At 46.0% G+C, this 43,405-nt stretch carries 35 protein-coding genes; 28 read left to right on the forward strand and 7 right to left on the reverse strand.

Annotated elements, in window-relative coordinates:
* Positions 1 to 115 precede the first annotated feature (115 nt).
* The 3 genes from pfkA to AB4517_RS13985 form a co-directional block, all read right to left on the reverse strand.
* Positions 116 to 1,078 (reverse strand): 6-phosphofructokinase, encoded by a 963-nt coding sequence (gene pfkA / locus AB4517_RS13975; RefSeq protein ID WP_017061160.1) that lies wholly within the window; start codon positions 1,076 to 1,078, stop codon positions 116 to 118.
* Between the two features lie 317 nt (positions 1,079 to 1,395).
* Positions 1,396 to 2,304: a CDF family cation-efflux transporter FieF gene (gene fieF, locus AB4517_RS13980; RefSeq protein WP_050649603.1), complete on the reverse strand. Its 909-nt coding sequence runs from the start codon at positions 2,302 to 2,304 to the stop codon at positions 1,396 to 1,398.
* A 164-nt stretch (positions 2,305 to 2,468) separates the two neighbouring features.
* Positions 2,469 to 2,978, reverse strand: a complete 510-nt coding sequence (locus AB4517_RS13985; RefSeq protein WP_050632403.1) for a CpxP family protein — start codon at positions 2,976 to 2,978, stop codon at positions 2,469 to 2,471.
* 180 nt (positions 2,979 to 3,158) lie between these two features.
* Between AB4517_RS13985 and AB4517_RS13990 the strand changes: the two genes are divergently transcribed.
* The 4 genes from AB4517_RS13990 to trmL all read left to right on the forward strand — a co-directional run bounded on the left by AB4517_RS13990 (position 3,159) and on the right by trmL (position 6,484).
* Entirely contained in the window at positions 3,159 to 3,848 is a 690-nt protein-coding gene (locus tag AB4517_RS13990) for a response regulator (RefSeq protein WP_017061163.1), read from the forward strand.
* Entirely contained in the window at positions 3,848 to 5,227 is a 1,380-nt protein-coding gene (cpxA, locus tag AB4517_RS13995; protein WP_372148501.1) for an envelope stress sensor histidine kinase CpxA, read from the forward strand. Before AB4517_RS13990 ends, cpxA begins: the two co-directional genes overlap by 1 nt.
* Before the next feature lie 76 nt (positions 5,228 to 5,303).
* On the forward strand, positions 5,304 to 5,921 hold the full coding sequence (locus tag AB4517_RS14000; RefSeq protein ID WP_372107234.1) for a superoxide dismutase: 618 nt from the start codon (positions 5,304 to 5,306) through the stop codon (positions 5,919 to 5,921).
* Between the two features lie 83 nt (positions 5,922 to 6,004).
* Positions 6,005 to 6,484 carry a tRNA (uridine(34)/cytosine(34)/5-carboxymethylaminomethyluridine(34)-2'-O)-methyltransferase TrmL gene (gene trmL, locus AB4517_RS14005; protein WP_009844716.1) on the forward strand — a complete coding sequence of 160 codons (480 nt, stop codon included), beginning with the start codon at positions 6,005 to 6,007 and terminating at the stop codon, positions 6,482 to 6,484.
* 182 nt (positions 6,485 to 6,666) lie between these two features.
* Here trmL and AB4517_RS14010 read toward each other — a convergent pair whose 3' ends face one another.
* Positions 6,667 to 7,191, reverse strand: a complete 525-nt coding sequence (locus tag AB4517_RS14010) for an FxsA family protein (RefSeq protein ID WP_012604974.1) — start codon at positions 7,189 to 7,191, stop codon at positions 6,667 to 6,669.
* A 284-nt stretch (positions 7,192 to 7,475) separates the two neighbouring features.
* Here AB4517_RS14010 and aspA point away from each other — a divergent pair, with 284 nt between their 5' ends.
* The 11 genes from aspA to AB4517_RS14065 all read left to right on the forward strand — a co-directional run bounded on the left by aspA (position 7,476) and on the right by AB4517_RS14065 (position 22,123).
* Positions 7,476 to 8,927 (forward strand): aspartate ammonia-lyase, encoded by a 1,452-nt coding sequence (gene aspA / locus AB4517_RS14015; protein WP_017063668.1) that lies wholly within the window; start codon positions 7,476 to 7,478, stop codon positions 8,925 to 8,927.
* 180 nt (positions 8,928 to 9,107) lie between these two features.
* Positions 9,108 to 10,415, forward strand: coding sequence for an anaerobic C4-dicarboxylate transporter (locus AB4517_RS14020; protein WP_372148502.1), 1,308 nt, complete (start codon positions 9,108 to 9,110; stop codon positions 10,413 to 10,415).
* A gap of 510 nt (positions 10,416 to 10,925) precedes the next feature.
* The gene (locus AB4517_RS14025; protein ID WP_017068849.1) at positions 10,926 to 12,374 is read left to right on the forward strand and encodes a YfcC family protein; all 1,449 of its coding nucleotides are present in this window, start codon (positions 10,926 to 10,928) and stop codon (positions 12,372 to 12,374) included.
* Positions 12,375 to 13,179: 805 nt separating this feature from the next.
* A complete protein-coding gene (gene arcA / locus AB4517_RS14030; protein ID WP_372148503.1) occupies positions 13,180 to 14,403 on the forward strand; it encodes an arginine deiminase in 1,224 nt (407 codons plus the stop codon).
* Between the two features lie 73 nt (positions 14,404 to 14,476).
* Positions 14,477 to 15,388: a carbamate kinase gene (gene arcC, locus AB4517_RS14035; protein ID WP_086715850.1), complete on the forward strand. Its 912-nt coding sequence runs from the start codon at positions 14,477 to 14,479 to the stop codon at positions 15,386 to 15,388.
* A gap of 141 nt (positions 15,389 to 15,529) precedes the next feature.
* Entirely contained in the window at positions 15,530 to 16,540 is a 1,011-nt protein-coding gene (locus AB4517_RS14040) for an ornithine carbamoyltransferase (protein ID WP_372148504.1), read from the forward strand.
* A gap of 493 nt (positions 16,541 to 17,033) precedes the next feature.
* Positions 17,034 to 17,963 (forward strand): aspartate carbamoyltransferase, encoded by a 930-nt coding sequence (pyrB, locus tag AB4517_RS14045; RefSeq protein WP_004729720.1) that lies wholly within the window; start codon positions 17,034 to 17,036, stop codon positions 17,961 to 17,963.
* Positions 17,964 to 17,978: 15 nt separating this feature from the next.
* Positions 17,979 to 18,443 carry an aspartate carbamoyltransferase regulatory subunit gene (pyrI, locus tag AB4517_RS14050; protein ID WP_017091570.1) on the forward strand — a complete coding sequence of 155 codons (465 nt, stop codon included), beginning with the start codon at positions 17,979 to 17,981 and terminating at the stop codon, positions 18,441 to 18,443.
* A gap of 326 nt (positions 18,444 to 18,769) precedes the next feature.
* The gene (locus tag AB4517_RS14055; RefSeq protein ID WP_017063664.1) at positions 18,770 to 19,258 is read left to right on the forward strand and encodes an arginine repressor; all 489 of its coding nucleotides are present in this window, start codon (positions 18,770 to 18,772) and stop codon (positions 19,256 to 19,258) included.
* A 175-nt stretch (positions 19,259 to 19,433) separates the two neighbouring features.
* Positions 19,434 to 21,281: a protein-disulfide reductase DsbD gene (locus AB4517_RS14060; RefSeq protein WP_372148505.1), complete on the forward strand. Its 1,848-nt coding sequence runs from the start codon at positions 19,434 to 19,436 to the stop codon at positions 21,279 to 21,281.
* A 212-nt stretch (positions 21,282 to 21,493) separates the two neighbouring features.
* Complete coding sequence (locus tag AB4517_RS14065) at positions 21,494 to 22,123, forward strand: response regulator transcription factor (protein ID WP_017062717.1); 630 nt, start codon at positions 21,494 to 21,496, stop codon at positions 22,121 to 22,123.
* On the opposite strand, the gene AB4517_RS14070 is transcribed toward AB4517_RS14065, so the two are convergent.
* The gene (locus AB4517_RS14070; RefSeq protein WP_017066561.1) at positions 22,120 to 23,871 is read right to left on the reverse strand and encodes a potassium/proton antiporter; all 1,752 of its coding nucleotides are present in this window, start codon (positions 23,869 to 23,871) and stop codon (positions 22,120 to 22,122) included. The two genes, AB4517_RS14065 and AB4517_RS14070, sit on opposite strands and share 4 nt — an antisense overlap.
* 448 nt (positions 23,872 to 24,319) lie before the next feature.
* Between AB4517_RS14070 and AB4517_RS14075 the strand changes: the two genes are divergently transcribed.
* The 4 genes from AB4517_RS14075 (at position 24,320) to AB4517_RS14090 (ending at position 28,285) form a co-directional block, all read left to right on the forward strand.
* Complete coding sequence (locus AB4517_RS14075; protein WP_010435433.1) at positions 24,320 to 24,586, forward strand: DUF4212 domain-containing protein; 267 nt, start codon at positions 24,320 to 24,322, stop codon at positions 24,584 to 24,586.
* Between the two features lie 10 nt (positions 24,587 to 24,596).
* Positions 24,597 to 26,300: a sodium:solute symporter family protein gene (locus tag AB4517_RS14080; protein WP_017062715.1), complete on the forward strand. Its 1,704-nt coding sequence runs from the start codon at positions 24,597 to 24,599 to the stop codon at positions 26,298 to 26,300.
* A 200-nt stretch (positions 26,301 to 26,500) separates the two neighbouring features.
* On the forward strand, positions 26,501 to 26,887 hold the full coding sequence (locus AB4517_RS14085; protein WP_017062714.1) for a hypothetical protein: 387 nt from the start codon (positions 26,501 to 26,503) through the stop codon (positions 26,885 to 26,887).
* Positions 26,888 to 26,899: 12 nt separating this feature from the next.
* Positions 26,900 to 28,285 (forward strand): lyase family protein, encoded by a 1,386-nt coding sequence (locus tag AB4517_RS14090; protein WP_017063661.1) that lies wholly within the window; start codon positions 26,900 to 26,902, stop codon positions 28,283 to 28,285.
* A gap of 117 nt (positions 28,286 to 28,402) precedes the next feature.
* Here AB4517_RS14090 and AB4517_RS14095 read toward each other — a convergent pair whose 3' ends face one another.
* Both AB4517_RS14095 and AB4517_RS14100 read right to left on the reverse strand, forming a co-directional pair.
* Positions 28,403 to 31,834 carry a PAS domain-containing hybrid sensor histidine kinase/response regulator gene (locus AB4517_RS14095; protein ID WP_136974344.1) on the reverse strand — a complete coding sequence of 1,144 codons (3,432 nt, stop codon included), beginning with the start codon at positions 31,832 to 31,834 and terminating at the stop codon, positions 28,403 to 28,405.
* 118 nt (positions 31,835 to 31,952) lie between these two features.
* Positions 31,953 to 33,149 (reverse strand): 3-phenylpropionate MFS transporter, encoded by a 1,197-nt coding sequence (locus AB4517_RS14100; RefSeq protein WP_017062710.1) that lies wholly within the window; start codon positions 33,147 to 33,149, stop codon positions 31,953 to 31,955.
* Positions 33,150 to 33,381: 232 nt separating this feature from the next.
* Here AB4517_RS14100 and AB4517_RS14105 point away from each other — a divergent pair, with 232 nt between their 5' ends.
* The 9 genes from AB4517_RS14105 (at position 33,382) to fis (ending at position 43,170) form a co-directional block, all read left to right on the forward strand.
* Positions 33,382 to 35,214, forward strand: a complete 1,833-nt coding sequence (locus tag AB4517_RS14105; protein WP_017062709.1) for a DUF294 nucleotidyltransferase-like domain-containing protein — start codon at positions 33,382 to 33,384, stop codon at positions 35,212 to 35,214.
* A 10-nt stretch (positions 35,215 to 35,224) separates the two neighbouring features.
* Complete coding sequence (locus AB4517_RS14110) at positions 35,225 to 35,857, forward strand: 3'-5' exonuclease (RefSeq protein WP_017062708.1); 633 nt, start codon at positions 35,225 to 35,227, stop codon at positions 35,855 to 35,857.
* 218 nt (positions 35,858 to 36,075) lie between these two features.
* Positions 36,076 to 38,025, forward strand: a complete 1,950-nt coding sequence (gene acs, locus AB4517_RS14115) for an acetate--CoA ligase (protein ID WP_009844693.1) — start codon at positions 36,076 to 36,078, stop codon at positions 38,023 to 38,025.
* Between the two features lie 322 nt (positions 38,026 to 38,347).
* Entirely contained in the window at positions 38,348 to 38,797 is a 450-nt protein-coding gene (aroQ, locus tag AB4517_RS14120) for a type II 3-dehydroquinate dehydratase (RefSeq protein ID WP_010435475.1), read from the forward strand.
* Positions 38,798 to 38,871: 74 nt separating this feature from the next.
* On the forward strand, positions 38,872 to 39,324 hold the full coding sequence (gene accB, locus AB4517_RS14125; protein ID WP_017062707.1) for an acetyl-CoA carboxylase biotin carboxyl carrier protein: 453 nt from the start codon (positions 38,872 to 38,874) through the stop codon (positions 39,322 to 39,324).
* A 15-nt stretch (positions 39,325 to 39,339) separates the two neighbouring features.
* A complete protein-coding gene (gene accC / locus AB4517_RS14130) occupies positions 39,340 to 40,683 on the forward strand; it encodes an acetyl-CoA carboxylase biotin carboxylase subunit (protein WP_017062706.1) in 1,344 nt (447 codons plus the stop codon).
* Between the two features lie 170 nt (positions 40,684 to 40,853).
* Positions 40,854 to 41,741, forward strand: a complete 888-nt coding sequence (gene prmA / locus AB4517_RS14135; RefSeq protein ID WP_017055901.1) for a 50S ribosomal protein L11 methyltransferase — start codon at positions 40,854 to 40,856, stop codon at positions 41,739 to 41,741.
* Positions 41,742 to 41,881: 140 nt separating this feature from the next.
* Entirely contained in the window at positions 41,882 to 42,850 is a 969-nt protein-coding gene (dusB, locus tag AB4517_RS14140; protein WP_032546269.1) for a tRNA dihydrouridine synthase DusB, read from the forward strand.
* 23 nt (positions 42,851 to 42,873) lie between these two features.
* Entirely contained in the window at positions 42,874 to 43,170 is a 297-nt protein-coding gene (fis, locus tag AB4517_RS14145) for a DNA-binding transcriptional regulator Fis (protein ID WP_004729744.1), read from the forward strand.
* Positions 43,171 to 43,405: the final 235 nt, after the last annotated feature.

Consider the following 43,405-nt stretch of genomic DNA (forward strand, 5'->3'; position numbering starts at 1 on the left):
ATCCGCGATGAACCTTTTTTATTACCTGTCGTTTCTGAAACCCAAACGGCAGGCACAAAAAAACCGCTGAATAATCAGCGGTTTTTAAATTCTTTAAGAGAACGCTAAGCGTGGCTTAGAACAACTCTTCTGCAACGCGGAACAGCTCAGAACGGTCTGGGTTCTGCATGTTCTCGATACAGTCGATGATGTCGTGGTGAACAAGTTCTTCTTTCTCGATACCAACACAACGACCACCGTGACCTTCTTGAAGAAGGTGAACAGCGTAGTTACCCATGCGAGAAGCAAGTACACGGTCAAAAGCAGTAGGACGACCACCGCGTTGGATGTGACCAAGAACCGTTGCACGAGTTTCACGACCAGTTGAAGATTCGATCTCTTTAGCCAGTTCGTTAGCATCCATCATTAGCTCAGTTAGAGCGATGATTGCGTGCTTCTTACCTTTCGCAATACCATCTTGGATGTTGCTGATAAGCTGTTCTTTATCTAGGCCAGTCTCTGGAGTAATGATGTACTCACAACCACCCGCGATTGCTGACATAAGCGTAAGGTCACCACAGTGACGGCCCATGATTTCAACAATAGAAATACGTTGGTGAGAAGAAGACGTGTCACGTAGACGGTCAATTGAATCAATAACAGTGTTAAGCGCTGTTAGGTAACCGATTGTGTAGTCAGTACCCGCGATATCGTTATCGATTGTGCCAGGAAGACCAATACATGGGTAACCCATTTCAGTCAGCTTCTTAGCACCCATGTAAGAACCGTCACCACCGATAACAACAAGTGCTTCGATACCGTGCTTCTTAAGGTTCTCAATGCCTTTCTCACGAACAGCAACGTCTTTAAATTCAGGGAAACGTGCAGAACCTAAGAAAGTACCACCACGGTTGATCACGTCAGATACGCTTGAACGGTCAAGCTTTTCGATACGGTCTTCAACAAGGCCTTGGTAGCCATCGTAAATACCGTAAACTTCAATGCCAACTGATAACGCAGTACGAACAACGCCGCGAACTGCTGCGTTCATACCTGGAGCGTCACCACCACTGGTCAAAACACCGATCTTCTTAATCATGCTCACCCTCGATTTTTGGGAATCTATTATTCAATTCTTGTTCTTGCTGATTGTATATCAACAAGATTTTAAATCTATATTTGTGCGTTATGTTACATTTCCTCAACAGGAATAGCACTCAAATCGCGTAAAATTATGTAACATTTCTACTTCTGTAAGAGTATTACAGTTTTACTCAATAACTTTGTTGATTCACATCAGAATCAACATTAATTGTTACTAAGGTGGTTTTTGAATCACCTAACAGTTAATAATTTTTACTCACTTTAGTTCAAAAGCCACTCACTTACCATTTGCCCGCTGATTTTTAGCACGCATTACCACGAGTGGAATTTCTGCTGCTTCTCTGGTCCAAATACGACCGAATACGGGTCTTGGTGAATTAATACATCAGCATCAGGGAACACGGAGATAAGCTTAGCCTCTACTTCGTCAGAAATGCGATGCGCTTCAATAAGTGGGATATTATCTTCCAATTCTAGATGCAGTTGGATGAAGCGTATTGGCCCCGAGCGACGCGTTCGTAATTGATGCACACCCAACACGCCTTCCACGCTCAATGATGTCTCTTTAATCTGTTTCAGCTCATCATCTGGCAGCTTATGATCAAGCAGAGACTGAACCGCTTCCATCGCCATTTGATAAGCGCTGTACAGAATGTAGATACCGATACCGACCGCGAATACTGAGTCCGCCTGACCAATCCCAAACCAGCTCAATGCCAGTGCCAGCATAATCGCGGCGTTCATATAAAGGTCTGATTGATAGTGCAATGAATCGGCTGCAATAGCTTGGCTACCCGTTTTGTTGACCACATGTTTTTGGAAGCGAACCAGACCAAAGGTCATCACTATCGCGAACAGGCTGACGTAGATACCAATTTCTGGAGAGTTCAGTTCATGAGGTCGGAAGAAGCGCTCAATACCATTGAGAATAAGGAAACATGCAGAGCCTGAAATAAACATTGCCTGCGCTAATGCAGCGAGAGATTCAGCCTTACCATGACCAAAGGTGTGCTCTTTGTCGGCAGGCTGCAGAGAGTAACGAACCACGATAAGGTTAACGACAGAGGCCGCGATATCCAGCATTGAATCCACGACGGAAGCCAACAGACTCACAGAACCTGTCACCCACCACGCTGCGACTTTCACTATCAATAAAATAGTGGCGATGGTGGTGGCTGCCCAAGCGGCGAGCGTAACTAAACGTGCGTATTCTTGTTTCATAACTTGGCTATAAAGTGACTGATAGCACAAAGTATAACCTGCAAACCACCAATTGAATATGACAGCCATGATGTAAAACATTCATTTTTAAGGATCAAAAAAAGCGACACTCGGCCGCTTCTTTCTAAACACTTTCATTCAACGCTGATTTCTCAAGCAATGAATTACTTGTCTTTGTTCATGCGTTTTTCCATTTTGTCAGCACACTTAGTCATGCGCTCTTGTTGGATTTCTTTCAGTTGAGTCTTTTGCTCAGCCGTTAGTACGCTCATCATTTGGTGTTGCTTCTTAAGCATTGCTACGCGACGCTCAGTTTGCTTCTCAACCATTTGGCTTGCTAGGTCGTTTGCTGCTGCTTCGTCAAAGTTGTCAGCCAGTACCAATGCTTGAACTTTTTCTTGGTGCGCTTTCATTTTCGCCATTTTATCGGCTTTATTGCCAGCGTGTTTTTCTTTCATCTCAGCGCGGTTCGCTTCGCGCATCTCTTTCAATTCTGTTTTTTGTGCATCAGTCAGGTCTAGTTGACGCATCACTTTCTTATCGAAGCCACCACATTTACCGTGCATGCCTTTGTGGTCGCCTTTATCGCCGCCGCCATATGCGAACGCGCTTGCTGTACCTAACATTAGTGGAAGTGCCGCAGCTGCTAGTACAAGTTTCTTAGTCATTTTCATAATTGTTGCCTCAATTCGGTATAATAAGTCATGTGTTGCGTCTGTTTCTCAGCGCTTAGATATAGATTAGTCTTTCCCTCGTAAAGTGACGTTTAGAAAGCGTAAAGAATCGTAAAGAGTGAAAGTTGACGAATAATTAGCAGTATTATTAACCTGTAAATAACCAATTAAGGCTTCCCAATGGCGAACATTCTTCTTATTGATGACGACACCGAGTTAACCAGCTTACTCAAAGACATTCTGAGCTTTGAGGGCTTCACTGTTTCCGAAGCCAATGATGGCTATGCAGGGCTGGAAGCTATCAATGATGAGATTGACCTGATTCTTTTGGATGTGATGATGCCGCGTCTTAATGGCATGGAAACACTAAAGAAACTGAGAGAAAATTGGGAAACACCAGTGCTGATGCTGACCGCAAAAGGCGAAGAGATCGACCGTGTGATTGGTCTTGAACTTGGCGCGGATGATTACCTGCCTAAACCTTTCAGTGACCGAGAGTTGTTAGCGCGTATTCGAGCTATCTTGCGTCGTACTCAAACCAACACCGCACCTAAGGCGGCCAGTGATAGAGTTCAATATCAAGACATCGAAGTCTTCCCTGGCAAACAAGAAGCCTACTGCAATGGGGAGCTCATCGACCTCACCACAACCGAGTTCGCCCTACTGAGTCACCTTATCCAAAACCCAGGGCAAGTGATCACCAAAGAAGCATTGAGCCTAGATGTATTAGGTAAAAGGCTCGCAGCGTTTGACCGCGCGATAGACATGCACATCTCTAATCTACGTAAGAAGATTCCTGAGCGCACTGACGGTAAATCACGCATCAAAACCTTACGAGGCCGTGGCTACTTATTGGTAGAGGAAGATTAATGCGTATACCTAAAATCACCAGCTTATATGGACGTATCTTTGCTATCTTTTGGTTCACCATGTTACTGGTGCTTTTGTCGGTGCTGTCACTTCCCCATTTAGACCCTCGAGTCGCGCGCGATGTGCCTGCAGATCAACTCGATAAACTCGAGCGTATCGCTAAAATCACAGAGAAACGCTACGCCAAAGAACCAAATCTGGGCAAGATTGTCTTCCAACTTGAGGCACCACGCAGCCGCAAGGATTCTCGCGCTCGCATCTATCTGACCGATCTTGAGGGCGCAGTCCTTACCTCGAAAAGGCATTCAGACTACAAACTTAAAGCGATTCGCAACTTTGTTACCTCGATAGATAACCCTGAAGTGCCGAAACAAAAACTCTACGGACACTACATGGTGGCAGGTCCAGTACCCATCAAACTCGCGGGTGAAGAGTTGTTGATGTACGCCGGAATAAAGTGGACTCAACCACCTCCGTTCTTGTTACGCCTGTTTGATAGACCTCTGCAGTTACTGCTTGCGGTTATGCTGGCGAGTACCCCGCTATTGCTTTGGCTAGCTTGGGCACTGAGTCAACCCGCTCGCAGGCTAGAACGCGCGGCACAACGCGTGGCGAAAGGTCAATTCGAGGTCGATCCAACACTCGAAAAAGGTACTTCAGAGTTCAGACAAGCAGGTGAGAGCTTTAACCAGATGGTCGAAGCGGTGAACCAGATGATCTCAGGGCAGCAGCGCCTACTCTCTGATATTTCACACGAACTACGCTCCCCACTGACTCGCCTGCGCATGGCCAATGCACTGGCGATTCGTAAACAAGGCGAGAGCCAAGAGTTAGAACGCATTGATACCGAAGCACAGCGTCTGGAACAGATGATCAGTGAGCTGCTGACGCTATCTCGTATGCAGGTCGACAGCCATATTACTCGTGAGGTTCAGCCTATCTCGAGCCTATGGGAAGAGATCTTAAAAGACGCAGAGTTTGAAGCCGAACAGATGGGCAAACAACTGACGTTTTCAGAGATCCCAGAGCGTTCTATTTCGGGTAATCCTAAGCTGCTGATGAGTGCCTTAGACAATATTACGCGCAATGCTATCTACTACGGCAAAGACCAAGTGGATGTGCAATTCCATGTTGTCCAAGATCAGCTGACGATTTGCGTCAATGACAACGGTGATGGTGTACCGGAGGATGAACTGGATTCTATCTTCAGACCTTTTTACCGTGTCTCAACAGCGCGTGACAGAAACTCTGGCGGCACAGGGCTTGGATTAACCATTACTGAAAGTGCGATTCGCCAACACAGCGGAACCATCACGGCGACCCGCAGCCAGCTCGGTGGATTACAACTCGAAATCACCCTGCCTATCTTACCGGTGTAATACCCCCACAAAGATCGCAGTTGATAATGATTATCATTACTATTATGGTAAATCCTCTAATTAAGGAGGATTTACCATGTCGCACACTTTCCCTGCTTTACCCTACGCTTACGATGCCCTAGAGCCTTACATTGACGCTAAGACAATGGAAGTGCATTACAGCAAGCACCATAGAACCTACTACGATAAGTTTGTTGCGGCGGTGTCTGGCAGCGAGCTAGAACAGCAATCTCTGACCGAGATCTTTGCCAACATATCTCAGCACAGCCCGGCTGTTCGTAACAATGGCGGTGGCTACTACAATCACATCTTGTACTGGAACTGCATGTCGCGAGACGGCGGTGGTGAACCTACGGGCGAGCTTGGTGAGGCTATCAAGAGTACCTTCGGAGATTTCGAGACATTCCAAGATCAGTTCGCCCAAGCGGCGATCAATACCTTTGGCTCCGGCTTTGCTTGGCTAGTGGTAGAGCAAGGGCAACTGAAGATCATCTCAACCTCGAACCAAGATAATCCGTGGATGGATACCGTGGCGAGTGATGGCGAACCGATTCTCGCGCTCGATGTTTGGGAACACGCCTACTACATCAGCTACCAAAACCGTCGTCCTGATTACATCAATGCATGGTGGAATGTGGTGAATTGGAATGCCGTATCTGAAAACTACGCGCAAGCACTAACGAACCAAGCGTAAGCGAATGGTGACGGTGGCGAACTGTACTCACTCAGCTTGCCACCGTATACTCGGGCTATCTTTGATTACTCTTGTGAACCAACATGTTTGATATCGCTCTATACGAACCAGAAATTGCACCCAATACGGGTAACATCATCCGCCTATGTGCTAACTGCGGCGCAAATCTGCACCTGATTGAACCGCTTGGCTTTGATTTTGAAGAGAAGAAGGTTCGTCGTGCTGGCTTGGATTACCACGACCTTGCGCGAGTTAAGCGTCACAAGAACCTAGAAGCTTTCCTTGAGTATCTAGAGAATGAACGTGAGGGTGATTTCCGCATCTTTGCTTGCACCACAAAAACGACAGGCCACCACGTTGATGCGAAATTCCAACAAGGCGATGTGCTGATGTTTGGCCCTGAGACTCGCGGCCTGCCTGCTGAGTTCATTGAAAGCATGCCAATGGAACAACGCATTCGTATTCCAATGATGCCAGACGCGCGCAGCCTGAACCTGTCTAACGCAGTGGCAATCATTGCTTTTGAAGCATGGCGACAAATGGGTTTTGAAGGCGCGGTATAACCGAACACTCAAGCTTATCTTTTATCTGTTATCTGTTATCTGTTATCTGTTATCGATAGTAAACAGTAAGTAACAGCTAGCGACAGACAATAAAAAAGGCTCTTACCATTATCACTTTCTTGCGAAGGATAAAGGTAAGAGCCTTTTCTGTTTTCCCTCTATATAAAGAGAGAAAAAATTAATTAGTTTAAGCGGTTACGATCGTTGTCGTCGTCTTTCTTCTCAAACTCACCTTCAAAGGTGTTGCCGTCTTTTGATTGGTCAGATGGATCGCGATTGAATGGGTCTTGTCCAAATGGGCTCTGGCCAAAACCAGCTTGTCCACCGGCATGGAAACCACCAGACATGTTGGTCACCACCATTTTTTCCATCATTTTCTTGGCAATCATCGCTCTTGGTGCTGGCAATAATACCAACATACCGAGTGCGTCCGTCATAAAACCCGGAGTCAGCAGCAATACACCGGCAACTGCAAGCATCACGCCTTCAAGAATCTGTTGTGCTGGCATTTCGCCTTGTTGCAAACGACCTTGCACAGACATAAGTGTCTGAATGCCTTGGCTACGAACCAGCGATGCACCCACAAATGCAGTGATCAAAACCAACGCAATAGTTGGCCACAATCCTAAGAAGCCACCAACTTGAATAAATAGCCCAATCTCAATGATGGGTACGAAGATAAATAGTAATAATAAGATAGGAAACACACGCCCTCCTTTGTTACTTGCAGTTTACGCTGAAAGCCCTAACAATCTCAAATTTATCCTGTAAATAAGCGTGTTTATTGACCAAGAATAACTTTGCAAAATATTGACGAAACAAAACCGAAAAAGGTGATCCACTTAATATTTTTATGCGCTAAGTACAGTATCATGTGCCACATAAGTCAGGACGGATTTATCAGCCCAATATTCTAGCGAACGGAGTATTTGCACACAGAATAGGCTAATAACTAACTATATAATCAGAATAATTCTCTAAGGATCCTGTTATGGCTACTCAATCAGAAGCTCAAGTTGAAGCTCCTCAAGCTACTCGTCTCGAAGAAGATCTATTAGGTCAACGTCATGTTCCGGCTGATGCTTACTACGGCATCCACACTCTACGCGCAGTTGAAAACTTCAACATCTCAAATGTAACGATCTCAGATGTACCTGAATTCGTTCGCGGTATGGTGATGACTAAGAAAGCAGCGGCTTTAGCAAACAAAGAGTTAGGTGTAATTCCAAGCGAAGTGGCTAAATACATCATCCAAGCTTGTGACCTAATTCTAGACACGGGTAAGTGCATGGATCAGTTCCCATCGGACGTTTTCCAAGGTGGTGCTGGTACTTCTGTAAACATGAACGCAAACGAAGTTGTTGCGAACGTGGCTCTTGAACTTATGGGCAAAGAAAAAGGCCAATACGAGTTCATCAACCCGAACGACCATGTAAACCGCAGCCAATCTACAAACTGTGCTTACCCAACTGGCTTCCGTATCTCTGTTTACAACAGCGTTCGTAAACTGATTGATGCGATCGAATACCTAAAAGGTGCATTCGAGCTTAAGAGCCAAGAATTCAACACGATTTTGAAGATGGGTCGTACTCAGCTTCAAGACGCAGTTCCAATGACGGTTGGCCAAGAGTTCCACGCTTGGGCTGTAACCATCAATGAAGAAATCAAAAACCTAGAATACACTTCAAAACTACTGCTTGAAGTAAACCTAGGCGCAACGGCTATCGGTACAGGTCTGAACGCAGCACCGGGTTACCAAGGCCTAGCAGTGAAACACCTAGCAGAAGTAACAGGCCTAGAGTGTGTAGCGGCTGAAGATTTAATCGAAGCAACGTCTGACTGTGGCGCATACGTAATGACGCACGGCGCACTTAAGCGTCTAGCTGTTAAGCTATCTAAGATCTGTAACGACTTGCGTCTACTTTCTTCAGGTCCACGTACTGGTTTGAACGAGCTAAACCTACCTGAACTGCAAGCAGGTTCTTCAATCATGCCTGCTAAAGTAAACCCAGTTGTACCTGAAGTAGTAAACCAAGTTTGCTTCAAAGTTCTAGGTAACGACAACACGGTTTCTTTCGCTGCGGAAGGTGGTCAACTTCAACTGAACGTAATGGAACCTGTTATTGCACAAAGCATGTTTGAGTCTCTAGACATTCTGACAAACGCTTGTGTGAACCTGCGCGACAAGTGTGTAGACGGCATTACGGTAAACAAAGAAGTATGTGAAGCGCACGTATTTAACTCTATCGGTATCGTCACTTACCTAAACCCATACATTGGCCACCACGAAGGTGACATTGTTGGTAAGATCTGTGCAGAAACAGGTAAGAGTGTTCGTGATGTAGTTCTAGAACGCGGTTTATTAACCGAAGAAGAACTTGATGACATTTTCTCTGTTGAAAATTTGATGCATCCTCAGTATAAAGCGAAGCGCTACGAATAAAGTTAGCGAGAAAGGGTTCCAAACGGAGCCCTTTTTTAGGCTCCAATACGGTTAACCATGATTATTTTGTGGATTTCCGTTGGTTGCGCTTTTGCCAAATTGAATCTAAACCATAGAACTATTATGTGAACATTCCAGCGGCGAATGTTCAAATAATAAAATCTAAATGAGGTGTTACTTATGATTGCAGTAGAACTGTTTGTCGTCCTGCTCTTTATCTTTTTGGGGGCCAGAATTGGCGGTATCGGTATTGGTTTTGCCGGTGGTGCTGGTGTTATTGCCCTTTCACTTATTCTTGGCGTTCCAACAAGCCAATCTTTCATCCCGATCGACGTAATCTTGATCATCATGTCAGTTATCACCGCAATTGCTGCAATGCAAGTTGCTGGCGGTATGGACTGGTTGGTACAAATTGCCGAAAACTTTTTGCGTAAACACCCTGAACGCATCACCTTTTACGCGCCGATTGTGACCTTTGTAATGACATTAATGGCGGGTACTGGTCACACAGCATTCTCTACGCTTCCTGTTATTGCAGAAGTAGCGAAAGGCCAAGGTGTTCGTCCTTCTCGTCCACTGTCTATCGCAGTTGTCGCTTCTCAAATTGCTATCACAGCTTCGCCAATCTCGGCTGCAGTTGTGGCTTTCGCAGCAATGTTGGCACCATTTGGTGTTGATTACCTAACGCTATTGATGGTTTGTATCCCAACAACCTTCATCGCTTGTATGGTTGGTGCGGTTGTTGCTAACTACATGGGTAGCGAATTGAAAGACGATCCTGTTTATCAAGAACGTCTAGAGAAAGGTCTAATCAAGCTAGCAACAGAAGAGAAACGCGAAATTCTACCTACAGCGAAGAAAGCAACGTACATCTTCCTAGCTGCAATTGGTTTCGTGGTTTGTTACGCAGCGGCAATCTCTAGCTCTGTTGGCCTAATTGAAAACCCGGCGCTAGGTCGTAACGAAGCGATCATGTCTGTAATGCTGGCAGCAGCAGCGGCTATCGTGATGTTCACTAAGATTGATGCAGCGAAGATTTCTTCAGCACCAACGTTCCGTTCTGGTATGACGGCATGTGTATGTGTACTTGGTGTGGCTTGGTTAGGTTCAACGTTTGTAAACGCACACGTTGCTGAAATCAAAGACGCAGCAGGCGCTCTACTGGCTGACTACCCATGGATGCTGGCTCTTGTTCTGTTCTTCGCTTCTATGCTGCTTTACTCTCAAGGCGCAACAACAGTTGCACTGATGCCTGCAGCACTAGCGATTGGCGTAGCACCACTAACAGCCGTTGCTTCTTTTGCTGCGGTAAGTGCGCTGTTCGTACTTCCAACTTACCCTACGCTACTAGCAGCGGTTGAGATGGATGACACAGGCTCAACGCGTATCGGTAACTACGTATTCAACCACCCATTCTTCATTCCAGGTGTGGTAACAATCAGTACTGCGGTAGCACTCGGCTTCGCATTCGGCGGTCTGTTTATCTAACATTCGCTGGTGATTGAACATTTAAAAGGAAGCTTCGGCTTCCTTTTTTGTTTTCTGCTCAATGTGTTATTTGATACGCATCAAATAACCATTATAAACTTTAAAAACCGCCTAAAAATAAAGTTTGAATAAAATTCCAAGATTATTCTGCCTAATCATAAACAACACCTACCAAATCAATCTCCTTCCACTTCCAGTTAATCCACAACGAATATTAATCCAAGCTAACTAACCAAAAAACCTTGACGATTTTCTGCCATTTTTTAGCCCTTTTATTAGCCATTATTTTTGTGAACAGCACCAAACTTAAATACCGGAGTAAGGAATAAAATAACCGCAGCTAAATTAAATCTAACTTCATTTGGATTAGTAAATATAAAAACAACCTTAATTTAAAGTCAGCAACTTTATATCGTTGAGTGCTTTATAAGTGTCCGTGTATTTACAATCTATAAATCATTAGTCGCTAATTCACATCACTTCTATTTAAGATGATGTAAGGAGATAGCCATGACAACTCAAACGATACCAAGCGAGAAAAAAAAGGGCGGCTTCTTTGCCAACTTTAAATTCCCTTCTGCCTACACCATTCTATTTATTCTGATTGCGTTCGTCGCACTGCTTACCTGGATTGTTCCAGCAGGCCAATACGACCGTGCAATGAATGAAGAGCTAGGCCGAGAAGTACCCGTAACCGGAACCTATCAAGCGGTAGAAGGTAACCCTCAAGGCGTGATTGATGTACTGCTCGCGCCTATTGACGGCTTCTATGACCACAATAGCTATGAAGCGGCGGCTATCGACGTTTCGCTGTTCATCTTAATCATTGGTGGCTTCTTAGGGCTAGTAACCAAAACGGGTGCCATTGATGCCGGTATCGAGCGCGTCACCGCCCGCTTAGAAGGGCGAGAAGAGTTGATGATACCAATACTGATGGCGCTATTTGCCGCAGGTGGTACCGTCTACGGCATGGCGGAAGAATCACTGCCCTTCTATACATTGCTAGTGCCGGTAATGATGGCAGCTCGCTTTGACCCTCTTGTTGCCGCTGCGACCGTACTGCTTGGTGCAGGTATTGGGGTGCTGGGTTCAACGATTAACCCATTCGCAACCGTGATCGCTGCCAACGCCTCTGGTATTCCATTTACAGACGGTATCGTGTTGCGCATTGCGATGTTGATTATTGGTTGGGGTATTTGTGTTGTCTACGTAATGCGTTACGCAAGAATGGTTCAAGCCGATCCAACAACATCAATTGTCTACGACAAATACGAAGAGAACAAAGCGCACTTCTTAGGTAATGCGAGCGGCGAAAAACTTGAATTCACCGCGACTCGCAAACTGATTCTGACCATTTTTGGTGGCTCGTTCGCTGTAATGATTTATGGTGTATCCGTTGCTGGATGGTGGATGGCTGAGATCTCAGCGATGTTCTTAGCAGCAACCATCATCGTTGGTATTGTGGCTCGCATGAGCGAAGAAGAGTTTACCACCAGCTTCATTGATGGTGCCCGCGACCTACTTGGCGTTGCGCTCATCATAGGTATTGCACGTGGTATCGTAGTGGTGATGGACCGCGGTATGATCACCGATACCATTCTCTTCTCAGCAGAACAGATGGTAACGGGGCTTTCTTCGGTTATCTTCATTAACGTGATGTTCTTCTTAGAGATTCTACTGTCGTTCTTAGTGCCATCGACCTCTGGCTTAGCGGTACTGACCATGCCAATCATGGCACCACTGGCCGACTTTGCTGGCGTAGGTCGTGACTTGGTTATCACTGCGTACCAATCTGCATCTGGCTTGGTGAACCTAATCACCCCAACCTCCGCGGTGGTGATGGGTGGTTTGGCGATTGCTCGTGTCCCTTACGTGCGCTGGGTTAAATGGGTGATGCCACTAGTCGGTATATTGATGGTGTTCTGCATTGTTGTACTGAGTATTGGTGCGCTGATCTAACTAACAGCACTTCACTCCTTTCTCATCCAAAGCCGCTTCTCACAGCGGCTTTTTTATTGTTCCCTCTCAATGTAACCCTCTGCCACTGAAACAGCTCCTCAAAGCCATACACGCGATATTCAAGGTTCTTCTGTTCGTAGCCAAGCTCAACCAAACTCAAAGCACTCGCAATAGAAGAATCAATCCTACTTTTAAACATCTAATTTTCTTGATGAAATAACACTCTATTTTCAACCATGATGTTTAAACAAATAGTTAGTCACTTATTAGCGTTAATTATATTTAAAGTAATTAATAGCCTAATAAACAGACGAGGATTAATGCCCTTCTCTATCAAAAAACACACTTAAACAGCCGATTTTAAAATGTGATCGCAACAGCTTTATTCGCATTTACTTTGTTAATAAACAATTAATTCCACATCCAAAATTAAATATCTAAATAAAAACACTGCATACTTCCAAGCTAAGTACACTCTTATCAATAAAACTATTCTGCATATAATCCCTCGTAAATTAGATTCTAGTAAGTTTCGTCAAAAAAGCGTGCATAAAGTTCCCTAACTGCTAACTATTTAGAATGTATTATTCATAACTGAAAGTGCATAAAGTTTGTTAAAACCCTTAATTTTAAAGGGCTGCGGGATAAAAAACGATTTGTGATAGATCTCTAAGAATACCTGACTAGCAGGCGTAATATTAATTCCAGACAAGAGATATGAATAAATAATTCATTCTTCTCAACTGAAAATAAATAATTACTCTTAGCGATAAAAGTAATTCAAATATATAAGAGAGAGACGATCATGAGTAAGTTCTATGTAGGTTCTGAAATAGGTCAATTACGCCGCGTTCTAGTTCACCGTCCAAGACGCGCACTGACTCACCTAACACCCTCTAACTGTCACGATTTACTATTTGATGACGTACTGGCTGTTGAACGTGCTGGTAAAGAGCATGACGCATTTACTCAAACGCTGCGTGATCAAGGTGTTGAAGTTCTTCTTCTTACTGACCTACTAGCAGACACGCTAGCAGTGCCAGAAGCGAAAGATTGGCTTTTGAATCATCAAGTTTCTGATTACCGCTTAGGCAAAACTTTTGCTAACGATGTGCGCTGCTACTTGCGCGACTTACCAAACCTAGAACTAGCAAAAATCCTAACGGGTGGTCTGTCTTACGCTGAGATGCCAATGAAATCATCTTCAATGATGCAAGGCATGCACGCACCAACCGACTTCATTATCGAGCCGCTACCAAACCACCTATTTACTCGTGACACATCTTGCTGGGTATACGGTGGCGTATCCATCAACCCGATGGCGAAACCTGCTCGTCAACGTGAAACCAACCACGTTCGCGCTATTTACCGCTGGCACCCAACATTTGCTGGCCAAGACTTCATTAAGTACTTCGGCGATGAAGAAAACATCAGCTACGACAACTCAACCATTGAAGGCGGTGACGTTCTTGTAATCGGTCGCGGCACGGTTCTTATCGGTATGTCTGAGCGTACAACAGCACAAGGTGTTGAGCACTTAGCATCTAGCCTATTCAAACACGGTCAAGCGAAACAAGTTATCGCAATGCAGCTACCAAAACACCGCTCTTGCATGCACTTAGACACCGTTATGACGCACATGAACGAAGATACGTTCTCTGTTTACCCGGAAGTGGTGAGTAAAGACGTACAGTGCTGGAACCTAACTGGTGATGAGTCTGGCGCAGTGAAAGTGAAAGAAGAAGGCTACTTCGTAACAACTATCGAAAAAGCACTTGGCGTAGACAAGCTAAACCTAATCACGACCGGTGGTGACAACTTCCATGCAGAACGTGAACAGTGGAACGATGCAAACAACGTTCTAACGGTTAAACCTGGCGTTGTGATTGGCTACGAAGGCAACACCTACACCAATGAAAAATACGATAAAGCAGGCATCAGAGTTCTTCCTATCCCTGGAGATGAACTTGGCCGCGGTCGCGGTGGCGCACGCTGCATGAGCTGCCCAATTCAGCGTGATGGTATCTAATCACTAAGACGAAAACGGCCAAGTTGAATGATCTTAAATAATCTCAGCTTGGCCAAAATGAGAGAACACAATTATGACTAAGCAAACTGTTGTTGTTGCACTCGGCGGTAATGCCCTACTTCGTCGCGGTGAGCCGTTAGAAGCCGATGTTCAACGCCGTAATATTGAAACAGCGGTTAAAACCATCTCTGAAATCGCGAAAGTGTACAACGTGGTTCTAGTACATGGTAATGGCCCACAAGTTGGTTTACTGGCTCTGCAAGGTTTGGAATACAAAAAAGTAAACCCGTATCCGCTAGATGTATTGGGCAGTGAGACTCAAGGCATGATCGGCTACATGCTGATGCAAGAGTTCAAGAACTATCTACCTAACCGCAACATCTCGTGCATGTTGACGCAAATGACCGTTGATCCAAACGATCCTGCATTCGCCGATCCAACGAAGCCGATTGGCCCGATCTACGAAGAAGCGGAAGCGCGTGAATTGGCGGAGAAATTCCACTGGATCGTCAAACCAGACGGCCAACACTTCCGTCGCGTTGTGCCAAGCCCACGCCCTACTGGCATTGTTGAGCACGAAGCGATCACCCAACTTATCGATGCAGGCCACCTAGTGATTTGTACTGGCGGCGGTGGCATCCCAGTGAAAAAAGAGAACGGCAAATTAGTGGGTGTTGAAGCGGTTATCGACAAAGACATGTCAGCGGCTTTCTTAGCGAAACAACTGGATGCGGATGCACTGCTTATTTTGACCGACGCGGACGCTGTTTACCTTGATTGGGGCAAACCGACTCAACACGCACTGCGCAGCACCACACCAAGTGAACTGGCGAAATTCGAATTTGATGCAGGCTCTATGGGACCAAAAATTGAAGCATCGTGCGAATTCATTCAGCAAGGCGGCAAAGTCGTCGGTATTGGTGCACTCGAAGATGGTTTGCAAATTCTGCAAGGCCAAGCGGGTACCAACATCACCAAAGATTAACCCACTCGCGAGCTTTTCAAACCTTGCGAGAAAACTGAATCACCGTTTGAACTGAAATTAATACACAAAAATTGAATCGCGCTTTCTTGAATTTTCTTTCCCTGTAACAGGAAAGCGCCTAAATCTAAGAAGGAATACATCATGGCTTTTAACCTACGCAATCGTAACTTCCTAAAACTACTAGATTTCACTCCACGCGAAATTCAACACTTGTTAGATCTTTCAATGGAGCTTAAAAAAGCGAAGTACAACGGTTACGAACAGCCAAAACTAACTGGCAAAAACATCGCACTTATCTTTGAGAAAACCTCAACTCGTACTCGCTGTGCATTCGAAGTAGCAGCATTCGACCAAGGTGCTCGCGTCTCTTACTTAGGCCCATCTGGTTCTCAAATTGGCCACAAAGAATCAATGAAAGATACCGCTCGCGTTCTTGGCCGTATGTACGATGGCATTGAATACCGCGGCTTCGGTCAAGAAATCGTTGAAGAGCTCGGCGCTTACGCTGGAGTTCCAGTATGGAATGGTCTGACTGACGAATTCCACCCTACACAAATTCTTGCTGACTTCCTAACCATGACGGAATACGGCCGTGGTAAACAACTGCATGAAATCAGCTTTGCTTACCTAGGTGATGCTCGCAACAACATGGGTAACTCTCTAATGGTTGGCGCTGCGAAAATGGGTATGGACATTCGCCTTGTTGCTCCAAAACAATTCTGGCCACAAGAAGAGCTACTGGCTCAATGTCGTGAAATCGCAGAACACACTGGCGGCAAAATCACGCTAACAGAAGATGTTCAAGAAGGCGTGCAAGGGTGTGACTTCCTATACACCGACGTTTGGGTATCAATGGGCGAAGCAAAAGAGGCATGGGCTGAGCGTATCAACCTAATGATGCCTTACCAAGTGAACATGGAAATGATCAAAGCAACAGGCAACCCACATGTGAAATTCATGCACTGTCTGCCAGCTTTCCATGGCGAAGATACCACGGTAGGCAAACAACTTGCGGCTGAATATCCACAGCTAAAAGACGGTGTGGAAGTGACTGATGAGGTAGTTGAGTCTGAATACTCTATCGTGTTCGATGAAGCTGAAAACCGCATGCACACCATCAAAGCAGTAATGGTTGCAACACTAGGCAGTTAATTACCTAAACAGCTAAGAATCGAAACAACTAAGAAGTTAAGCACTCACTTGTTCGCGAGACATTGACAAGTTAAGTGTAATGACAGGGAAATGCGGGCGGCGAACTTGGGATTTAGCCCTTGGATAAAGCCCGCATTTTTTTTCATTCGTTTGAAAAGATTATTGCCGAAAAAAGTCGAAGTTCTTCAGCCCCAACAAAGGCTTAAAAAGAAGTGAAAATGCAGGCCAATTTCGCATAAAAATCCATTAAATGAATACTTTACAGAAAGTATTGCATGGCCTTTTTATCTGAGTATAATCCTCCGCAATTTGTCTAAAGAGAGCAAAAAATGAACCGCAATTCTGTCGCACATAATTGTCAAACTGCACGCCAAAGAGTGGCGGTGGTGTCATTTTTATTTTGCTCTATTGATCGTTTCGAAGCCTCCTATTTTTAGGGGGCTTTTTTTTTGTCCGCAATTTGACTGTATGCATAGAAAAAGGAAGACCCGTTATGGCGCATTCGTTATTTAACAAGCACATCATCTCCATTCCAGAGCTCTCTCGTGATGAACTGGAGCTTATCGTCGATACTGCTGCAAGACTCAAAGCAGAACCAAATCCAGAGCTGCTGAAAAATAAGGTGGTGGCGAGCTGTTTCTTTGAGCCGTCAACTCGAACTCGCCTTTCATTTGAAACCGCAGTTCAACGCCTAGGTGGCACGGTCATCGGTTTTGATAATGGCGGTAACACATCGCTGGCGAAAAAAGGCGAAACACTTGCCGATTCGGTGCAGGTGATCTCTTCTTACGTTGACGCCTTTGTGATGCGCCACCCACAAGAAGGCGCAGCACGTTTAGCCTCTGAGTTCTCTAACGGTGTGCCAATTGTGAATGGTGGCGACGGTGCCAATCAGCACCCAACGCAAACCTTGTTGGATCTGTTCTCGATTTACGAAACGCAAGGCACGCTCGATAACCTCAATGTGGCTTTCGTCGGCGACCTAAAATATGGCCGTACTGTGCACTCACTGACCCAAGCGCTATCAAAATTCAATAACGTACGTTTCTTCTTTATCGCGCCAGAAGTGTTAGCCATGCCGGATTACATTTGTGAAGAACTGGAAGAGATGGGCATCCAATACAGCACCCACAGCAGCATTGAAGAAGTGGTACCTGAGCTTGATGTTCTATACATGACTCGCGTACAGAAAGAGCGCTTTGATGCGTCAGAATACGCGCACATGAAATCGGCTTACATTCTAACGGCCGATACCCTGAAAGATGCACGCCAAAACATGAAGGTGCTTCACCCACTACCACGTGTCGACGAGATCACAACCGACGTAGATAAAACGCCACACGCTTACTACTTCGAGCAAGCTGAAAACGGTGTGTATGCTCGCGAAGCCCTATTAGCCCTAGTTCTAAACGACACTTTATAAGCAGGAGAAACAGTCATGGTTAAACAAACTCAGCTACAAGTAGAAGCCATTCGTAACGGCAGCGTCATTGACCACATCCCTGCTCACCTTGGAATCAAAATCCTCAAGTTGTTTAAATTGCACAAGACCGAGCAGCGCATCACCATGGGATTAAATCTGCCATCATCAGCGCTTGGTCACAAAGATCTGATCAAGATTGAGAACATCTTTCTGACTAAGGAACAAGCCAACCAATTGGCCCTGTACGCCCCGCAAGCGACAGTGAATCAAATTGAAGAGTACAAAGTGGTCAACAAGCTAACACTTGTGCTGCCAGAACAAATCAACAGTGTGTTCGCTTGCCCAAATAGCAACTGTATTTCGCACGGTGAACCTGTCGAAAGTAGCTTTAAAGTGCAGCTAAAACACGAAAACGTACAGCTAAAATGTCACTACTGTGAAAAAGTATTCTCTCGCGAGATCATGAGTGAAATTCGCTAACCCTTAGCGCCATTATCACGGTCTCCAAAGCACCCTAATACCGATGGATATTTATGCCAAACTTGGAATAAATATCCACTTAACAAAGAATAAAACTCCAAAATAAAAGCAATCAACTAGAATTTTATTTGGTGACCCCCTTCAAAAAGATAACTATTCTTTAGTGGTAGACTCAATGGATAGACGATCATACATCACGCATACCTTCCCTCTCTATTTCGGGATTCATCGGTAAGCCCTATTTAACAATCGTACTCTACGGCTTTGGGAGTACGCTCGGCGCTACGGACAAGCGATAACCACATATTGACCTTAAGGAGTTGTTCATGAACCCAATCACTGAGCACGGTTGCTTGTATTCAGCTGAAGATAAAACACTGACTGCAGCGTGCAAACGCTTACTACAACAACAAAGCTTCTCGACCCAAAATCAACTGCGAGAGAAACTTGTCGATATTGGCTATACAGGTATCAGCCAATCGACCGTCTCTCGTATTTTGTCACAGCTTGGTGTTGTCAAAATTCAGAATGCTTGCGGTAAAAAGGTTTACTGCATCACGGTTGAAAGTGCACCGGTTCGTGTCGATGCATCCATCTCATCGCAAATCGAATTCATCACTCATAACCAAGCGATGGTCATCGTAAAAACTCATCCAGGTTGTGCTCAATTAGTCGCAAGATTAGTCGATATCGACCCACATACTGAGATTATCGGCACCGTTGGCGGTAATGATACCGTGCTTATTATTCCAAAAGATACGATGAATATTGATGCTTGCGAACAAGTAGTAAAAGCACGCTTGGGTGTAGCTTAAATGTCTCTTTTACAAAGGCAAGTCACTCAAGTTGAATTGCAGCTCCCCACTCGATTACCCAATAAAATCGCTATCCCGCCTTAGGGGATATTTGTTTGCCGATGAAACTAATAGCAAACTATTACGGTCTGATTGAGTTAAGATACCTTCAACTCCATTTTGATGACTAAATAGTATGCGACGACTTGCCACATTACTTTTTGTTTGTGTTTCCCTATTCACCCAGCCTGCGTGGGCGCTATTTGGGAACGACAACGCCGAGCCAAGCTTCGGAGGCAATAACAATGGTTTTGTCCCTGTAGACCAAGCTTTCCCTTTCAATTACTACCAGCAAGACGACAAAGTCCTTCTCGACTGGCAAGTAAAAGAGGGCTACTACCTCTATCAACATAGCCTCTCGTTCACCGGGCAAAATCTCGCTATCGGTAATGTTGAATTAGAAGATGGTAAGCCGCACCAAGATGAATTCTTCGGTGAGGTGAGCATTTATACTCAGCCGTTATTCGTGCAAGTTCCTCTGCAGAGTTACCAAGATGGCTCACAGCTGATCGTTAAGTATCAAGGCTGTGCGGACGCAGGGTTCTGCTACCCACCAGAGACTCGTATCATCGACATTGAACCTTTCACAGCAACAGGTTCTGCTAATTCGCAAGGTAGTGACTCACAAGCTTCATCTTCTGCTGGCAACGAAACCGATGTTTCTACGCAACCAACATCTCCGAAAGCAGACGTTGTAAGTAACACGACTCAACAGCCAAATGCCCCTGTTTCAAAAGAAACAGGCTTAGCCGATAAGCTCGGTGACAGTTGGTGGACCCCTCTATTATTCTTAGCACTCGGTGTTGGTTTAGCCTTTACGCCGTGTGTGCTGCCTATGTATCCGATTCTAACGGGTATCGTTTTAGGTGGTGGCAAACTCAGCCAAGGTCGCGCGCTGATGCTGTCCTTTATTTACGTGCAAGGCATGGCGTTAACCTACACCTTATTAGGTTTAGTGGTTGCTTCAGCAGGCATGCAGTTCCAAGCCGCTATGCAGCACCCTTACGTGCTGATCGCGCTGAGTGTTCTGTTCGTGGCGTTGGCAATGTCGATGTTTGGCGTTTATAACCTGCAACTGCCAAGCAGCATTCAAACTTGGCTCAACAATCAAAGCAATAAGCAGCAAGGTGGCAATACCTTGGGCGTATTCGCAATGGGCGCTATCTCTGGCTTGGTGTGTTCACCTTGTACCACGGCGCCATTGTCAGGCGCACTGCTGTATGTGGCTCAGAGTGGTGACCTATTTACCGGTGCAATTGCTCTGTACGCGTTGGCTATGGGTATGGGTATCCCACTGATTTTAGTGGCAGTGTTTGGTAATAAGCTATTGCCTAAAGCGGGCAGCTGGATGAACAAGGTGAAGATCGTATTCGGCTTTATCTTGCTTGCCGCGCCTATCTTCCTGCTAGAGCGCATCATTCCTGAATTGTGGGCAACCGTGCTTTGGTCTGGCCTTGGCTTCATCGCCTTTGGTTGGCTTTACCACAGTAAGAATGCACTGCCATTTGGTGGCTGGAAGCAAAGCGCTGTGGGCATCATTGCGATGCTTGGCCTGTTCGCATCAGCTCAACCTGCGCTCAATTACTGGTTTGCAGAAAAGAGCGTGACGGTAGAACAACACATCCAATTTGCACGCATCAACACGGTTGAAGAACTAGAAATCCAGCTCATCGAAGCGAAGAAACTCGGTAAGCCTGTGATGCTCGACTTCTACGCCGATTGGTGTGTGGCATGTAAAGAATTCGAGAAGTACACCTTCCATCAAGCTGATGTGGAAAACAAGCTTTCTGACTTCGTACTGCTACAAGCCGATGTAACGAGAAACATGCCTCAAGACATTGAACTGCTTAAACAATTACAGGTACTTGGCTTACCTACGATTGAGTTCTGGGATGGTGAGGGTAACCATGTTCCAAATGCTCGTGTAACCGGTTTTATGCCTGCCGATGTATTCTTAAAACACATGCAAAACCACCAGCTATAACGGCAATATTCACTAAAATATAAGCCGAATCGAAAGCCGCACCGCCCCTCCGTAACGAGATGGCAGTGCGGCTTTTTTGCTATTCAGAGTAACGCTTTCTTATTCCGGGGATAAAAGTCGATATGGTTCAGACTTTTAATGCATAGATATTGTCCACATACTCAATCAGGATGATAATAAATATTAACTAAATTGTTAAAAGTATGAACGTCATGGACTCGACCTATACCATCATCATTGCTGATGACCACCCTCTCTTTCGCAACGCCCTGTTTCAGTCAGTTCATATGGCGATCAGTGGTGCGAACCTGCTTGAGGCCGATTCTCTCGATGCCTTACTGACTCTGCTAAAGAAAGAAGGCGAGCCGGATCTATTACTGCTCGATCTGAAAATGCCGGGCGCCAATGGCATGTCAGGCTTAATTCAACTGCGCGCTGAATACCCAGATCTACCGATTGTGGTGGTTTCTGCCAGTGAAGATGCCAGCGTGGTCACTCAGGTGAAGAGCCACGGTGCGTTTGGCTTTATTCCTAAGTCGAGTGATATGCGTGAGTTGGTGAGTGCACTGAATCAAGTGCTGAATGGCGACCCGTTCTTCCCTGAAGGGCTTATCACCAATAATGCAGCGTGTAGCGACCTTGCAGAAAAGATTTCCACACTGACGCCTCAGCAATACAAGGTATTAGGGATGCTTTCTGACGGCTTGCTTAACAAGCAAATCGCGTATGAATTGAATGTTTCGGAAGCGACCATCAAAGCACATATGACGGCCATCTTCCGTAAACTGGATGTGAAAAATCGTACTCAAGCGGTTATCTTGCTACAAGAAGTCCACAATTAAGCTTCACTGATATCCTCTTCTAAAGTCGTCTTAGGTAAACATAAACCCAACCTGACGACTTTATGATCATCTATCTCTGCAACCACCCAAGTGATGTCATGCCACTCAAAGCTATCACCCAATACAGAGTGTGCGCCAAGCTCTTGAGCAACCAATTGTTTTAGCGTCATTTCTCGCTCTTCTTCCGAGCCAAGTTCAATACCATAACAATCACTCACTGCCGCAACTGATAGCTCAACATCCAAGAAGAAGTCACCAAAGAATCGTGCCGCCTCTTCTGCTAGAGGCGCCTCACTAAACAACGAACTTAAGCTGTCCAAATCTTTGTCTTGACCAAGCACACATAAGATATCGTTCGCCTCTAACACGGTGCTGCCTGATGGGTGAAGCAAGGCATCCTTTCTAAACAGTGCAGTAATTCGCGTTCCTTCCGGCATAGACAAACGCTTTAGTGGTTCGCCCACACACCACTTCTCTTCTTTCAGCTTGTAGACAAACATCTCCCACTCACTAGCAGGGTAAATTTCAATGCCAGTACGAGAAATCGGTGTCGGCGTTGGAGGTAGCGTCACTTGAGCCAATCTCGCGACTTTCATCAAGCTGCCGCCTTGAACAATCAGCGACACCATAACCACGAAGAACGCGATGTTGAAGTAAAGCTGAGCATTAGGCAGGCCAGCCATCATCGGGAACACCGCCAGAATGATCGGTACCGCGCCGCGTAGACCGACCCAAGAAACAAACCAACGTTCCTTGGTGGTAAAGCTTCTGAACGGCAGCAAACCCAACCAAACCGACAGCGGACGAGCAAACAAAATCATACCGAAGGCCAGTGCCAGCGCAGGCAGAGCAATGTCCATCAACGTTGATGGCGTCACCAATAAACCCAATACCAAGAACATCACGATCTGGCTTAGCCACGTCATGCCATCAAGAACATTAAGAATCGAGTGTCGCGAGCGCGTCGGACGATTACCAATGAACAAGCCCACTAGGTAAATCGATAAGATGCCGCTGCCGCCAAGCATGTTAGAGAACGCAAACAGAGCCACGCCCCCACTGAGTACCAGAATGGAATAAAGGCCATCAGCCAATTGTACTCGATTGATTAAGCTCCATAGAACCCAGCCGCCGCCAATACCAACAAGAGTACCGATACCAAACTGCATCGCAAAACTTTGCAGTAGGAAGTTCATTCCCATCTCAGCGTCAGGGTTACCTAACAGCGCAATTAAGGTCACCGTCAGGAAGACCGCCATTGGGTCGTTAGTGCCCGATTCGATCTCTAGGGTTGAGCCAACACGCTCATTGAGACTCTGTCCTTTCAGCAAAGAGAATACCGCTGCCGCATCGGTTGAACCAACAATCGCCCCGACCAAGATGCCCTGCATTAATGACAAGTCAAACAGCCAAGCCGCCATTAATCCGGTTAAGGTTGCTGTACATGCGACACCTATCGTCGCCAGCGAGAGCGAAGGCCAGAAAGCGACCTTGAAGCTCGCCACCTTGGTTCGCATACCGCCATCCAACAGAATCACGGCAAGCGCAAGGTTACTCACCAAGTAGGTCAGTGAGTAATCATCGAAATGAATATTACCGGGTCCATCTTCACCCGCTAACATACCAACGAACAAAAAGATCAAAAGAATAGGAACGCCCAATCGAGAGGACACTTGTGAGAAAAGCACGCTGATGGCGATGAGTACGGCACCAGTCAAGAATAAGTGGTTAATGGTTATTGCGTCCAATTCGTTCCCCCAAAGAATAAAATCCGAGCTTTAAGCCTGTTGATCTTTTGCCACTAGCTTGTTGATCTTCTGCCGTTTAGCAAGGCACGGTCGGTGAAAGTGCCGTTGTTACTATAACAAACTTATGTTTCGCTTCGTGTCATAAGCAGGGCTAAATACCGTTTCTCGGTCATTTAGTTGTTAAATTTTATGACTCGCAGTCTAATTCATCCCTTTTTGTTAGACCTTTGGCTAATTTAACAACATTTTAACATCACATTTTTCTATGATTATGTCTCCTAGCTCCCATATTTCAGTACATTAGCGCTAATACCATCCCGACTAAAGTTGCACAGATCCCTTGACTTATCCTTGCTACATTCTAAATCGTAACATTACGTTAACACGCTATTTTACAAAACGGTTTCACAAAAACAGTTTCTACGAAAACGGAATAAAGGAGAAGGCAATGGCGTTCGAATCTACGGAACATGCTCAAGCCTATTGGAAGGAAAACTTGGGAATTATGGGAACACTGCTCGCGGTCTGGTTTGCGGTGTCTTACGGCGCTGGCATCTTATTTGTGGATGCCCTCAATACCGTTCAGTTTGGCGGGTTCAAGCTAGGATTTTGGTTCGCTCAGCAAGGTTCGATATACACCTTCGTGGCGCTGATATTTATTTACGTTGTCCGCATGAATGCGCTCGACAAAAAATACAACGTACAGGAAGACTAGAGGCTAGAACATGGATATTCAAACTTGGACGTTTATTCTCGTCGGTATTACTTTCGCGGTATATATCGGCATCGCAATCTGGGCTCGTGCAGGGTCTACTAGTGAGTTCTACGTTGCTGGCGGTGGTGTACACCCAGTAGCAAACGGCATGGCGACCGCCGCTGACTGGATGTCGGCAGCATCATTCATCTCAATGGCAGGTATCATCTCATTCGTTGGTTACGACGGTGCGGTTTACCTAATGGGTTGGACAGGTGGTTATGTACTACTTGCGCTATGTTTAGCACCTTACCTACGTAAGTTCGGTCAGTTTACGGTTCCTGATTTCATCGGTGAGCGTTACTACTCGAAAACGGCACGTATGGTAGCGGTATTCTGTGCAATCTTCGTATCGTTTACGTACGTTGCAGGCCAGATGCGTGGTGTGGGCGTTGTATTCTCTCGTTTCCTAGAAGTTGATATTAACCTAGGCATCATCATTGGTATGGGTATTGTGTTCTTCTACGCAGTACTAGGTGGCATGAAAGGCATCACTTATACGCAGGTAGCTCAATTCTGTGTCCTCATTTTCGCCTTCCTTGTTCCAGCAATCTTTACCTCAATCATGATGACAGGTAACCCACTTCCACAAGTTGGTATGGGCTCTACGCTATCAGGCACAGATGTTTACCTTCTTGATAAACTGGATGGACTGACCGAAGAACTCGGATTTACCGCCTATACCGAAGGTAACAAGAGCATGGTAGATGTATTCTTCATCTGTGCGGCTCTAATGGTCGGTACTGCGGGTCTTCCACACGTAATCATTCGTTTCTTCACGGTACCAAAAGTACGTGATGCTCGTATCTCAGCGGGTTGGGCACTACTGTTCATCTCATTGCTATACACAACAGCACCAGGCGTTGCAGCATTCGCTCGTGTAAACATGATCGAAACAATCAACGGCCCTGACATGCAAGGTGTCGCTGCAGCGGACGCACCAAGCTGGTACAAAAACTGGGAAAGCACTGGCCTAGTAGGTTGGGAAGATAAGAACGGCGATGGCAAAATGTTCTACTCGGGCGATGAGCGCAACGAGATGAAGATTAACCGTGACATCATCGTACTGGCTTCTCCAGAGCTAGCGAAACTACCAAACTGGGTTGTAGCACTGCTTGCAGCCGGTGGCCTAGCAGCCGCACTATCAACAGCCGCGGGTCTACTATTGGTCATCTCAACGTCGATTTCACATGACTTGTTGAAGAAAGGCTTCAGACCAAACATGACCGACAAGCAGGAGCTGTTAGCCGCTCGTCTGGCAGCCATGGTCGCGATTGTCGGTGCCGGTTACTTAGGTATTAACCCACCAGGCTTTGTAGCACAGGTAGTAGCGTTTGCCTTCGGCTTAGCCGCAGCATCCTTCTTCCCAGCGATTATCCTAGGTATCTTCTACAAGAAGATGAACAAGGAAGGCGCAATTGCAGGTATGTTGTCAGGTATTGCCTTCACAGCAAGCTACATCATCTACTTCAAGTTCATTAACCCAGCAGCAAGCACACCTGAAAACTGGTGGTTTGGTATCAGCCCAGAAGGCATCGGTACGCTAGGTATGTGTCTAAACTTCGTAGTATCGATTGCTGTAAACAAAGTAACTGCTGAAGTACCACAAGATGTACAAGATATGGTTGAGAACATCCGTTACCCGAAAGGTGCAGGTGAAGCTCACGACCACTAAGCACGACCACTAAACAAAGATGTTTAGCAAAAAATGAATCAGTACTTACATTGTAGGGATTAGGTACTGACTCCAGAAAGCCGATACTTCGTGTATCGGCTTTTTCTTTTTCTGCTCACTTTATAAAAAGATAAACAAAGGGTTGTTTTTAAAACTTTACTTGATAATAATTATCATTAACATCCAATAAAGAGATGCAGATGATGATGAAAGAGCAGCAGGTTCTCTATTCGAGATTTTACAAAGCACAGGATCGCTTTGCTTCATTAGAACAAGTTCAAGGCCATGAGCCGTTTGTAATTCGAGAGTATATCGAGTGTGCACTGACGCTTTCGGCTTACTATGAAAAGCATGCCGCTCAAGAAAACATCTTGTTGTGCGAGCTGTATCTACGCCAAGTTTTCTTTCATTTGATTGAAGCGATTGAGTCTCCTCAGCGCAGTTTCGCCTTTCGTCATATCTGCCTAGACTCTATTCACTCACCACTATTTTATTTGAAGCGCCACTACTGCCAGCAACCTCAAGGCCAAGCGCGTTTTTTGAATCTCAGCCAAACACTACAACAAGTCCAAGCCCCACTTGGCTAACAAGGATAGAACATGACCCTACAATTTCGGATTGAAAAAGACAGCATGGGCGAAGTGAAAGTCCCTGCCGATGCGCTATACCAAGCACAAACTCAGCGTGCAGCGGATAACTTCGCGTTTAGCTCTCACAAGATGCCGACCAGTTTTATTCAAGCACTGGCGTTAATTAAACAGGCAGCGGCAGATACCAATGCTCAGTTAGGTCTACTGGAAGGTGATATTGCCAACGCGATAGCCGAAGCCAGCCAAGAGATCATTGAGGGTAAACACCTCGATCAATTCCCTATCGATGTCTACCAAACCGGTTCAGGTACCAGTTCCAACATGAATGCCAATGAAGTGATTGCTACGCTTGCCTCAAGAAGCTTGCAAGGCGACGTGAACCCCAATGATCACGTCAACATGGGCCAAAGCAGTAACGATGTGGTGCCAACCGCAATTCAAGTGAGCGTTGCTTTGATGGCTGAAAATAAGCTATTACCTGCATTAACTCACCTTTCTGAAGCACTCACTATCAAGCAACAGGAACTTGCAGAGGTCGTGAAGACCGGCCGCACTCATCTAATGGATGCGATGCCAATGACCTTTGCTCAAGAGCTAGGTGGTTGGAAATTTCAGATAGAACACGCTAAGCAAGCAATAGAGAACACCCTGCCCGCTATCAAGGCTTTAGCACAAGGTGGTACTGCGGTTGGAACAGGGATCAATGCTGACCCACGCTTTGCCGATAAGTTTGCGAGTAACCTGTCTCAATCGACAAAGATCAGTTTTAGCTCGAGTGAAAACTTCTTTTTTAACCTCAGCAGTCAAGACGCGATCGTTGCGCTGTCAGGTCAGCTCAAAACGGCAGCAGTTGCGATCATGAAGATCTCAAACGATCTTCGCTGGATGAACTCTGGGCCGTTGGCTGGCTTAGGGGAAATTGAATTACAGGCTCTACAACCAGGCTCATCGATCATGCCTGGCAAGGTAAATCCTGTGATTCCAGAAGCTGCAGCTATGGCGGCGGCGCAAGTCATTGGCAACGACACCACCATTACCGTAGCCGGACAATCAGGTAACTTCCAACTTAATGTGATGCTGCCAGTGATTGCTCATAACGTGTTGGAAAGTATTGAGTTATTGGCAAACAGCTCAGTCGCTTTAGCGGACAAAGCCATCGCGACCTTCACGGTACGCCAAGACAATCTCGATTTGGCACTGTCAAAGAACCCAATCCTAGTGACCGCACTTAACCCTGTGATTGGCTACTTGAAGGCGGCTGATATTGCCAAGAAAGCTTACAAAGAAGGCTTACCAATTCTGGATGTCGCAGAAAGAGAAACCGATCTTAGCCGAGAAGAGCTCAGTAAACTGCTTGATCCAACCACACTGACACAAGGTGGCATTGCTGGTTAGTTATTGAATTAACAAGCGAATCGGCGTTCGCAAAAAAAACAGAGACAAAAAAGGCCTCATCTGAGGCCTTTTCACTATCCGCTCACGAACGTACTAATCCGAGCCTGTTAACCCAAACTAGCTCACTCGATTCAAGACCGCTCTTAACTTAAGTGGCTTCACTGGCTTGGCAATAAAGCGAAAGCTGTTGGCCTTTATCGCTGCCAACATGTCATCGGTTCTATCGGCACTAATGATGACCCCTTCAAAAGAGTCTCCGAGGCGCAAGCGACACTGCTGCAGGACTTCGAGACCCGTTCTGCCATTATCTAAACGGTAATCAGAGAAAATCACATCAGGTAGCCAACCCTCATCTAGGCACTGCAAGCTTTCGACCAAATCAACCGCCGTCTTAACCTCACAGCCCCAACGTCCGATCAGGTTTTCCATACCGACTAAGATTTCTCGTTCATTATCGACACACAATATCTTGAGATGTTCGATGTCGCTGGTCGCCATTGGCGTCGAAGCTTGCACAACTGGAGCCACTTTTTCCGCTCTAGCTAAAGTGATGGAAAAGACACTGCCTTGCCCCGGCCATGAGCGCATCGAAATTTGATGGCCAAGCACATGAGCAATACCTTTCGAGATTGCTAACCCTAACCCCAATCCTTGATCGGCTCGTACTTGGCTGCCACGAGTAAACTCTTCAAAGATTTCTTGTTGCTTGTCTTCATCGATACCGGTTCCATTATCCCACACATCAATTCGAACCTGTCCATTGACTCTTCTCGCACCCAGTACCACTTTCCCTTCCGGGTTGTAGCGGAACGCATTGGTCAAAAAGTTCTGAATCACACGCCTCAACAGCTTAGGGTCTGAATGAATGAACAATGACGACGGAATCATCTTAAACTCAATTTTCTGTTGTCTCGCTAGAGCGCTAAATTCCGCGTTCAAATTGGTTAATACGTCATGCACGGCAATCGCGTGAATGTTGGTTTCTAACTTTCCGGACTCCAATCGAGAGATATCCAGCAAGTCACCAATCAAATCTTCTGCGGCGCCAAGTGCACTCTCGATGTGAGATGACAATTGCTTCACCTCTTGCTCTTTTGCCACCTCAGACAGTGACGAAGCAAATAGACGTGCGGCATTGAGCGGCTGCATCAAATCGTGGCTTACCGCGGCTAGAAAACGACTCTTAGATTGTGATTCTTGATCCGAAATCTGCGTGGCTTTTACCAAGCGATGGTTAAGCTTTTCGAGCTCTTGAGTTCGCTCATGCACTCTCGATTCCAAGCTTTCATTGGCATCTTTTAGCGCTTGCTCTGCTTGTCGGAATACCGTGATGTCGGTAAAGCTCATCACAAAACCACCACTTGGCATTGGGTTACCTTGCACCTCAATCACTCGACCATCAGGACGAATACGAGAAGAGGTGTGTCGTGTTCCTTGCTCAAGGTGATAAACACGGCGGCGAACGTGATCTTCCGGGTCACCCGGGCCACACAAACCTTGTTCAGCATTATGACGAATCACATCTGAAATGGGTCGACCAACCTGAATCAAGCCAGCAGGGAACTCAAACAGTTCTAAGTAACGTTGATTCCACGCCACCAGCCTCATTTGTTTGTCGATTACTGCAATACCTTGGCCAATATGTTCAATCGCGCCTTGCAGTAAACCACGGCTGAAGTCGTACAGTTCCGAAGCTTCATCCACGATGGTCGCGACTTCTTCAAGCTGCATGTTTCTTCCCTGTAAAGCGGAAGTAAGTACTAACTTAGCAGACGAAGCACCGAATACTCCGGCGAGCACGCGCTCTGCGTGTCGAATCAGACTTGCAGGCGCTTGTTGATTAGGAAGCAGCGGCTGACCGTGTTGTTGCCAATAGCTGTGTAAGGCACTTTTGGCACGCTTACGGCCTACAAAACGCGACGCCAGCATCTCTAATTCAGCGACCGTCACTCGGTTCTGGTAAAGGCTGATATTCTCGTTTTCAGGCAGCGGCGTGCCAACAAATGCTGCTGATTGTAAGCGCTCACTTAGGCTTGGGCGAGTCGTCATCGAAACCACGGCATAGCACAAGGTATTAAGTACAATACTCAGCACAATGCCCCAGTTTGAACTGCTGATATTCCAGCTACTGAGCAGTTCTGGCGGCGTGATAATCCACAGTAAAAGGTTACTTTCACTGTCGCCAGCCAACATGCTGGTTTGGCTCATCAAGGTAATCAGCCAAATCAACGAGCCCACCATTAAGCCGACATACACGCCCTTGCGGTTACCCGGGCGCCAGTACAAACCACCAATAAGTGCTGGCGCGAATTGAGCAATCGCAGCAAAGGAAAGAAAGCCAATCGCTGACAGTGAATGGATGGTATCGAGCGCCTGATAAAACAGCCAAGCACCCAGTAACAGCAGTAAAATTAGCCCGCGGCGAATCACCAATAGCAGGCCAGAAAAGTGTCGATGGGTTCTTTGAGTTAGGCGCATACGGCGCAGTAACAATGGCATCACTAAATCATTCGACACCATGATCGCCAAGGCGATGGTCGACACTATCACCATGCCACTTGCCGCAGACGTACCACCAAGGAAAGCCAGCAAGGCAATGTGATTAGCGCCTTCTGACATTGGCACACTGATCACATAGGTATCCGCTGGCATACCAGTAAGTAGTCCTTGTCCTGCCCAAGCAATTGGCAGCACGAACAGTCCCATCAAAATCAGGTAAAGCGGAAACAACCAACGAGCGGTATGCAGGTCTTGAGGACGTTCGTTCTCTACCACCATGGTATGGAACTGGCGTGGCAGACAGACAATCGCCAACATGGTCAAAACGGTATGAATAATTAAGGTCGGAATATTGGGTGATTCGTAGGTGGAAGCCGCCACATCAAGCAAGTCGATCTTGTCGCTGCTCATCGCCAGATACATGATGAATAGGCCAACGATCAGGAATGCCGCGAGCTTAACGATGGATTCAAACGCCACCGCCATCATCATGCCACGGTGATGCTCTGTGTTATCAATGTGTCTTGTACCAAACAGCATGGTGAAAATAGCCAAAGCACCGACCACAAACCAAGACACATGATAGTCCTGATAACCGAAGTCAGCCGCTAGGTTGGGTGCAACAATATCCAACCCCATGGTAATACCACGCAGTTGCAGAGCAATATAAGGAAGGATACCAACCACGGCGATAACCGTCACCGCCACCGCTAAGCCCTGAGATTTTCCATAACGAGCCGCGATAAAGTCGGCAATGGAGGTGATATGTTCCCGCTTCGCAATCAGGATCAGCCGCGCCAAGATCCGCCAGCCTAGTGTAAAGACTAGAATCGGGGCGAGGTAAATGGGTAAAAAAGACCAAGGGTTGTTACTCGCCTGCCCGACCGTTCCATAGAAGGTCCAAGAGGTACAATACACGGCAATCGAAAGGCTATAGATCCACGGGCGCCAACGCGATAGCCAACGAACCTGCCTGTCTCCATACCAAGCGATCAGAAATAACACGCCCAAGTAGGCTAAAGAGACTGGAATTACTATCCATCCTTGCATTGAAAACCCTTTTTTCATCCATAAAAAAACCTCTCCATAAGGGAGAGGTTTCATTTAACTAAGGATGGGTGATTAACTCAATCGCATCGCTTAAATTCTGTGCTTTAGACTCTAATTATCAGCATTTGCTGTGAGATTCTGACTGTTCCGAATCTGATTGATTAATCTCAACCACTGAACTTCTTTCATCCAACTTAATGAACAGAGCAAGTGCACCCATTGCAGCCATGCCCCAGAAGATATTTGCGCCCCAAAGCTCATAACCCCAACCACTTAAGGTGGTCATCAGTGCAATAAAGGCACCTAATGGAATCGCGTTATACAGGGCTTGTAGCGCAACCATCTTGTTTTGTTCTTCAGATTGGATGTATTGAATCGCGGCGATGTGTGCCATGGCAAATGTCACACCGTGCAGCAACTGCACCATCACCAGTGCAAAAATCGCCGTGGTTGATGCGGTTATACCCCAACGCGCCATCACCCCAATAGCCGCGACGACAAACAAAGTACGCAGTGACCAGCCTGAGAATAATCGCTTACTCAGAGCAAATACGGCCACTTCAGCAACAACACCTAAACTCCACAAATAACCGATGATAGCTTCTGAGTGACCCGCTTCTTTCCAATAAATCGCACTAAAACTGTAGTAAGCCGCATGACTACCTTGCAGCAGCGCCATCAAGGCTAAAAACTTTACCACTGACGACTCACGCAGCAGTTCACCTAGTTTTGGTCGCGCCGCTTGTTGCTCAGATTGCGTTACTGGCATCACATTGGGGTTTCTCATCGCAAGAATCAATGACAGCAACACACCGGCAAGCGCAGTATACAAAATCATGTCAGTGCCGAATTGTGCCACCAAATAGCCAACAACCGTTGAACCTGCGATAAAGGCAATTGATCCCCAAAGACGAGTTCGGCCGTAGTCGAGCATTTTCAAACGACTGTAATGGTTAGCCATCGCATCAGAAAGAGGAATGATCGGCCCACAACAGAGGTTAAACAGTACCGTTGCCAACAACATCAGTATAAAACTGCCACCGGTGAAGAAGTGGAAACCGACAAACAGCAGCGCAGCGAAACTCAAACAGCGTAGCGCTGGCATCAAGTGTTCCACTTTATGGATACGCGGCGTAATCACTAAGTTGGCCACACAACGAGTTGCAAAGCCGATACCAATCAATACGCCAATATCACCAGCAGACACGCCTTGGTCTTCAAACCACAACGCCCAAAATGGCAAATACACGCCATACGCAAAAAAGAAACCAAGAAAATACTGAGAGATCCAGCCATAGGGTGAAGGGCTAAACATAAATGACCTATAAAGTGTGCGGAAAAAGGCAGCACCAATTATGCCTATCTCGCATACGATGAAAAAGGGAATTATTACTGGGATAGTATTCCCATATTCAATGGGTCTGGATATCGCATTTCAACAAGAGATTTCACGCTCATCAATACTCATACTCGCATTTAGACTAAAGTCGTCTGGAGCTTCGCTGGTATTTTGTCAGACTGATTAAAGACTCCCATTTCTTCTTGTGATGCTTATGCCTGACAAATTTAATATGCAGCACCCGCCCTTCGATAGCCTGTCCGACGCCGAACAGTTGAAGCTTCGCTCTTCATTAGACGTGGTGTATTACCGCTCTCAAGAAGTGATACTGGAAGCTGAAAGGCCGAGCCGACACCTGCATATTTTGATCAAAGGAGCTGTTGAAGAGCGCGCGAGCAGTGATGGTGAGATTTACGCACACTATGCCAATGACGATATTTTTGATGTCCGCAGCCAGTTTGAACCCCACACCAAACACCGATATATCGCACTCGAAGATACATTAAGTTATCTGCTGCCCACCGATATTTTTCTTGAGCTTTACCACGCCAATGGCCAATTCGCTGCCTACTTTGATAGCAACCTATCAACACGAAAAGCTTTGATAGAAGCCGCCCAGCAGCAACAGAATCTTGCCGAGTTTATATTAACCAAAGTGGATGACTCTATCTATCACCCACCACTGATACTTGAACCAAACCAACCGATCAACCAAGTCACTCAAACCCTTAAAGAACAAGGGTTAGACTCGGCCCTAGTCCATTTGGAACATAATGATCCAAAAGCTTTTGGATCATCATGTTCCTTGCCGTATGGAATCGTCACTCGAACCAATTTATTGCATGCTGTGATGCTCGATAATTTCACACTGGATGCGCCTGTCGGTGAGATCGCAACGTTTCCGGTGATGCACGTGAACCAAGGCGATTTCTTATTTAACGCCATGATTACCATGACCAGAAATCGAGTAAAAAGGTTGATGGTTTGTGATGGTAAAAATGCGGTCGGCATGGTGGATATGACACAGATTCTCAGTGCATTCTCCACACACTCCCACGTTCTTACTTTGCGTATTGCGCGCGCCACCAGCGTTGAAGAATTGGCAATGGCATCCAACAAACAACGTCAACTGGTCGAGAGCTTGCTCAGTAATGGGATTCGCACACGCTTTATCATGGAGCTGATTTCTGCGGTCAACGAACAGATCATAGAGAAGGCTTTTGAGTTGGTGATCCCACCTGCACTGCATAATCATTGCTGCCTAATCGTGTTGGGTTCTGAGGGGCGTGGAGAGCAAATTCTCAAAACCGATCAAGACAACGCTCTGATTATTCAAGATGGTTTGGAATGGCATCAATGCCAAAGTGCCATGAACGACCTCACCCATACCCTTCAACAATTGGGTTACCCACTGTGCCCGGGCAACGTAATGGTCAACAATCCGAAATGGGTGCATTCAGAACAAGAGTGGAAACAAACCCTCACCCATTGGGTAAAAAAAGCCACGCCAGACACCGTGATGGATATCGCGATCATGGCAGATGCACACGCAGTAGCGGGGAATAGAGAGTTATTAAAACCTGTAAAGCAGCACCTCAGTGATTTAATGCTCGGACAAGAATTGATTCTGACGGAGTTCTGCCGCCCGGCGCTGAACTTCTCAGTTCCCCTGACCCTGTTTGGTAATGTGAAGCAATCTAAGTCCGGACTCGATATCAAACAAGGCGGTATTTTCCCTATCGTGCATGGTGTGAGAGCGCTTTGCCTAGAACATGGTGTCACGGTCAACAACACCTTCGAACGCATTGAGCAGCTGGTCAGCAAGAAAGTATTAGAGCAAAGTACTGCCGATAATCTCAGTGAAGCACTCAAGCAATTCTTTAAGTGGCGCTTAGCCCAAAGGCTTTCTCAGCAGCACAGCAGCAACAAGATTAACGTCAAACTGATGGAACGAGCAGACAGGGATCTGCTTCGTCATAGCCTGCACGTGGTGAAGAAATTCAAGCAATGGCTCGGCTACCACTATCAGATACGGGATTAGGCATTGAACGATGAATAGGTTGGTTCGCTATTACTGGCATCACAAGCTCAAAGGCTCCCTCTATCAGCCTCTGTTTACTGCGCCTATTGATCATGAATATGTATCGCTCGATTGTGAAACCACCAGCCTAGATCCCAATCAGGCAGAATTAGTTACCATTGCCGCGACCAAGATCATCGGTAACCGAATCATTACCAGCCAACCTTTTGAAGTCCGGTTGCGCGCCCCCCAATCGCTCGATTGCAATTCAATAAAAATCCACCGTATCCGTCATCAAGATCTAAAGCACGGCATCGAAGAAAAACAGGCTTTAATCGAGCTACTGAACTTCATTGGAAATCGTCCTTTAGTCGGCTATCACATCCGCTATGATAAAAAAATTCTCGACCGCGCCTGTTTAAAACAGCTTGGATTTCCACTGCCTAACCGATTAGTCGAAGTGAGCCAACTCTATCAAGACAAACTCGAAAGACAGCTGCCCAATGCCTATTTTGATCTCAGTATGGACGCCATCTGTCGCCAACTCGATTTACCTATCCCGGTCAATAAACATGATGCATTACAAGACGCTATCTCCGCTGCGCTGATCTTTGTGCGCCTGAAACATGGTGACCTTCCCCGTTTCAACTCTTCTTATTCTTAATTCAACCACTGTCGCTTCACATAGAGAGCAACATCTCAAAATTGAACTTAACTCGCTATTTTGTAAGTGAAAAGCAGCGTCTCATCCTAAAGTCTAATTGTGGAAATCGCCGTCCTAGCCGAGAGTGATAACACAAAGACGGTTCTGTAATAGACCTAGAAACTGAACACAAAGGAAGTTGCCAGTTCATTAGGAATGTAGGCACAAGGAGAGATGCAATGAGTGAAGCCCACGTTTATCCGGTAAAAGAAAATATTAAATCAACCACACACGCGGATAATGACACTTACCTAGCCATGTACCAGCAATCTGTTTCTGACCCTGAAGGCTTTTGGGGTGAACACGGAAAAATCGTTGATTGGATCAAACCTTTCACACAAGTAAAAAACACCTCTTTCGACCCTGGCCACATTGATATTCGCTGGTTTGAAGATGGCACGCTTAACGTTTCGGCTAACTGTATCGACCGCCACCTTGCTGAGCGCGGTGATGAAGTCGCTATCATCTGGGAAGGCGATGACCCGGCAGATGATAAAACTCTAACTTTTAATGAACTGCATAAAGAAGTGTGCCTGTTTTCGAATGCTCTAAAAGAGCAAGGCGTGCGCAAAGGTGATGTGGTTTGTTTATACATGCCAATGGTGCCAGAAGCGGCAGTAGCCATGCTGGCGTGTACCCGTATCGGTGCGGTTCACACAGTCGTATTTGGTGGTTTCTCACCAGAAGCACTGTCTGGTCGTATTATCGATTCAAATTCTAAAGTCGTTATCACTGCCGATGAAGGCGTGCGTGGCGGCCGTGCTGTTCCACTGAAAAAGAATGTCGATGAAGCACTGACGAACCCTGAAGTGAAAAACATCGAGAAGGTTGTTGTATTCAAACGCACTGGCGGTGATGTGGCATGGCACGAACATCGCGATGTGTGGTGGCACGATGCTATTGCTAATGTATCTGCAGATTGCCCACCAGAAGAGATGAACGCAGAAGATCCACTATTCATCCTTTATACGTCAGGCTCAACAGGTAAACCTAAAGGCGTTATGCACACCACAGGTGGCTACCTTGTTTATGCTGCGATGACCTTCAAATACGTATTCGATTACCAAGAAGGCGAGACTTTCTGGTGTACAGCCGATGTGGGTTGGATTACCGGTCACACATATCTTGTTTACGGACCGCTTGCTAATGGCGCAAAAACGATTCTGTTTGAAGGCGTGCCAAATTACCCGAACACCAGCCGCATGAGCGAAGTGGTCGATAAGCACCAAGTTAATATTCTTTATACGGCGCCAACGGCTATTCGTGCATTGATGGCGAAAGGCAATGAAGCCGTTGAAGGTACTTCTCGTGACAGCCTAAGAATCATGGGCTCAGTGGGTGAACCTATCAACCCAGAGGCGTGGGAGTGGTACTACAAAACAATCGGTAATGAGCAATCTCCAATTGTTGATACATGGTGGCAAACAGAAACGGGCGGTATCTTGATTGCACCGCTACCAGGCGCAACAGACCTGAAACCGGGCTCTGCAACTCGTCCATTCTTCGGTGTGCAACCGGCACTGGTTGATAACATGGGTAACATCATTGAGGGTGCAACAGACGGCAACCTAGTGATTCTTGACTCTTGGCCAGGCCAAATGCGTACCGTTCATGGCGATCATGACCGCTTCGAACAGACTTACTTCTCGACCTTTAAAGGCATGTACTTCACCAGTGACGGCGCTCGTCGTGATGAAGACGGTTACTACTGGATTACGGGGCGTGTCGATGATGTACTTAACGTATCAGGTCACCGTATGGGTACTGCTGAGATTGAATCGGCTCTAGTCGCGTTCGATAAGATTGCAGAAGCCGCGATTGTGGGCATCCCTCATGATATTAAAGGCCAAGCGATTTACGCTTACATCACGCTGAATGATGGTGAGTTCCCAACCGCAGAGCTTCATAAAGAAGTGAAAGACTGGGTACGTAAAGAGATTGGCCCAATTGCAACGCCAGATGTACTGCACTGGACCGACTCTCTACCAAAAACTCGTTCGGGTAAAATCATGCGTCGTATCCTGCGTAAAATCGCGACTGGCGATACAGGTAACCTAGGTGATACCTCGACACTGGCCGACCCAAGTGTGGTTGATAAGCTGATTGCCGAGAAAGCAGAACTGGCATAAGCAACCAGTCACAGCAGCTAATCACTGTTTAAAACAGCACTTTCTAAACCGTCACCTATGTGGCGGTTTTTTTATGGCTGATCTTGATCTCAAATATCCCGCCCCAAATTAAGGCTAAGACGCTTTTTTGTTAAGTTGGTAACAATTCCAAGCTGTATCAATAGGAGATTAGACCAGTAAATTGCTGCGATTTGCGCTGAATTAGCTATAATCTGGTTCTAATTTTTAAATTTGGGTTTTTCTCACTAGAAATTAACCGCAAATTTTCAATAAAATGGCAACATTCACGTTCGTAAACACGATAAAGGAAGATAGCCCCACGATGTCTACAAAGTTTCGCATTCTAGTTTTAAATGGCCCAAACCTTAACCTGTTAGGCCTTAGAGAGCCTGCACACTACGGTTCTCAAACACTTGACCAGATTATTAGCTCACTGACCGAGCAAGCGAAAGCACACGATGTTGAGCTATCTCACTTACAGTCAAATCGTGAGTACGAACTGATTGAAGCTATCCATAGTGCTTATCAAAATGTTGATTTTATTATTATCAACCCAGCAGCCTTTACACATACCAGTGTGGCACTGCGTGATGCACTACTTGGCGTTGCAATACCATTTATTGAGGTTCATCTATCGAATGTTCACGCGCGTGAACCATTCCGTCACCACTCTTACCTATCTGATAAAGCAGAAGGTGTGATTTGTGGCTTAGGTGCCCAAGGTTATCAATTTGCTTTGACCGCTGCGCTCAGCAAGCTCAACTCAAAGTAAACATAAACAACGAACTATTACTAACCTACTCAGTCATAGAGTAAGTTCAATTAACAGATAAAGAGAAAGAAACAATGGATATTCGCAAAATCAAAAAGCTAATCGAATTGGTTGAAGAGTCTGGTATTTCTGAGCTAGAAATCTCTGAAGGTGAAGAGTCAGTACGAATCAGTCGTAACAGCACTGCACCTGTAGCACCTGTTCAATATGCAGCTGCTCCAGCACCTGTAGCGGCAGCAGCTCCTGCGGCGGCACCTGTAGCAGCAGAAGCAGCAGCTCCTGCAGTTCCAGCTGGTCACCAAGTTCTTTCTCCAATGGTTGGTACTTTCTACGGCGCTCCAAGCCCAGACGCAAAACCATTCGTTAAAGTTGGTCAATCTGTAACTGCTGGCGAAACGCTATGTATCGTTGAAGCAATGAAAATGATGAACCAAATCGAAGCTGATAAATCTGGTGTTGTAACAGCTATCCTAGTTGAAGACGGTCAACCAGTAGAATTCGACCAAGCTCTAGTAATTATCGAATAATAGAGAGCACTCATTATGTTAGATAAATTAGTAATCGCGAACCGTGGTGAGATTGCACTACGTATTCTGCGTGCATGTAAAGAGCTTGGCATTAAAACGGTAGCGGTTCACTCAACTGCTGACCGTGACCTTAAGCACGTACTGCTTGCAGACGAAACCATTTGTATCGGTCCAGCTCGTGGTATCGATAGCTACCTAAACATCCCTCGTATCATCAGCGCAGCTGAAGTTACAGGTGCAGTAGCTGTTCACCCTGGCTACGGCTTCCTATCTGAAAATGCAGACTTTGCAGAACAGGTAGAGCGCAGTGGCTTTATCTTCGTTGGCCCTAAAGCTGAAACCATTCGCATGATGGGTGACAAAGTGTCAGCTATCACGTCAATGAAGAAAGCTGGCGTACCTTGTGTACCAGGTTCTGACGGCCCTCTTGACGACGACGAAGCAAAAAACAAAGCGCACGCTAAACGCATTGGCTTCCCAGTTATCATCAAGGCATCTGGCGGCGGCGGCGGTCGTGGTATGCGTGTTGTTCGTTCTGAAGCAGAATTAACAGAAGCTATCGCGATGACTCGTGCTGAAGCAAAAGCATGTTTCAACAACGACATGGTTTACATGGAGAAATTCCTAGAAAACCCACGTCACATTGAAGTACAAGTGCTTGCAGATGGCCAAGGTAATGCTATCCACCTAGGTGAGCGTGACTGTTCAATGCAACGTCGTCACCAGAAAGTTGTGGAAGAAGCGCCAGCTCCAGGTATCACTGAAGAGATGCGTAAGTACATTGGCGAACGTTGTACTCGTGCATGTATTGAGATCGGTTACCGCGGTGCAGGTACATTTGAATTCCTATACGAGAACGGTGAATTCTACTTCATCGAAATGAACACTCGTATCCAGGTTGAACACACGATTACTGAAATGGTAACGGGTATCGACCTAGTGAAAGAACAGCTACGTATTGCAGCTGGTCAGCCTCTATCATTCACTCAGGATGACATTAAGCTGCGTGGCCACTCAATCGAATGTCGTATCAATGCTGAAGATCCAGTTCGTTTCCTACCTTCACCAGGTAAGATTGAACGTTTCCACGCACCAGGCGGCATGGGCGTACGTTGGGAATCTCACATCTACACGGGTTACACAGTGCCACCACACTACGATTCAATGATTGGTAAGCTGATCACTTACGGTGAGAACCGTGATGTTGCTATCGCTCGTATGAAGAACGCATTGGGTGAAATGATTGTTGAAGGTATTAACGTTAATACTGAGCTTCAACTGTCTATTATGAACGACGAAAACTTCCAACACGGTGGTGCAAACATCCACTACCTTGAGAAGAAACTTGGTTTGTCATAATCCGTTCGTTTAAGAACAGTCAAAATGCTCACTTCGGTGAGCATTTTTGTTTTTGAACCGCCGAAAAAATCAATCTTTAATCCCCATTATATTCCGTGGGGTTTTGGTGAATTTGCTCATATTTTCTGCTAGACTCGCCATCCAATTTTTCTCATATAGAAGATGCAGCCATGCCTTGGATTCAAATCAAGCTTAATGCTACCAATGAAAATGCCGAACAAATCGGCGACATGTTAATGGAAGAGACTGGTGCTCTTTCTGTAACTTTCCTGGATGCACAAGATACCCCTGTATTTGAGCCTCTGCCAGGCGAAACTCGCCTTTGGGGTGATACTGACATTCTCGCGCTTTACGACGCTGAGACTGATACTGGTGTCGTTCTAGCGCAGATTAAAGCAAGCAACATGTTCCCTGCAGACTTTGCTCATAAAGTAGAGCAAATTGAAGACAAGGATTGGGAGCGTGAATGGATGGACAACTTCCACCCAATGAAGTTTGGTGAGCGTTTATGGATCTGCCCTAGCTGGCGCGATATCCCTGAACCTGACGCTGTTAACGTAATGCTAGACCCTGGCCTTGCATTTGGTACAGGTACTCACCCGACAACGGCATTGTGTCTTGAGTGGCTTGAAGGCTTAGACCTTGCAGGCAAAACCGTGATCGACTTCGGTTGTGGCTCAGGCATCCTAGCGATCGCTGCGATCAAACTAGGCGCAGCAAAAGTTATCGGGATCGACATTGATCCTCAAGCTCTGCTTGCATCAAAAGACAACGCACAACGCAATGGCGTTGCTGAGCAACTAGAGGTGTTCTTGCCACAAGATCAACCGGAAGGTTTGCTAGCAGACGTTGTTGTTGCCAACATTCTTGCGGGTCCATTACGCGACCTTTCTGGCATCATCAAGGGCCTAGTTAAGCCAAATGGTGTACTTGCGATGTCGGGTGTTTTAGATACACAAGCAGAAGATGTTGCCACTTATTATCGTGATGAGCTTCACATTGATCCGATCATCGAACAACAAGAATGGTGTCGAATCTCAGGTCGCAAGCAAGGCTAGACAAGACTTTGGGCGCTAATTGACTGAAATTTAAACAAATTACAAAAACAAATTGTAAATGCTCAAATATTAGTCTTTTCACGCAGCGAAAAAATGCGTAAAATGCGCGCCCTTGCTGGTACAGAACTGTGATGACATTTTTGAAAATCGGAAATTATCAACTTAAGAACAATCTAATCGTCGCTCCTATGGCTGGCGTAACGGATAGACCATTCCGTGAGTTGTGTCTTCGTTACGGTGCGGGGATGGCAGTCAGTGAAATGATGTCCTCCAATCCGAAAGTTTGGAAAACGTCAAAGTCTCAGCAGCGTATGGTACATGAAGGCGAATCGGGCATTCGTTCAGTACAAATCGCTGGTGCAGATCCACAGCTTATGGCCGAGGCTGCTCAATTTAATGTCGATAACGGTGCGCAAATCATCGATATCAACATGGGTTGTCCAGCCAAAAAAGTGAATAAGAAGCTTGCGGGCTCAGCCTTACTGCAGCATCCAGAACTCATTGAAGACATTCTGAAAGCGGTGGTAAATGCTGTCGACGTTCCAGTAACGTTGAAAACGCGCACAGGCTGGGATACAGACAATAGAAACTGTGTCCAAATCGCGAAAATAGCCGAAGACTGCGGCATACAAGCTCTTGCGCTCCATGGAAGAACTCGCGCTTGTATGTACAAAGGTGAGGCAGAATACAAACACATTAAAGCAGCGAAACAAGCAGTATCTATTCCGGTTATCGCTAACGGTGATATCGATAGTCCGGAAAAAGCGAAGTTTGTGCTGGAGTACACCGGCGCTGATGCTTTAATGATAGGTCGACCTGCCCAAGGACGTCCTTGGATTTTTAACGAAATCCTACACTATTTGGAAAACGGCACCACGATGGACCCACTCCCGATTTCGGAAGTGAAAGACATCATGCTTGGTCATGTGCACGCTCTACATGAATTTTATGGAGAGTTTTTAGGCCCTCGCATCGCTCGTAAGCATGTGGGTTGGTATCTAAAAGAACATGAACAAGCGAGTGAGTTTCGCCGTACCTTCAACGCATTCGAAGCAGGTGATCTGCAGCTTGAAGCGCTAGAAGGTTTTTTTGATAACGTTGCACCATAATTACGAGAAGAGCTAGACCGAATATGTTCGAACAAAATCTGACTTCAGAAGCATTGACAGTAACTACAGTTACATCACAAGACCAAATCACGCAGAAGCCACTACGTGACTCAGTTAAAGCATCATTGAAAAATTACCTTGCTCAATTAAACGGTCAAGAAGTCAGCGAGTTATACGAATTAGTATTAGCTGAAGTTGAACAGCCACTACTAGACACTATCATGCAGTACACTCGCGGTAACCAAACTCGCGCAGCAACCATGATGGGTATTAACCGCGGTACTCTTCGCAAGAAACTTAAAAAATACGGCATGAACTAGGCTAAATAGCCCTCAAGCCTTATATACAAAGGGATTGTGTAGTCACTCACAATCCCTTTATTACATCAAACACCCTACTACACCCCCCAACATACAAAATCACCCCATTAGAAATGATCATCCCTTAGCCCGTCTGTGTGTGCTCATACAGATAATTAGGCACCTATAAGAAACCAGACACGTATAAGAAGATAGTAAGAAAATAGAGTAAAAAGGGTCTATATAAGGCTATATG

The sequence above is a fragment of the Vibrio sp. 10N.222.52.C3 genome, assembly GCF_041474195.1.
GTDB lineage: Bacteria > Pseudomonadota > Gammaproteobacteria > Enterobacterales > Vibrionaceae > Vibrio > Vibrio crassostreae_C.

Bases quoted from the DNA above. Each gene is read 5' to 3' on its own strand.
- pfkA (WP_017061160.1), bottom strand. From the start codon at position 1,078: ATGATTAAGAAGATCGGTGTTTTGACCAGTGGTGGTGACGCTCCAGGT.
- fieF (WP_050649603.1), bottom strand. From the start codon at position 2,304: ATGAAACAAGAATACGCACGTTTAGTTACGCTCGCCGCTTGGGCAGCC.
- AB4517_RS13985 (WP_050632403.1), bottom strand. From the start codon at position 2,978: ATGAAAATGACTAAGAAACTTGTACTAGCAGCTGCGGCACTTCCACTA.
- AB4517_RS13990 (WP_017061163.1), top strand. From the start codon at position 3,159: ATGGCGAACATTCTTCTTATTGATGACGACACCGAGTTAACCAGCTTA.
- cpxA (WP_372148501.1), top strand. From the start codon at position 3,848: ATGCGTATACCTAAAATCACCAGCTTATATGGACGTATCTTTGCTATC.
- AB4517_RS14000 (WP_372107234.1), top strand. From the start codon at position 5,304: ATGTCGCACACTTTCCCTGCTTTACCCTACGCTTACGATGCCCTAGAG.
- trmL (WP_009844716.1), top strand. From the start codon at position 6,005: ATGTTTGATATCGCTCTATACGAACCAGAAATTGCACCCAATACGGGT.
- aspA (WP_017063668.1), top strand. From the start codon at position 7,476: ATGGCTACTCAATCAGAAGCTCAAGTTGAAGCTCCTCAAGCTACTCGT.
- AB4517_RS14020 (WP_372148502.1), top strand. From the start codon at position 9,108: ATGATTGCAGTAGAACTGTTTGTCGTCCTGCTCTTTATCTTTTTGGGG.
- AB4517_RS14025 (WP_017068849.1), top strand. From the start codon at position 10,926: ATGACAACTCAAACGATACCAAGCGAGAAAAAAAAGGGCGGCTTCTTT.
- arcA (WP_372148503.1), top strand. From the start codon at position 13,180: ATGAGTAAGTTCTATGTAGGTTCTGAAATAGGTCAATTACGCCGCGTT.
- arcC (WP_086715850.1), top strand. From the start codon at position 14,477: ATGACTAAGCAAACTGTTGTTGTTGCACTCGGCGGTAATGCCCTACTT.
- AB4517_RS14040 (WP_372148504.1), top strand. From the start codon at position 15,530: ATGGCTTTTAACCTACGCAATCGTAACTTCCTAAAACTACTAGATTTC.
- pyrB (WP_004729720.1), top strand. From the start codon at position 17,034: ATGGCGCATTCGTTATTTAACAAGCACATCATCTCCATTCCAGAGCTC.
- pyrI (WP_017091570.1), top strand. From the start codon at position 17,979: ATGGTTAAACAAACTCAGCTACAAGTAGAAGCCATTCGTAACGGCAGC.
- AB4517_RS14055 (WP_017063664.1), top strand. From the start codon at position 18,770: ATGAACCCAATCACTGAGCACGGTTGCTTGTATTCAGCTGAAGATAAA.
- AB4517_RS14060 (WP_372148505.1), top strand. From the start codon at position 19,434: ATGCGACGACTTGCCACATTACTTTTTGTTTGTGTTTCCCTATTCACC.
- AB4517_RS14065 (WP_017062717.1), top strand. From the start codon at position 21,494: ATGGACTCGACCTATACCATCATCATTGCTGATGACCACCCTCTCTTT.
- AB4517_RS14075 (WP_010435433.1), top strand. From the start codon at position 24,320: ATGGCGTTCGAATCTACGGAACATGCTCAAGCCTATTGGAAGGAAAAC.
- AB4517_RS14080 (WP_017062715.1), top strand. From the start codon at position 24,597: ATGGATATTCAAACTTGGACGTTTATTCTCGTCGGTATTACTTTCGCG.
- AB4517_RS14085 (WP_017062714.1), top strand. From the start codon at position 26,501: ATGATGATGAAAGAGCAGCAGGTTCTCTATTCGAGATTTTACAAAGCA.
- AB4517_RS14090 (WP_017063661.1), top strand. From the start codon at position 26,900: ATGACCCTACAATTTCGGATTGAAAAAGACAGCATGGGCGAAGTGAAA.
- AB4517_RS14095 (WP_136974344.1), bottom strand. From the start codon at position 31,834: ATGCAAGGATGGATAGTAATTCCAGTCTCTTTAGCCTACTTGGGCGTG.
- AB4517_RS14100 (WP_017062710.1), bottom strand. From the start codon at position 33,149: ATGTTTAGCCCTTCACCCTATGGCTGGATCTCTCAGTATTTTCTTGGT.
- AB4517_RS14105 (WP_017062709.1), top strand. From the start codon at position 33,382: ATGCTTATGCCTGACAAATTTAATATGCAGCACCCGCCCTTCGATAGC.
- AB4517_RS14110 (WP_017062708.1), top strand. From the start codon at position 35,225: ATGAATAGGTTGGTTCGCTATTACTGGCATCACAAGCTCAAAGGCTCC.
- acs (WP_009844693.1), top strand. From the start codon at position 36,076: ATGAGTGAAGCCCACGTTTATCCGGTAAAAGAAAATATTAAATCAACC.
- aroQ (WP_010435475.1), top strand. From the start codon at position 38,348: ATGTCTACAAAGTTTCGCATTCTAGTTTTAAATGGCCCAAACCTTAAC.
- accB (WP_017062707.1), top strand. From the start codon at position 38,872: ATGGATATTCGCAAAATCAAAAAGCTAATCGAATTGGTTGAAGAGTCT.
- accC (WP_017062706.1), top strand. From the start codon at position 39,340: ATGTTAGATAAATTAGTAATCGCGAACCGTGGTGAGATTGCACTACGT.
- prmA (WP_017055901.1), top strand. From the start codon at position 40,854: ATGCCTTGGATTCAAATCAAGCTTAATGCTACCAATGAAAATGCCGAA.
- fis (WP_004729744.1), top strand. From the start codon at position 42,874: ATGTTCGAACAAAATCTGACTTCAGAAGCATTGACAGTAACTACAGTT.